This is a genomic window from Paractinoplanes deccanensis (assembly GCF_016862115.1).
GTDB lineage: Bacteria > Actinomycetota > Actinomycetes > Mycobacteriales > Micromonosporaceae > Actinoplanes > Actinoplanes deccanensis.
In genome coordinates this window covers 1-46,335 of record NZ_BOMI01000036.1, presented here as the reverse complement: position 1 = coordinate 46,335, position 46,335 = coordinate 1, and the positions used below count along the sequence as shown (strand labels likewise).

At 71.3% G+C, this 46,335-nt stretch carries 50 protein-coding genes, 2 tRNA genes and 1 pseudogene; 31 read left to right on the top strand and 22 right to left on the bottom strand.

All coding sequences use genetic code 11. The features are described 5' to 3' along the window. Positions 1 to 190: 190 nt before the first annotated feature. Positions 191 to 535, top strand: coding sequence for a hypothetical protein (locus Ade02nite_RS11060; RefSeq protein ID WP_203761491.1), 345 nt, complete (start codon positions 191 to 193; stop codon positions 533 to 535). Positions 536 to 756: 221 nt separating this feature from the next. Next, positions 757 to 1,371 carry a TIGR03086 family metal-binding protein gene (locus Ade02nite_RS11055; RefSeq protein WP_203761490.1) on the top strand — a complete coding sequence of 205 codons (615 nt, stop codon included), beginning with the start codon at positions 757 to 759 and terminating at the stop codon, positions 1,369 to 1,371. Positions 1,372 to 1,883: 512 nt separating this feature from the next. On the opposite strand, the pseudogene Ade02nite_RS11050 reads toward Ade02nite_RS11055, so the two are convergent. Continuing rightward, a pseudogene (locus Ade02nite_RS11050) lies at positions 1,884 to 4,016 on the bottom strand (transglycosylase domain-containing protein); the annotation flags it as partial. A 65-nt stretch (positions 4,017 to 4,081) separates the two neighbouring features. Here Ade02nite_RS11050 and cobC point away from each other — a divergent pair. From cobC to Ade02nite_RS11030, 4 genes are read left to right on the top strand one after another with little or no spacing between them, the layout of a single operon-like run. Further along, entirely contained in the window at positions 4,082 to 5,137 is a 1,056-nt protein-coding gene (gene cobC / locus Ade02nite_RS11045) for an Rv2231c family histidinol phosphate aminotransferase CobC (protein WP_239168675.1), read from the top strand. Further along, positions 5,134 to 6,192, top strand: a complete 1,059-nt coding sequence (gene cobT / locus Ade02nite_RS11040; RefSeq protein ID WP_203761487.1) for a nicotinate-nucleotide--dimethylbenzimidazole phosphoribosyltransferase — start codon at positions 5,134 to 5,136, stop codon at positions 6,190 to 6,192. Before cobC ends, cobT begins: the two co-directional genes overlap by 4 nt. Further along, on the top strand, positions 6,189 to 7,376 hold the full coding sequence (cobA, locus tag Ade02nite_RS11035) for a uroporphyrinogen-III C-methyltransferase (RefSeq protein ID WP_203761486.1): 1,188 nt from the start codon (positions 6,189 to 6,191) through the stop codon (positions 7,374 to 7,376). The genes cobT and cobA overlap by 4 nt, the downstream gene beginning before the upstream one ends. Before the next feature lie 48 nt (positions 7,377 to 7,424). Beyond that, complete coding sequence (locus tag Ade02nite_RS11030; RefSeq protein WP_203761485.1) at positions 7,425 to 7,784, top strand: VOC family protein; 360 nt, start codon at positions 7,425 to 7,427, stop codon at positions 7,782 to 7,784. Here Ade02nite_RS11030 and Ade02nite_RS11025 read toward each other — a convergent pair. Then, a complete protein-coding gene (locus tag Ade02nite_RS11025) occupies positions 7,772 to 9,196 on the bottom strand; it encodes an alpha,alpha-trehalose-phosphate synthase (UDP-forming) (RefSeq protein WP_203761484.1) in 1,425 nt (474 codons plus the stop codon). The two genes, Ade02nite_RS11030 and Ade02nite_RS11025, sit on opposite strands and share 13 nt — an antisense overlap. 212 nt (positions 9,197 to 9,408) lie before the next feature. Here Ade02nite_RS11025 and Ade02nite_RS11020 point away from each other — a divergent pair, with 212 nt between their 5' ends. From Ade02nite_RS11020 to Ade02nite_RS11000, 5 genes are all read left to right on the top strand, one after another. Then, entirely contained in the window at positions 9,409 to 9,894 is a 486-nt protein-coding gene (locus tag Ade02nite_RS11020; RefSeq protein ID WP_203761483.1) for a hypothetical protein, read from the top strand. 126 nt (positions 9,895 to 10,020) lie between these two features. Beyond that, positions 10,021 to 11,697, top strand: coding sequence for an energy-dependent translational throttle protein EttA (ettA, locus tag Ade02nite_RS11015; protein WP_203761482.1), 1,677 nt, complete (start codon positions 10,021 to 10,023; stop codon positions 11,695 to 11,697). Beyond that, entirely contained in the window at positions 11,690 to 12,103 is a 414-nt protein-coding gene (locus Ade02nite_RS11010; protein WP_203761481.1) for an acyl-CoA thioesterase, read from the top strand. The genes ettA and Ade02nite_RS11010 overlap by 8 nt, the downstream gene beginning before the upstream one ends. After that, the gene (locus Ade02nite_RS11005) at positions 12,100 to 12,759 is read left to right on the top strand and encodes a DUF8185 domain-containing protein (RefSeq protein ID WP_203761480.1); all 660 of its coding nucleotides are present in this window, start codon (positions 12,100 to 12,102) and stop codon (positions 12,757 to 12,759) included. Before Ade02nite_RS11010 ends, Ade02nite_RS11005 begins: the two co-directional genes overlap by 4 nt. A gap of 131 nt (positions 12,760 to 12,890) precedes the next feature. After that, the gene (locus Ade02nite_RS11000) at positions 12,891 to 13,472 is read left to right on the top strand and encodes a type III secretion system chaperone family protein (RefSeq protein ID WP_203761479.1); all 582 of its coding nucleotides are present in this window, start codon (positions 12,891 to 12,893) and stop codon (positions 13,470 to 13,472) included. Between the two features lie 857 nt (positions 13,473 to 14,329). Here the strand turns inward: Ade02nite_RS11000 and Ade02nite_RS10995 are convergent. The 4 genes from Ade02nite_RS10995 to Ade02nite_RS10980 all read right to left on the bottom strand — a co-directional run bounded on the left by Ade02nite_RS10995 (position 14,330) and on the right by Ade02nite_RS10980 (position 18,651). After that, positions 14,330 to 15,586, bottom strand: coding sequence for a delta-60 repeat domain-containing protein (locus Ade02nite_RS10995; RefSeq protein ID WP_203761478.1), 1,257 nt, complete (start codon positions 15,584 to 15,586; stop codon positions 14,330 to 14,332). 73 nt (positions 15,587 to 15,659) lie between these two features. Then, a complete protein-coding gene (locus tag Ade02nite_RS10990) occupies positions 15,660 to 16,073 on the bottom strand; it encodes a globin (protein ID WP_379035916.1) in 414 nt (137 codons plus the stop codon). After that, a complete protein-coding gene (locus tag Ade02nite_RS10985; RefSeq protein ID WP_239168674.1) occupies positions 16,070 to 17,359 on the bottom strand; it encodes an MFS transporter in 1,290 nt (429 codons plus the stop codon). Before Ade02nite_RS10985 ends, Ade02nite_RS10990 begins: the two co-directional genes overlap by 4 nt. A gap of 221 nt (positions 17,360 to 17,580) precedes the next feature. Next, positions 17,581 to 18,651 (bottom strand): mechanosensitive ion channel family protein, encoded by a 1,071-nt coding sequence (locus Ade02nite_RS10980; RefSeq protein WP_203761475.1) that lies wholly within the window; start codon positions 18,649 to 18,651, stop codon positions 17,581 to 17,583. 211 nt (positions 18,652 to 18,862) lie between these two features. On the opposite strand from Ade02nite_RS10980, the gene Ade02nite_RS10975 reads away from it, so the two are divergent. Next, a complete protein-coding gene (locus tag Ade02nite_RS10975; RefSeq protein WP_203761474.1) occupies positions 18,863 to 19,411 on the top strand; it encodes an HNH endonuclease in 549 nt (182 codons plus the stop codon). Here Ade02nite_RS10975 and Ade02nite_RS10970 read toward each other — a convergent pair. Next, the gene (locus Ade02nite_RS10970) at positions 19,408 to 20,220 is read right to left on the bottom strand and encodes a class F sortase (RefSeq protein WP_239168673.1); all 813 of its coding nucleotides are present in this window, start codon (positions 20,218 to 20,220) and stop codon (positions 19,408 to 19,410) included. The genes Ade02nite_RS10975 and Ade02nite_RS10970 overlap by 4 nt on opposite strands. A gap of 103 nt (positions 20,221 to 20,323) precedes the next feature. After that, positions 20,324 to 20,824, bottom strand: coding sequence for a hypothetical protein (locus Ade02nite_RS10965; protein ID WP_203761473.1), 501 nt, complete (start codon positions 20,822 to 20,824; stop codon positions 20,324 to 20,326). A 204-nt stretch (positions 20,825 to 21,028) separates the two neighbouring features. On the opposite strand from Ade02nite_RS10965, the gene ctaJ reads away from it, so the two are divergent. The 3 genes from ctaJ (at position 21,029) to Ade02nite_RS10950 (ending at position 22,474) form a co-directional block, all read left to right on the top strand. Then, positions 21,029 to 21,325: an aa3-type cytochrome oxidase subunit CtaJ gene (gene ctaJ, locus Ade02nite_RS10960; protein WP_239168672.1), complete on the top strand. Its 297-nt coding sequence runs from the start codon at positions 21,029 to 21,031 to the stop codon at positions 21,323 to 21,325. Positions 21,326 to 21,389: 64 nt separating this feature from the next. Then, entirely contained in the window at positions 21,390 to 21,779 is a 390-nt protein-coding gene (locus Ade02nite_RS10955) for a DUF5130 family protein (RefSeq protein ID WP_203761497.1), read from the top strand. Between the two features lie 122 nt (positions 21,780 to 21,901). Then, a complete protein-coding gene (locus tag Ade02nite_RS10950; protein WP_239168671.1) occupies positions 21,902 to 22,474 on the top strand; it encodes a Uma2 family endonuclease in 573 nt (190 codons plus the stop codon). Here Ade02nite_RS10950 and pepN read toward each other — a convergent pair whose 3' ends face one another. Next, positions 22,475 to 25,036 carry an aminopeptidase N gene (pepN, locus tag Ade02nite_RS10945; protein WP_203761472.1) on the bottom strand — a complete coding sequence of 854 codons (2,562 nt, stop codon included), beginning with the start codon at positions 25,034 to 25,036 and terminating at the stop codon, positions 22,475 to 22,477. Positions 25,037 to 25,165: 129 nt separating this feature from the next. On the opposite strand from pepN, the gene Ade02nite_RS10940 reads away from it, so the two are divergent. The 5 genes from Ade02nite_RS10940 (at position 25,166) to Ade02nite_RS10920 (ending at position 28,705) form a co-directional block, all read left to right on the top strand. After that, positions 25,166 to 25,795, top strand: a complete 630-nt coding sequence (locus Ade02nite_RS10940; RefSeq protein ID WP_203761471.1) for a mycothiol-dependent nitroreductase Rv2466c family protein — start codon at positions 25,166 to 25,168, stop codon at positions 25,793 to 25,795. 72 nt (positions 25,796 to 25,867) lie between these two features. Beyond that, positions 25,868 to 26,080, top strand: a complete 213-nt coding sequence (locus Ade02nite_RS10935) for a hypothetical protein (protein WP_203761470.1) — start codon at positions 25,868 to 25,870, stop codon at positions 26,078 to 26,080. 10 nt (positions 26,081 to 26,090) lie between these two features. Further along, positions 26,091 to 27,287, top strand: a complete 1,197-nt coding sequence (locus tag Ade02nite_RS10930; protein WP_203761469.1) for a DUF1015 family protein — start codon at positions 26,091 to 26,093, stop codon at positions 27,285 to 27,287. 2 nt (positions 27,288 to 27,289) lie between these two features. After that, positions 27,290 to 28,195: an alpha/beta hydrolase gene (locus tag Ade02nite_RS10925; RefSeq protein WP_203761468.1), complete on the top strand. Its 906-nt coding sequence runs from the start codon at positions 27,290 to 27,292 to the stop codon at positions 28,193 to 28,195. 36 nt (positions 28,196 to 28,231) lie between these two features. After that, on the top strand, positions 28,232 to 28,705 hold the full coding sequence (locus Ade02nite_RS10920; RefSeq protein WP_203761467.1) for a ribose-5-phosphate isomerase: 474 nt from the start codon (positions 28,232 to 28,234) through the stop codon (positions 28,703 to 28,705). An 89-nt stretch (positions 28,706 to 28,794) separates the two neighbouring features. Here Ade02nite_RS10920 and Ade02nite_RS49195 read toward each other — a convergent pair whose 3' ends face one another. Beyond that, a complete protein-coding gene (locus Ade02nite_RS49195; protein ID WP_379035918.1) occupies positions 28,795 to 29,127 on the bottom strand; it encodes a hypothetical protein in 333 nt (110 codons plus the stop codon). A 263-nt stretch (positions 29,128 to 29,390) separates the two neighbouring features. Next, positions 29,391 to 30,608 (bottom strand): GNAT family N-acetyltransferase, encoded by a 1,218-nt coding sequence (locus tag Ade02nite_RS10910; protein WP_203761465.1) that lies wholly within the window; start codon positions 30,606 to 30,608, stop codon positions 29,391 to 29,393. 97 nt (positions 30,609 to 30,705) lie between these two features. Between Ade02nite_RS10910 and Ade02nite_RS10905 the strand changes: the two genes are divergently transcribed. After that, positions 30,706 to 31,317 carry a DNA-directed RNA polymerase II gene (locus Ade02nite_RS10905; RefSeq protein WP_203761464.1) on the top strand — a complete coding sequence of 204 codons (612 nt, stop codon included), beginning with the start codon at positions 30,706 to 30,708 and terminating at the stop codon, positions 31,315 to 31,317. Here Ade02nite_RS10905 and Ade02nite_RS10900 read toward each other — a convergent pair. Then, the gene (locus Ade02nite_RS10900; RefSeq protein ID WP_203761495.1) at positions 31,310 to 32,107 is read right to left on the bottom strand and encodes an SDR family oxidoreductase; all 798 of its coding nucleotides are present in this window, start codon (positions 32,105 to 32,107) and stop codon (positions 31,310 to 31,312) included. The two genes, Ade02nite_RS10905 and Ade02nite_RS10900, sit on opposite strands and share 8 nt — an antisense overlap. 112 nt (positions 32,108 to 32,219) lie before the next feature. Here Ade02nite_RS10900 and Ade02nite_RS10895 point away from each other — a divergent pair, with 112 nt between their 5' ends. Next, positions 32,220 to 33,149 (top strand): glycosyltransferase family 2 protein, encoded by a 930-nt coding sequence (locus Ade02nite_RS10895; protein WP_239168670.1) that lies wholly within the window; start codon positions 32,220 to 32,222, stop codon positions 33,147 to 33,149. Here the strand turns inward: Ade02nite_RS10895 and Ade02nite_RS50260 are convergent. The 4 genes from Ade02nite_RS50260 to Ade02nite_RS10880 form a co-directional block, all read right to left on the bottom strand. Continuing rightward, a complete protein-coding gene (locus Ade02nite_RS50260; RefSeq protein ID WP_275409900.1) occupies positions 33,137 to 33,262 on the bottom strand; it encodes a hypothetical protein in 126 nt (41 codons plus the stop codon). The genes Ade02nite_RS10895 and Ade02nite_RS50260 overlap by 13 nt on opposite strands. Positions 33,263 to 33,332: 70 nt before the next feature. After that, on the bottom strand, positions 33,333 to 33,854 hold the full coding sequence (locus tag Ade02nite_RS10890) for an SRPBCC domain-containing protein (protein ID WP_203761463.1): 522 nt from the start codon (positions 33,852 to 33,854) through the stop codon (positions 33,333 to 33,335). Then, positions 33,851 to 34,171, bottom strand: coding sequence for an ArsR/SmtB family transcription factor (locus Ade02nite_RS10885; protein WP_203761462.1), 321 nt, complete (start codon positions 34,169 to 34,171; stop codon positions 33,851 to 33,853). The genes Ade02nite_RS10890 and Ade02nite_RS10885 overlap by 4 nt, the downstream gene beginning before the upstream one ends. 146 nt (positions 34,172 to 34,317) lie before the next feature. Next, the gene (locus tag Ade02nite_RS10880) at positions 34,318 to 34,824 is read right to left on the bottom strand and encodes a hypothetical protein (protein WP_203761461.1); all 507 of its coding nucleotides are present in this window, start codon (positions 34,822 to 34,824) and stop codon (positions 34,318 to 34,320) included. A 45-nt stretch (positions 34,825 to 34,869) separates the two neighbouring features. Between Ade02nite_RS10880 and Ade02nite_RS10875 the strand changes: the two genes are divergently transcribed. Continuing rightward, positions 34,870 to 35,598 carry a helix-turn-helix domain-containing protein gene (locus tag Ade02nite_RS10875; protein WP_239168669.1) on the top strand — a complete coding sequence of 243 codons (729 nt, stop codon included), beginning with the start codon at positions 34,870 to 34,872 and terminating at the stop codon, positions 35,596 to 35,598. Here Ade02nite_RS10875 and Ade02nite_RS50255 read toward each other — a convergent pair. From Ade02nite_RS50255 to Ade02nite_RS10855, 4 genes are all read right to left on the bottom strand, one after another. Beyond that, entirely contained in the window at positions 35,523 to 37,043 is a 1,521-nt protein-coding gene (locus Ade02nite_RS50255; protein ID WP_203761460.1) for a PH domain-containing protein, read from the bottom strand. The genes Ade02nite_RS10875 and Ade02nite_RS50255 overlap by 76 nt on opposite strands. Further along, positions 37,040 to 37,537, bottom strand: a complete 498-nt coding sequence (locus Ade02nite_RS10865) for a PH domain-containing protein (protein WP_203761459.1) — start codon at positions 37,535 to 37,537, stop codon at positions 37,040 to 37,042. The genes Ade02nite_RS50255 and Ade02nite_RS10865 overlap by 4 nt, the downstream gene beginning before the upstream one ends. A 43-nt stretch (positions 37,538 to 37,580) precedes the next feature. Then, on the bottom strand, positions 37,581 to 38,111 hold the full coding sequence (locus tag Ade02nite_RS10860; RefSeq protein WP_239168668.1) for an amidohydrolase family protein: 531 nt from the start codon (positions 38,109 to 38,111) through the stop codon (positions 37,581 to 37,583). A 172-nt stretch (positions 38,112 to 38,283) separates the two neighbouring features. After that, a tRNA-Gly gene (locus Ade02nite_RS10855) sits at positions 38,284 to 38,357 on the bottom strand. 131 nt (positions 38,358 to 38,488) lie between these two features. On the opposite strand from Ade02nite_RS10855, the gene Ade02nite_RS10850 reads away from it, so the two are divergent. The 5 genes from Ade02nite_RS10850 (at position 38,489) to clpX (ending at position 42,950) form a co-directional block, all read left to right on the top strand. Then, positions 38,489 to 38,562: transfer RNA gene (locus tag Ade02nite_RS10850), tRNA-Pro, on the top strand. Positions 38,563 to 38,600: 38 nt separating this feature from the next. Then, a complete protein-coding gene (tig, locus tag Ade02nite_RS10845) occupies positions 38,601 to 39,950 on the top strand; it encodes a trigger factor (RefSeq protein ID WP_203761458.1) in 1,350 nt (449 codons plus the stop codon). A gap of 189 nt (positions 39,951 to 40,139) precedes the next feature. Then, entirely contained in the window at positions 40,140 to 40,769 is a 630-nt protein-coding gene (locus Ade02nite_RS10840) for an ATP-dependent Clp protease proteolytic subunit (RefSeq protein WP_097319852.1), read from the top strand. 11 nt (positions 40,770 to 40,780) lie between these two features. Then, positions 40,781 to 41,446, top strand: a complete 666-nt coding sequence (locus Ade02nite_RS10835; RefSeq protein WP_203761457.1) for an ATP-dependent Clp protease proteolytic subunit — start codon at positions 40,781 to 40,783, stop codon at positions 41,444 to 41,446. A 214-nt stretch (positions 41,447 to 41,660) separates the two neighbouring features. After that, positions 41,661 to 42,950 carry an ATP-dependent Clp protease ATP-binding subunit ClpX gene (clpX, locus tag Ade02nite_RS10830; RefSeq protein WP_203761456.1) on the top strand — a complete coding sequence of 430 codons (1,290 nt, stop codon included), beginning with the start codon at positions 41,661 to 41,663 and terminating at the stop codon, positions 42,948 to 42,950. Positions 42,951 to 43,022: 72 nt separating this feature from the next. Here clpX and Ade02nite_RS10825 read toward each other — a convergent pair whose 3' ends face one another. Beyond that, positions 43,023 to 43,583 (bottom strand): PadR family transcriptional regulator, encoded by a 561-nt coding sequence (locus Ade02nite_RS10825; protein WP_203761455.1) that lies wholly within the window; start codon positions 43,581 to 43,583, stop codon positions 43,023 to 43,025. Between the two features lie 71 nt (positions 43,584 to 43,654). Here Ade02nite_RS10825 and Ade02nite_RS10820 point away from each other — a divergent pair, with 71 nt between their 5' ends. The 3 genes from Ade02nite_RS10820 to Ade02nite_RS10810 all read left to right on the top strand — a co-directional run bounded on the left by Ade02nite_RS10820 (position 43,655) and on the right by Ade02nite_RS10810 (position 45,660). Continuing rightward, the gene (locus tag Ade02nite_RS10820) at positions 43,655 to 44,071 is read left to right on the top strand and encodes a nuclear transport factor 2 family protein (RefSeq protein WP_239168667.1); all 417 of its coding nucleotides are present in this window, start codon (positions 43,655 to 43,657) and stop codon (positions 44,069 to 44,071) included. Continuing rightward, complete coding sequence (locus tag Ade02nite_RS10815) at positions 44,068 to 44,667, top strand: hypothetical protein (protein ID WP_203761453.1); 600 nt, start codon at positions 44,068 to 44,070, stop codon at positions 44,665 to 44,667. The genes Ade02nite_RS10820 and Ade02nite_RS10815 overlap by 4 nt, the downstream gene beginning before the upstream one ends. A gap of 195 nt (positions 44,668 to 44,862) precedes the next feature. Then, positions 44,863 to 45,660, top strand: coding sequence for a carbon-nitrogen hydrolase family protein (locus tag Ade02nite_RS10810; protein WP_203761452.1), 798 nt, complete (start codon positions 44,863 to 44,865; stop codon positions 45,658 to 45,660). 16 nt (positions 45,661 to 45,676) lie between these two features. Here the strand turns inward: Ade02nite_RS10810 and Ade02nite_RS10805 are convergent, their stop codons facing one another. Next, positions 45,677 to 45,892, bottom strand: coding sequence for a hypothetical protein (locus Ade02nite_RS10805; RefSeq protein ID WP_203761451.1), 216 nt, complete (start codon positions 45,890 to 45,892; stop codon positions 45,677 to 45,679). Positions 45,893 to 46,335: the final 443 nt, after the last annotated feature.

Genomic DNA, 46,335 nt, shown 5'->3' with positions numbered 1-46,335 from the left:
AGGTCAGGCAGCGCCAGGCCAGCTAATGCCGGGTCAGGCAGCGCCAGGCCAGCCGGTGCCTGGTCAACCAGCACAGGGTCACTCGGCGCCGGGCCAGTCGATGCCGAGCCATTTGGCGCCGGGTCAGTCGATGCCGGGTCACGCAATGCCGCCGCAGGCACTGCCCGATCCAGCACTACCTGTTCAAGCAATGCCGGCTCAGCAGTCGCCGTCGCACTTCCCGCCGATGGCGCCCGCGCACCAGCCGGCACCCGTGCAGCAGTCGCCGGGCCACCCCGAGCCGATCACGATGCAGCAGCCCGTGATCCACCAGCCGCAGGCCCAGCCCGGCTCACCGATCAGCCACGCGGCCTCTCCCGATCAGCGCACACCCGCGGGCGGCCACCACATGGCGCCGCAGCCCACCGCGCCCCAGCCCATCTCACAGCAGCCGATCGCGCAGCAGTCGCCGGTCCAGCCGCCGGCGCAGCACGCTCAGCCGCCCGCCGCCGCATCGTCCAATCTGAACGACACGGTCGACATCACCATCTCCTGAGACGGCCTGGCGGCCGCACGAGCCGCAACCACTGAACTTGCCCCGCCGAGTCGCGCCGCGCAACAGCCGAACGACGCGACTTCGGCCGCCGAAACGCGCCCCGAAGGCATAGATCAGGCCGAAAGCACGGGACACCGCGAAAACGCCCTTCGCGGGGCACAAAAGTGTCGTACCCCCGCCGTAACGTGAACTTAACGAGGACGACCCGAAGGAGGACTGCCGTGGCCGATCGTGTGCCGCTGGACTTCGACCCACCGGTTCGGGTGTTGCGAGCGCTGCTGCTGGGCATCGACAACCACGAGCTGCTGGGTCCCACGCCGTGTCCCGACTGGACCGTCGCGGCCCTTCTCGATCATCTGATGGGCCTCTCCTTCGCCTTCACCCAGACGGCCCGCAAGCGCGCCGACACGTCCGAGCCGCCGCCGGAGCCCTCGGCGCAGCATCTGTCCCGGCATTGGCGCAGCCGCCTCCCCGTCCTCCTCGAAGATCTCGCCACCGCCTGGAAGGAACAGTCTGCCTGGACGGGCACCTCCGCGGCCGGCGGCGTCACCATGCCCGCCGCCGCCCTGGGCCACGTCGCCATGACCGAGCTGATCGTCCACGGCTGGGACCTGGCCCGTTCCACCGGCCAGGAATACGCAGCCGACCCCCGCACCCTCGAGATCCTCATCGAGTTCACCGCGCAATACCCGCCCGAGGGCACCCCCGGCCTCTTCGGCCCGGTCGTCGCCCTCACCGACGACGAGGAGACCCTCCTGGACCATCTCCTGTCCCTGACCGGCCGCGACCCCCGCTGGCGGGCCCCACGCCGCCGCCCGGCCGCCCCCGCCGCTTGAAGGGCAGCGGCGGCTGACAACCCGCCGCCCGGATCCGCCCCGCGAGGCGTGGCACGCCCCACGTCTCGGCTCGTCATCGAGCGCCGCGCGGCAGGCTCTGCCTCGGCTGGGCGGGGCGTCCAGTCACGGTTGGACTAGTCCGAGGGACGGCGGGTGTTGTCGCGACCGGAGTCGTCCGCGTCGCGGCGGGAATCGTCGCGGCGGGAATCGTCGCGGCGGGAGTCGTCCCGGCCGGAGTCGTCGCCGAAGCGGCGACGGTCCGAGTCCGAGCCGCTGTCCCGGTCCCGATCGCGGTCCCCGTCCTGATCGCGGTCCCGGTCGCGGTCGTCGTCCTGGGCCGCGCCGAGGCCGGAGTCCGAGTCCGCGTCCCGGTCAGCGTCCTGGTCGCGGTCGGAGTCGGAATCCCAGTCGCGATCGCGATCCGAGTCCGAGTCCCGGTCTCGGTCGCGGTCCGAGTCCCGGTCGCGGTCTCGGTCGCGGTCCGAGTCCCGGTCCCGGTCGCGGTTCGACTTCCAGGTGATCTGGTCGGAAGGCGGGGTGAACTTCAGCTTGGGCTGATCCTTCAGGGCATCCTTCAGCGTCTCCGCGACGGTGTACTTCGACACCGTGCCGCGGCTCTTGCCGACGTGGTCCTCCGGGTTGTCCGGGTCGGCCACGAAGGCCGCCGCCGCGAGCTGGGGGGTGAAGCCGCAGAACCACGCCGTCTTGTTCTCGTCGGTGGTGCCGCTCTTGCCGGCCACCGGGCGCTTGAGCACCCCGTACACCATCTCCGATGTGCCCCACCCGCCGCAGCCGCCTCGGGCCGCTCCGTAGCCCGTCACGCAGCGGGCCGCGTCCGTCGCCGCCCGGGCCACGTCCACCGAGACCGCCCGGTGGCAGCGCGGCGCCGCGATCTCCTTGCCCTGGAAGGTCGCCGTCCGGCCGTCCCGGTCGAGGATCGAGCGCACCGGCAGCGGCTCGCAGAAGTTGCCCTCCGCCGCCAGCGTCGCGAACACGTTCGCCATCTCCACCGGCGTCGCGTCGCTCACGCCCAGCGTGAACGCGCCCCACCCCGGCGCGTGCTCCGGTGACGCCAGCCGACGGTCCACGTCCGTGCGCCAGCGCAGGCCGAGCCGCTCGGCCATCTTCACCGCCTTCTCCGCGCCGACCTTCTGCTCCAGCTGCACGAAGTACGTGTTCACCGACTTGCCGAAGCCGCTCCACATGGTCTGCGTGCCCGTCATCGACGATGTCGAGTTCTTCGGGCACCAGTGCGTGCCGCACGTCGCCGGCCCGGGCGCCGTGATGTATTTCGAGTAGAACCTCGGCGGGCTGTAGAACGACGTCGACAGCGGCATGCCCTCGTCCAGCGCCGCCAGCAGCGTGAAGATCTTGAACGTGGAGCCGGCCTGGTAGCCCGCCATCGAGCCGCCGCCGAGCAGCGGGTTCACCGTGTTCGGGTAGTTGCCCTTCACGTTGCGGTAGCGGCTGTGCTCGCCGTTGTCCGACTGGTCGAGCGAGTAGCGCCGGTTCACCGCCATGCTGACCAGCCGCCCGGTGCCCGGCTCGATCAGCACCTGGCCGTGCGCGATGCGGCTGCGGCGCTTCTCCTTGTCGAGCACGTGCTTCATCGCGGCCGCCTGGATGCGCGGGTCGATCGACGTGATCACCCGGTAGCCGCCGCGGCGCAGGTTCTCCTCGCGCTCCGACACGGTCTTGCCGAACGCCGGCTGCTCGCGCCACCACGACTTGAAGTAGTCGCAGAAGAAGCCCCAGTCGTTGCGCTGCTCGGCGATCGAGATGCAGTCGTTCGGCGGCGAGGTCAGCCTCAGCGTGATCTTCGTGCGCTTGGCGTCGGCCGCCTGCGACGCGGTGATCGTGCCCATCTTGAGCATCTGGTCGATCACGTAGTTGCGCCGGTCGGTGGCGGCCTGCCGGTCCTGGGTCGCCGGGTCGTACGCGGAGGGCGCCTTCACCAGGCCGGCGAGCAGGGCCGCCTCGGTCAGGTTGAGGTCCTTCGGGGTCTTGGAGAAGAACACCTGGGCGGCCGCGAAGATCCCGTACGCCCGGTGGCCGTAGTAGGCCGAGTTGAGGTAGCGCTCCAGGATCTCCGGCTTGCTGAGCCGCGTCTCGAGCTCGATCGCGAGCCGCATCTCGCGCAGCTTGCGGGAGGTGGTCTGCTCGGTCGCCTCGAGCGCCTCCTTCGGCGTCTTCGCGCCGTCGCGCAGCGCCATGCGCACGTACTGCATGGTCAGGGTCGAGGCGCCCTGCGACACCCCGCCGGCCTTCTGGTTGGCGACGAAGGCGCGCGCCACGCCCTTCGCGTCGACGCCGTTGTGCTCGTAGAACCGGCTGTCCTCGGACGCCACGATCGCCTGGGTGATGTACGGCGACATCTCCGAGATCTTCACCGGCTTGCGGTGCTCCTCGTAGAACATCGTGAGCAGCGTCTTGCCGTCGTTGGCGTAGACGTACGTGGTCTGCGCGCTCGGAACCTCGATGAGCTCCTCGGGCAGGCCCTGGAGGGCTTCGGTGCCGGCCTTGACGCCGATTCCGGCGAGGGCGGCGAGCGGGTAGGCGAGACCGGCGACCACGAGACCCGCGATCAGGCCGGCACGGACGAGGGGTGCGACTTTTCCGGCTGCCACCCTTTGAAGGTATGACAAAACCTCTTATTTGCTCACCAAACAGCCGAAGTAACGTGCGTATCACGGTCCGGCATTCTGGTGCCATGACGTACGACCTCGGCCACCACGGCGACACGGAGGTTGCCGCGGGTCTGGTCGATCTGGCGGTCAATGTCCGGCACGAGCCCATGCCCCGCTGGCTGTCGGAGCCGATCGTGAGCTCGCTGGCGGCGCTCACGGCGTACCCCGATGATCGCGAGGCCACGACGGCCGTGGCCGGCAGGCACGGCCGTGATCCCGGAGAGGTCCTGCTGACCGCCGGCGCGGCCCAGGGCTTCGTGCTGCTCGCCCAGGCGCTGCGCGGCGCGAATCACCCGGTCGTGGTCCACCCTCAGTTCACCGAGCCCGAGGCGGCCCTGCGCCACGCGGGCCACCAGGTCGACCGGGTGCTGCTGCGCGAGGAGGACGGCTTCCGGCTCGACGCGCGCCTCGTCCCGGAGGATGCCGACCTGGTCTTCGTGGGCAACCCCACCAACCCCACGTCGGTGCTCCACCCGGCCGCCGAGATCGCGAAGCTGGCCCGCCCGGGCCGGGTGCTGGTGGTCGACGAGGCGTTCTCCGACACGACGTTCCGTGACGGCGTCGAGGGGGAGCCCGAGTCGCTCGCGTCCCGCCGCGACCTGCCGGGGCTGGTCGTGCTGCGCAGCCTCACCAAGACCTGGGGCCTGGCCGGCCTGCGGATCGGCTACCTGCTCGGGCCGGCCGATCTGCTGCGCCGGCTGGCCCTGGCCCAGCCGCTCTGGGCGGTCTCGACGCCCGCGCTCGCCGCCGCTGTCGCTTGCGCGTCGCCCACCGCGGTCGCCGCCGAACGGGAGATCGCCCGTCGCCTGGCGGCGGACCGGGCCCACCTGCTGCGCCGCCTCGCGCAAGTGCCGAAGCTCACGGTCGCTGGGGCTCCGGCCAGTGCCTTCGTTAGCGTACGCAGTCAAGGGGCCGACAAACTCAGGCTGGAGCTGCGGGAACGTGGATATGCCGTACGCCGGGGCGACACCTTCCCGGGTCTGGGCGCCGACTGGCTGCGCGTGGCCGTGCGCGACACTGCCACCACAGACGCCTTCGTGGCGACCCTGACCACCGTGATCGAGGAGCAGCAAGCGTGACCGCATCGCTGGAGGACACCGTCGCGGCCGTCCGCCCCGCCGACGAGCAGGCGATGGCCGCCGCTCGCGAGCATCAGGCCCGGCTGACCAAGCCCGCCGGCTCGCTGGGTGCGCTGGAGGAGCTCTCCGTACGGCTCGCCGGGCTGGCCGGTGCGTGCCCGCCGCCGATGCCGTTCCCGGCCACCGTCGCGGTCTTCGCCGGCGACCACGGCGTGCACGCCGAGGGCGTCACCCCGTGGCCCCAGGAGGTCACCGCCCAGATGGTCGCCAACTTCGTGGCCGGCGGCGCGGTCGTCAACGCGTTCGCCCGGCAGGCCGGCGCCGACGTCATGGTGGTCGACGTCGGCGTGGCCATCCCGCTGCACGGCGGCGCCACCCTGCTCGACGCGAACGTGCGCCGCGGCACCCGGGACATGGCCGTCGAGCCGGCGCTGACCCACGAGGAGGCCCGGGCCGCGGTCGAGGTCGGCATCGGCGTTGCCGGCGCGCTCGCCGACAACGGCGCCAAGTGCCTGCTCACCGGCGACATGGGCATCGCCAACACGACTCCCGCCGCCGCCCTCGTCTCCGTCTTCACCGGCCTGGACCCCGCCGAGGTGACCGGCCGGGGCACCGGCATCGACGACGCCACCCTCGATCACAAGGTCGAGGTGGTACGCCGTGCGCTGGCGCTGCACCGCCCCGACCGGACCGACCCGCTCGGCGTGCTCGCCGCGGTCGGCGGGCTGGAGCACGCGGCCCTCGCCGGCTTCATCCTCGGCGCCGCCGCCCGCCGCGTCCCGGTGATCGTCGACGGCGTGATCGCCGCCTCGGCCGCGCTCGCCGCCGCCGCGTTCGCGCCCGACTCGGTCGCCGCGATGGTCGCCGGGCACCGCTCGGCCGAGCCCGGCGCCACGGTCGCCCTGGCCCACCTGGGCCTGGAGCCGCTGCTCGACCTGGGCATGCGCCTGGGCGAGGGCAGCGGCGCGGTGCTCGCCCTGCCGGTCGTCTCGGCCGCCGTGCGGGTGCTGCACGAGGTCGCCACGTTCGACTCCGCGGGAGTGTCCGAGAAGTGAGCATCTACCCCTTGGGTCTCAAGCTGGACGGCCGCCGGGTGCTGATGGTCGGCGGCGGCGCCGTCGCCACCCGTCGCGTCCCGGCGCTGATCGCGGCCGGCGCGCGGATCGAGATCGTCTCGCCGGAGCTGAGCCCGGCGCTGCACGGCCACGTCGACGCCGGCCGGGCCACCTGGACGGCCCGGCGCTTCGAGCCCGGCGACGTCGAGGGCGCCTGGCTCGTGCATGTCGCGATCGACGACCCGGCCGCGGCCGAGCAGGTCAGCGCGGCCGCGGAGGAGCACCGTGTCTTCTGCGTCCGCGCCGACGACCGGGAGGCGGCCACCGCCTGGACGCCGGCGGTCACCCGCCACGGCCAGGTGACGGTCGCGGTCACCGACGCCGGCGACCGGCGGCGCGCGATGGCCGTCCGGGACCTCGTCGCGCACGCGCTGGAGAGCGCGCCGCCGGCGGCGAACGAGTACAAGGGCGTCGCCCTGGTCGGCGCCGGCCCGGGCGACCCCGAGCTGATCACCGTGAAGGGCCGCCGGCTGCTCGCCGCCGCCGACGTGGTGGTGGCCGACCGCCTGGTGCCCGGCATGCTTCTGGGCGACCTGCGGCCCGAGGTGGAGTTCGTGGACGCGGCCAAGATCCCGTACGGGCCGCAGAAGGCCCAGGAGGAGATCAACCGGATCCTGGTCGAGCGCGCCCTCGAGGGCAAGTTCGTGGTGCGGCTCAAGGGCGGCGACCCGTTCGTCTTCGGCCGCGGCGGCGAGGAGGCCATCGCCTGCGCCGAGGCCGGCGTGCCGGTGCTCGTCGTCCCGGGCGTGACCAGCTCGATCGCGGCGCCCGCGCTGGCCGGCATCCCGGTGACGCACCGCGGCGTGACCCACGAGTTCACCGTGGTCTCCGGTCACGTCGGGCCGGACAGTCCCGAGTCGCTGGTCGACTGGCCGGCGCTGGGCCGCCTGCGCGGCACGATCGTCCTGCTGATGGGGCTCAAGAACCTGCCGAAGATCGCCGAGCGCCTGATCGCCGAGGGCCGCCCCGCCGAGACCCCGGCCGCCGTGGTGCAGGAGGGCTCGACCGCGCACCAGCGCTCGCTGCGCTCCACCCTGGGATCGATCGCCGCCGACGTGGCCGAGGCCGGCATCCGCCCGCCCGCCATCGTTGTCATCGGCGATGTGGTGCACGTAGGGGTATAGAACCGTTACCCATCGGGTAGGTCCGTGACTATGGACGGACGGCCGCGGATGACGTTGACGGGCATGGTGCTGGACGCGCCGGACGCCCGGGAGCTGGCGGACTTCTACCACCGGCTGCTGGGCTGGAGCGCGACGCAGGAGGAGCCGGAGTGGGTGACACTCGGCGCGCCGGGTGGCGGCGCCGGACTGTCGTTCCAGACCGAGAAGCAGTACGTGCGCCCGGTCTGGCCGGCCGGGCCGGGCGATCCGCAGATGAGCGCCCACCTCGACATCCGGGTCGACGATCTGGAAGCGGCGTGCGCGCACGCCGAGCAGGCGGGTGCGACGCTCGCCGGCTTCCAGCCGCAGGAGAACGTCCGGGTCTTCCTCGACCCGGCCGGTCACCCCTTCTGCCTCTACGTCGACTGAGGCTCGTCGATCTCGCGGCCGCCGGCCGCCTCGGCCAGCGCGTCGAGGAACGTGCGTGCCCACTGCGCCACATCGTGGGTACGCAGGTGTCGCTGCATCACGCGCATGCGCCTCTTCAGCTCGGCCGGCTCGGCCGCGACCGCCCGCAGCAGCGCGTCCTTGACGCCGTCCGGGTCGTGCGGGTTGCACAGGAACGCCTGGCGCAGCTCGGTGGCCGCCCCCGCGAACTCGCTGAGCACCAGCGCGCCGCCCGTGTCGGCCCGGCAGGCGACGTATTCCTTGGCCACCAGGTTCATGCCGTCGCGCAGCGGGGTCACCATCATGACGTCCGCCGCCACGTACATCGCGGCGAGCTCCTGCTTGCTGTACGACTGGTGCAGGTAGTGGACCGCCGGCACGCCGACCCGGCCGAACTCGCCGTTGATGCGGCCGACCTCGCGCTCCACCTTGACCCGCAGCGTCTGGTAGTGCTCCACCCGCTCGCGGCTCGGCGTCGCCACCTGCACCATCACCGCGTCGCCGACCTTGAGCTTGCCGTCGGCGAGCAGCTCGCGGAACGCCTTGAGCCGCAGCTCGATGCCCTTGGTGTAGTCGAGCCGGTCGACGCCCAGGATGATCGTCTTGGGGTCGCCGAGCTCGGCCCGGATCTCCTTGGCGCGGGCCTGCACCTTGGGGTCGGCCGCCATCCGCTCCATCTCGCGGGTGTCGATGCTGATCGGGAAGGCGCCCGCCTTGACCTTGCGGCCGTCCACCTGGATCGACTGGCCCTCGTAGCGCAGGCCCAGCAGGTGCCGGGCCAGGCGGACGAAGTTCTGCGCGGCGAGCCGCTGCTGGAACCCGACCAGGTCGGCGCCGAGCAGGCCGCGCAGCACCTCGGCGCGGAACGGCATCTGCATGAACAGCTCGATCGGCGGGAACGGGATGTGCAGGAAGAACCCGATCCGCAGGTCGGGGCGCAGCTCGCGCAGCATCGCCGGCACCAGCTGGAGCTGGTAGTCCTGCACCCAGACGGTCGCACCCTCGTCGGCCACCTCGGCGGCGGCCTGGGCGAACCGCTGGTTGACCAATCTGTACGTCTCGCGCCAGCGCCGCTTGTAGACCGGCGTCTCGACGGCGTCGTGATAGAGAGGCCAGATGGTCGCGTTGGACTGGCCCTCGTAGTAGCGCTCCAGCTCGTCGGCGCTCAGCGGCACCGGGTGGATGTGGATGCCCTCCAGCTCGAAGGGCTCGGGTGCTTCGCCGGTGCCACCGGCCCACCCGATCCACGTGCCTCCGTGCTCGGTCAGCACCGGATGGAGCGCGGTGACCAGACCGCCCGGACTCGTGCGCCACTGGCGCTCCCCGTCCGGGGTGGTTACTTCATCGACGGGCAGACGGTTGGCGACTACGACGAAGGAACTTCGTTCGGCCACGCTGAGTGCACCTCCGGGTCGTTTCTGTTCCCCCTGTGAGCCTACTGTGCGTAGCAGCACGGGGCGTGCCCAGTTCTGGACGGCCGTCGTGGACCGGTGTGGCGGCCGGGTGCCATTCTGGGCCTGTGACACCTCCCGATGATCTTTCCCCGCCACGGCGGCCGATCTTCTTTCCTGTGGTGATTGCCACCGTTTTCCTCACGATCATCGGGATGACCACGGGCTTCGTGCTCGGCGAACGGCAGCGCCGCGACGACGCCCGCCAGCGCGAACAGCAACAGCAGCAGCAACAGCAGGATCAGCAGCCGCAGGAGTCCGGGTCGGCGGCGCCGGTCGTCGCGCCCGAGGACCTGTGCCCGCAGGAGACCCTGGCCAAGGCCCGCCAGCTCGGCATCGCGTTCGCCGACCAGCTGCGCGAGGTCCACCGGTACGTCACCAACCGCGGCACCGTCATCTGGATCTGCGCCGACCCCGGCGACCGGCTGTTCTACCAGGCCAAGACCCGTGGCGAGGACGCTCCCCTGGTGCAGGGCGACAACGGCCTGCTGCTGGTCGACGTCGTGGAGACCGGCGAGGACGCCTACGAGGCCACCTCGCCGACCGACGGCAACAAGTTCTTCATCAGCCGCAAGCAGTTCCGGATCGAGTTCACCAACGGCCGCGCGGACCAGGTCGACAAGGTGGTCGAGTTCGAGTGATCCGGGAATCCTTGACGGCGGGCCGGGGTTGAGTTAGGGAGTCGGCGGGCGACCTGGAAAGATTGCCCCGGCATTCCGCGCTCCCCCTGGCAGCGCAACTCAACGATCACGGAGGTAGGGCGCACCGTGGCCCAGTTCATCTACGTCCTGGAAAAGGCGCGCAAGGCGCACGGCGACAAGGTCGTGCTCGACAACGTGACGCTGAACTTCCTGCCCGGCGCCAAGATCGGCGTGGTCGGCCCGAACGGCGCCGGTAAGTCCACGCTGCTCAAGGTCATGGCGGGGCTCGAGACGCTGAGCAACGGCGAGGCCCGGCTGATGCCCGGCTACACCGTCGGCATGCTGGCGCAGGAGCCGCCGCTCAACGACTCCAAGACGGTCCTCGGCAACATCGAGGAGGCCGTGGCCGAGACCAAGGCCAAGCTCGACCGGTTCAACAAGATCGCCGAAGAGATGGCGACCGACTACACCGACGAGCTGATGGAGGAGATGGGCAAGCTCCAGGAGCAGCTCGACAACGTCAACGCCTGGGACCTCGACTCGCAGCTCGAGCTCGCCATGGACGCGCTGCGCTGCCCGCCGCCGGACGCCGACGTCACCCAGCTCTCCGGTGGTGAGCGCCGCCGGGTCGCGCTCTGCAAGCTGCTGCTCGAGGCGCCCGACCTGCTGCTGCTCGACGAGCCCACCAACCACCTCGACGCCGAGAGCGTGAGCTGGCTGGAGCAGCACCTCGCGAAGTACGCGGGCACGGTCATCGCGATCACCCACGACCGGTACTTCCTGGACAACGTGGCCAACTGGATCCTCGAGCTCGACCGCGGCCGCACCTACCCGTACGAGGGCAACTACTCGACGTACCTCGACAAGAAGGCGCAGCGTCTCGCGGTCGAGGGCCGCAAGGACGCGAAGCTCAAGCGGCGCCTCACCGAGGAGCTCGAGTGGGTCCGCTCGAACGCCAAGGCCCGCCAGACCAAGAGCAAGGCCCGCCTCGACCGGTACGAGGAGATGGCCACCGAGGCCGAGAAGACGCGCAAGCTCGACTTCGAGGAGATCCAGATCCCGCCGGGCCCGCGCCTGGGCAACACGGTGATCGAGGTCAACGACCTGGTCAAGGGCTTCGACGGCCGTACGCTGATCGACCACCTGTCGTTCTCGCTGCCGCGCAACGGCATCGTCGGCATCATCGGCCCGAACGGCGTCGGCAAGACCACGCTGTTCAAGACCATCGTCGGGCTGGAGAAGCCGGACGAGGGCAGCGTCCGCATCGGTGAGACCGTGCAGCTGTCGTACGTGGACCAGAGCCGCGCCGGCCTCCAGGGCGACCAGACGGTGTGGGAGGTCGTCTCCGACGGTCTCGACCACCTGATGGTCGGCAAGGTCGAGATGCCGTCCCGGGCGTACGTGGCGGCCTTCGGCTTCAAGGGCCCCGACCAGCAGAAGCCGGTCAAGGTGCTCTCCGGTGGTGAGCGCAACCGCCTCAACCTCGCGCTGACGCTGAAGATCGGCGGCAACGTGATCCTGCTCGACGAGCCGACCAACGACCTCGACGTCGAGACGCTGTCCAGTCTGGAGAACGCGCTGCTCGAGTTCCCGGGCTGCGCCGTGGTCATCTCCCACGACCGCATGTTCCTCGACCGCGTCGCGACCCACATGCTCGCGTGGGAGGGCACCGACGAGGACCCGGACAAGTGGTTCTGGTTCGAGGGCAACTTCGAGGCGTACGAGAAGAACAAGATCGACCGTCTCGGCGCCGACGCCGCCCGCCCGCACCGCGTGACCTACCGCAAGCTCACGCGTGACTGATTACGAGCGTTTCGTCCACCACGTGCCCGTGCGCTGGTCCGACATGGACGCGTACGGGCACGTGAACAACGCGCGCTTCCTCACGCTGTACGAGGAGGCGCGCGTCGCCATGTTCTTCGTCGGCGCGCGCAAGCACGGGCTCGGCTCCTTCGAGGAGGGCATCGTCATCGCCCGCCACGAGATCGACTACCTGCGCCCCGTCGACTACGGCGACCCCGTACGCGTGGAGATGTGGATCTCGGAGGTGCGTGCCGCGTCGTTCACGGTGGCGTACGAGCTGTTCGACGCCGACGTGCTCGCCAGCCGCGCCAAGTCGGTCTGCGTGCCGTACCACCTGGCACAGGGCCACCCCCGGCGGCTGACCGACGCCGAGCGAGAGTTCCTGCGACCCTACGTCGCATCATGAGCTCGCACGGGCTGGCCGGCGTTCCGGACGCCGGGGCCTTCCTCGCGCGGCTGGTGCGGCTCGACCCCGCCGCTCCCGTACGCCTGAAGACCTCCGGCGGCCGCGTGGCGCTCTGGGCGCGGCTGCCGTGGGACGTGCTGGTCACCCGCGAGGTGGCCGGGCACGGGCCCGACGACGTCACGGTCTCCGCCCGCGAGCTGCTGGACGTGCTCGCGCGCGGGGGAGAGGAGCTGCCGGCGCGGCGGGACGAGCAGTGGCGCTGGCCGCTGCCCCCGGCCGGCGGCGAGACCGTCGAGTCGGTGTCCGGCGCCGAGCTGAGCCGGCTGGCCGCCGCGGCCGCCGGAACCCTGCGCGAGGTCACCTCAAGTGGCCTCAGTGGACGGGCGGTCGGCCAGCGCGCGGTCCGCGACGCGCTCCTCGATCACGTCGCCCTCGTCGTGACGCCGGCCGACGGTCGCCCGGTCGAGGTGTCCCAGCGACTCGTTCAGGCGATCTCCCGGATGGGCTTCCTCGGCCCGAGCGAGATTGAGGGACCGGAGACCCGGGTACGAGTAGCGGGCCGCTGGGTGGGACTTTCTGCACCATATGGAGTTGCGTGGCTACAGGCCGTCAAGAAATTGACCGTTATGCCTATAGCCGGTCACCCGAAAGGGTGATGGCGCATCAGACGACCGGTCCCGCCCTCCGGTTGGGGGGATGACCTCCGCGAAACCTACGGGTACCGTCGGCCTCCGGATCCACTCGCTACGTCCGGCGGTGGGTCTGCTGGGGAGTGAGGTGCACAAAGATGCCGTGGTGGTCATGGCGTCCGGGCTCGGCCGCGGATAACCCGGTGGAGGCCGACGACGATTCGGCGGTGCGCGGCGCCGTACGGGTCGGCGTCCCGGCCCAACGAGAGCCCGGCCGGCTTCCGGTTCCGGTCGACGCGGCCGCCTCCGAGGAGCCCGAGACGGTCGCGCCGGTGACGCTGGCTCGCATCGGCAAGGCGCTCGACCTGCTCGACATCCGGTTCCTCGCCGACGGCGGCGGCAGCCTGCTGGCGATGTGGGAACGGCACGCGGTGCTGTTCACCCTCGAGGGACCGGACGACGAGATCCTCGTGATGCGCGCCCGGCCGCATTCGACGGTCCCGCCGGACTGGGCCGACCGCGCCTACCGCGTGGTCAACGAATGGAACCACACCCGCCGCTTCTGCAAGGCCTACGTGGGCGACCCGACCGAGCGAGGCCAGCTCCCGATCTACGCGGAGCTCCAGGTCCCCCTCGCCGCCGGCACCCACGACGCCCTCCTGGTCGAGCTCCTCGACTGCGGCGCAGCGGTGGCAACAAGCTTCGTCGACTGGCTGCATGATGAGGGGGCGCTGCTCTAGGGCGCTCTGTTGGGGGCGCCGCGGGTGCTTCGCTGCGTGGCGCCCAGCGCCTTGCTGCGCAGGCGACCCGGGCAGTTCGATCCGGGGTGCTGCGAGTGCTCCGCTGCGGGGCGTCTCGATTGCTCTGCTGGGGGCGTCGTTCGCGGTTGGTTCTGAGGCGCCGGGAGCACTCGCTTCGCCCAATCCCGAGCGCTTTGCTGCGCCCAATCCCGAGCGCTTTTGCTGCGGCGCGTCCTGAACGGTTGGATTTGAGGCGCGGCAGGCGCTCCGCATTGGCGTGCCGAGAGGCTCGCTCTGGGACCACTGCGTGTCTTCTGCGGTAGAGCGCCGCGGGTTTTCCACAGTCGTGGTTGTCCACAGGCGCCCTGCAGAGATTCCCAATTTCCGCCACAATGACCAACGGGGGCTCCCCCTGGGAGGGCGGGATCTGTGGTTGACGCGGGCATGATCGACCGGCGGCGTCGCAGCCGAGCGGAGCCTCTTAGCCGAGCAAGAAAGTCCTAGCCGAGCGGGACAGCGCGGGCGGCGCCGACGCGGCGGGTGGGCCACCTACTGCAACGGCGAACATCCCGCCGAACGGGGACGTCCCGGCCGGGCGGGAGATGCCGTGCCGGCCGGCTGCGACCGCGCCGGCCGACCGTGCCAGCCGGCAGTGAGCGTCCCGGGCCGGGTCGTGCCGGCAGTGAGCGTCCCGGGCCGGGTCGTGCCGGCAGCGAGCGTCCCAGGCCGGGGCCGTGCCGGCAGCGAGCGTCCCAGGCCGCGACCGTGCCAACAGCGAGCATCCCCGACCGGAATCGTGCCGGCAGCGAGCACACCGGGCCGGAACCGTGCCGGCAGCGCACCCGCCCGCAAGCGTCCTAGCCGAGCGGGAACATCCCCACCCGGCCGTGGTACTCGCGGCCCAGCTGATCGGTGTCCGACCCGACCAGCAGACCCCGCGGGTGCGCGACGAAGACCCGCACCCCCACGCCCCGCGAGCGAGTGGGGTTCCAGGACAGCGCCCGCCCCGTGCTCGGGTTGACCGCGCCGATGCCGGGCCGGGAGACGGCGCCGGGGCCGGGGCCCTTCGCGTCCGAGCCGTACGGGTTGTCGAAGTAGCGCTGGTGCCCGCCGAGGTAGACGGCCGCCCCGGTGACCGCCACCGCGTAGAGCGAGTCTCCTCCGGTGCGCTGCACCCACGTCGGGTTGTGCCGGCCCGAGCCGCCTGCCTCGAAGCGGGCCGCGGAGTCGCAGAGGCGGTCCGGTGAGCTGGCCCGCCCGGTTGCCGCGACCACGAAGTAGGAGCCGTCGGGGGAGAACTTGACCTGCCGCAGGTAGGTGTCGAAGCCCTTCATGCACTGCGGCTTGTAGGCGTCGGTGTACCAGCTTGTCAGCTGGGCCGACGGGCCGCCGACGTCGAACATGGCGATCTGGGTGCGGTCGTAGCCGCTCGCCTTGAGCAGCGCGCCGACCGCGACCAGCTTGCGGCCGTCGGGGGAGATGTCGAAGTGCTCGACCCGGGTACGGGTGAGGCCGGGTGCGGTCAGCCGGGCGTCGAAGCCGGTGTCCACGGCGCCCGTGGCGGCGCTCAGGCGGGCCAGGCCGGCCCGGTTGACGCCGTTGATCGCCGAGAACGTGCCGGCCGCGTAGAGGCGGGAGCCGCGGGCGTTGAGGGTGCGCACGTCGCCCCAGTTGATCTTGGCAGTGAAGGCGCTGACCCGCTGGCCGCCCATGGTGAGGCGGGTGATGCCGCGCTGCGCGGAGCCGTTGACGGTCTTGAACGCGCCACCCGCGTAGACGGTGCCGTCGGCGCCGGGGCTCAGCGCGTAGACGGCGCCGTCGACCTGTGGGGCGAAGCCGCGGACCGCGCCGTCGTTCAGCCCGAACGCGAAGATGTTCTTGCGGGCGAACGTGTGCTTGCGGGTGCTGTCGGTGACCTTGGTGAAGGCGCCGCCGACCACGACCGCGTCGCCGACGATGGCCATCGACCAGACCGTGCCGTCGAGGACGTGCGGGGTGAAGTCGACCGGGTTCGGCGAGACGATCGTGGGCTGGGCGAGGTCGGCCGCGGCGGGATGCGCGCACGCCACAGCGGCGGCGGCGAGCGTGGCGGCGGCGATCAGGCGGCGGCGCATGCGAAAGGGCTCCAGGTCGTTTGAGCAGCGGTTTGTCACCCGCTCCAACGACCTGACCGCCGCCGAAGAAACGTCAGGCGTTGACCATGAAGTGTGCCGCGCGCTCCAGATAGTCCCAGAGCTGGTCGTGCAGCGGCTTCGGCAGCTCCAGCGAGTCGACGGCGTCGCGCATGTGTTTGAGCCAGGCGTCGCGGGCCGCGAAGTCGACCACGAACGGGGCGTGCCGCATGCGCAGGCGGGGGTGGCCGCGGCTGGCCGAGTAGGTGTTGGGGCCGCCCCAGTACTGCATGAGGAACAGGGTCAGGCGCTCGGCCGCCGGGCCGAGGTCCTCTTCCGGGTACATCGGGCGCAGCAGGGGATCGTCGGCGACGCCCTCGTAGAAGCGGTCGACGAGACGCCGGAACGTGGGCTCGCCACCGACGGCTTCGAAAAAGTTGGCGGGGTCGGTCACCGTTCCATCCTGCCAGCCGGCCGCCGGAGCGGTCAGGCCGCGGCCCTGTGACGGCCGTGATGCTCGTGGTCGGGCGCCGCCTCCGCGGTGGCCTCGTTGAACACCTCGCGGCTCGGCCAGCGGGCGGCCAGGATGCCCAGCGCGACAGTGCCGCCGATGCTCCACAGGCCCACCACCAGCGGCAGCCAGAAGTGGTCGGCGAGCAGGCCCGTGATCATCACGGCGGCGAACTGGCTGAGCTGCATGCCGGTCTGCATCACGCCGTACGCGCGGGCGCGGTAGCCGTGCGGCAGGATGAGCACGAACTTGCCGTTCAGCGTCGGCGTGACGCCGCCGGCGGCCATGCCGGAGATCGCCACCAGCACGGCGACGACCGATGCGGGCGGACCGGTCAGGGCCGGCACCAGGGCGAGGGCGGAGAGCATCGCGAGCGGGCGGACCAGCCGGTCGCGCAGGTCGGCGCCGGCGAGCCGGCCGATCGCGAGGCCGCCGATCACGAAGCCGACCGGGCCGGCTGCCATGATCATGCCTTGGTCGAGGCCGCGGGTGGCCGAGTCGGGGTCGGCCTCGGCGGCCCACGCGGCGGCCAGGCCCTCGGGCACGACGGCGAACATGGTCAGGACGAACACCATGATCGCGATCGAGCGCAGCGTCTGGGTGCCGAAGACCAGCCGGAAGCCCTCGCCGGACTCGCGCAGCAGGTGGCGGCGCTGCGACCGGTCGTAGGCCGCGGGCCGGGGCCGCACGCCCCAGGAGATCAGCGCGGCGGAGACGGCGAAGGTGACCACGTCGATCGCGAGGGCCACCTGCGGGTTGAGCGCGGTGGCCAGGGACGCGCCAGCCAGGTAGCCGAAGACCTGGGCGGCCTGCCCGGTCGACGCGTTCGTGGCGACGGCCATGGGCAGCTTGTCGCGGCCCACCACCAGGGGCTGCAGGGCCGACCGGGCGGCCTGGGTGGGCGGGGTGCCAAGGCTGGCCAGGAAGACGAGCAGGAGCATGATCGGGATCGGCACGCCCGGAATGAGCAGCAGCGCGATGACGACCATGCGGAACAGGTCGGCCACGATTAGGACCCGGCGGTACGGGTATCGCTCGGCGACCGCCGACAGCAGCGGCCCGCCGACCACCCAGGGCAGGAAGCTGACCGCGAACGCCGCTGCGGACATCAGGACGGACTTGCTCTCCTCGTAGACGAGGACGGTGATCGCGGCGCGGGCCAGATAGTCGCCCACCCAGTTGACGATCAACGAGAGATAGAGCGCACGATATTCGCGCACGCCGAACAGCTCGCGGAAGGTCACCTTCCTGTCGCTGTCTGTCACCGCGTGGGACACGGGTCCTCTCTCGATCTCGGACGTCACCGGGTCGCGGCGAGCGCCGTGCGCGTCCTCGCCGGGGTCTAGTGCCCGCCGCGAACGTGATGCCGCAAGTGCAGATGCTCAAGCGGATTCTGCCCGATCGTCCGAGTCGATGCTAGGGCGTACGGGCGGAATGTCGGCCAATCGGTCGAGGCCGGGCATCCCCCGTACGCCCTAATCGCAGGTCAGGTGGCTCCGCCCGGCTGGTCGTCGGGTGCGGAATTCCCGAGGTATGCCGGCGGCACCGCGCTGCGCGGGAGCAATCGAGAGGCGGCGATGCGTTCGGAGAGCCCGCTCGTCTCCAGCGACTCGGTCAGCGCCTGCCGGAGATCGCGCTGGACGGCGATCTGACCGTCCGCTGTCGTCTTGGCGATCGTGCGGATGACCGCCCCGTCCACGGTCAGCTGCTCGACGCCGACGACGTCCGGCGGCTCGAGGAACTCCGTCTGGTGCTCGGGCGCGTCGGCCACTCGCTGGGCCGCCTCCTTGAGCACCGCGATCGCCTGCTCGGAGTTGACGAAGCCGATCGGGATGTCGATGACCACCATGGCCCAGCCCTGGCTCTTGTTGCCGACTCGGATGATCTCGCCGTTGCGGATGTACCAGAGCACGCCGCGCGCGTCGCGGACCGTGGTGATGCGCAGGCCGACCGTCTCGACCACGCCGGTCGCCTCGCCCAGGTCGACCGTGTCGCCGACGCCGTACTGGTCCTCCAGAAGCATGAACAGGCCGGCGATCAGATCCTTGACGAGGCTCTGCGCGCCGAAGCCGAGGGCCACGCCGACGATGCCGGCGCTGGCCAGCAGCGGGCCCAGGTTGAAGCCGAGCTCGCCGAAGACCAGTAGCGCGGCCATCGTGAAGACCACCGCGCTGACGAAGCTCCGCAGCACCGACCCGATCGCCTCGGCCCGCTGCCGGCGGCGCTCGGGTATGAACTGCCCCTCCTCGGCGGTCTGCGCCGCCTTCTCCTTCAGCGGCTTGAGCAGCGCCGGCATCGAGGCCCGTGACGTGGTGTGGGTGAGCCGGTCGATCGCGCGGTGCAGCAGCCAGCGGATCAGCATCGCGACCAGGATGATGCCGATGATCCGCAGCGGCTTCACGATGATCACGTAGCTGCTGTTGGCGAGCCACTGGTTGCCGGTCCACTCCAGGATCCGGCTGCAGAGCACGTCGTCGGGGCACGCCTTGGTGACATCGACCGTCGTGTAGACGTCCGGCGAACCCGAGGGCGAGGGGGTGGGGGCTAGAAGCAACACGGGGCACAACCGTACCGGGACGGGCCCAACCCGCTCTCAGCCGTCGCACAGCGCGGCGACCTCAGACGTTTACCCTCCGGCTACGGATTGCGCTCGCAATTTGGTCATCCATCAGGGACTATTGGCGCACGAGGCATCGCCGCCGACGCCTCGCCAGCCAGCCACGGACACAGGAGCGCCGGTAGCACCTTTACCCGAAGGGTAGATAACGATGCCTGACATACGACCCATAGTGGGCTCATCCGCGTTGGTTCTGAACGCCACCTACGAGCCGCTGTGCGTCGTATCGGTGCGTCGAGCGACCATCCTCGTCCTGACCGCCAAGGCAGAGTGCGTCTCCGACGGCGACGGCATCCTGCACAGCGTCCACACCAATCTTCCGGTTCCCTCGGTCGTGCGCCTCACCCGGTACGTGAAGGTTCCGTACCGCACGCACGTCGGCCTCTCCCGACGAGCGATCTTCGCCCGGGACGGCGGCCGCTGCGCCTACTGCCGCGGCTCGGCCGAGACCATCGACCACGTCTTCCCGCGCAGCCGCGGAGGGCTGCACGCCTGGGAGAACGTGGTGGCCGCCTGCGCCAAGTGCAACCACAGCAAGGGTGACAAGACCCCTGCCGAGCTGGGCTGGCGACTCCACGCGATACCGGCGGCACCACGCGGGGTCGCGTGGCGAGTCCTCGGACACCGCACGCCAGACCCCCGTTGGGCCGACTGGCTCGACCTGCCCGCCGCCCCGGCTGTCGAAGCCGAGGCGGCTTAATTATTTGTGGAGTTCCGCGTCTCGATCAGTGAGGCGAAGACGACGATGTTGTCCTGGTAGCCGGTGCTGCCGCCGATCCAGCGGCCGCCGCAGGTCAGCAGGCGCAGCGACGGGCGGCTGTAGTCGCCGTACACCCGTTGGACCGGCAGTTTGCCCTTGTCGAAGTGCTCCACCGAGTTGACCTCGAAGATCGCCACGGACCGGTCGGCCCGCTGCACCTCGATGCGCTGCCCCGCCTTCAGCTTGGGCAGGGCCTTGAAGACCGAGGGGCCGGTACGCGTGTCCGCGTGCCCCACGATCAGCGCCGGCCCGAACTGCCCCGGCGTGGGGCCGGCGTCGAACCAGCCCGCCTCGTTGTGCCGTTCCAGGGGCGGTACGTCCACCGTGCCGTCGCCGGCCAGGCCCACCTCGAGGATCGGCGCCTGCACCTTGATCGCGGGAATGGTCAGCCGCAGCGGCCGGCTCGGGTCGAGCACCGGGAAGGAGCGCGGCGGCGGCTCGTTCTTCTCCTCGCCCGCGAACAGGCGCGACAGGTCGAGGTTCGTCGCCGCGCCCAGGCCCATCGCGACGCAGAAGAGCCCGAGGAAGAGCAGGGCGAGCGCGATCAGCCCGATCGGCAACGGCTTGCGGCCGCGGGCCGGCCGGGGCGCGGCCTTCGGCAGCGGGCGCGGGGACGGCTGACGAAAGGGATGGCGGCCCGGCAGCGAGGGCGGCGCCGGCAGCGGGCCGGTGATCATGCCGGGCGGCGGCGCGGTGATCTGTGCCGGCTTCTTGCGGAGCACCGACTCGGGCATCCGCGGGCCGGTCACGTGCTCCGCCTGCTCCCTGGGTCGGCGTGGCGAGGCCGGGCCCCCGCGCGCCTGGCGCGGCGGTCCGGGGCGCGGCGGCGACTGGCCGGTCATGCGCGGCGCCTCAGCCGAGCCGCCGGCGGCGCAGCGACAGCACGCCGAGGATCAGGCCGGCGGCGAAGACCGCGAGGCCGCCGCCGATGAGCAGGGGAGCGTTGCGGCCCGGCGCGGTGCCGCCTCCGCCGGTGGCCGGTCCGCGTGCCGGTTCCACCTTGGCCACGACGTGCACGGTGGCCGAGGTGGTGCGCCCGTCCGGGCAGCGCAGGTCGGCGCGGTAGTCACCCGGCCGGGTGCCGCTCGGGACGCGTACGGTCGCCGTGAGGAAGCCGTACTGCGGCGCGACGGTGACCGTGCCGAACAGGCCGGACGTGACCGTCGCCGCCTTGAGATTGTCGTCACAGGAGGCACGCAGCCCGACCTCGTCGCCGGCCGGCACGGTGCTGGGGTTGACCTCCAGGAAGATGGCGGCGGCCCGGGCCGCGGACGCGTCGGCCAGCACCGGGACAAAGAGGACGGGTGGGCCCAGAACGAGCGCCGCGAGGGCGGCGGGGACGGACATGCGCATCGATTCCCCCTCCTGCCGTCCGAGGACGCGTGGACACGAACGGCGCGTGTGGGTGATTTTCGCACCCCGAGGCCCATTCCGCCGAGATCCCCATCGCGTTAACCCCCGGGTTCGAGACCCGACGCGGCGGCATGACCTGCGCTCCGCTACCGTGACAGTTGTTCGGATCAGTTTGAGGAATTCAGGCGCCTGGGGGCGTTGACGTTGTCGATTTCAAGCACCGTTCTGGTCTTCGTGGTCATTCCGGCGGTGATCATCGGGCTGATCGCCGCGCTCGTCCTGGCGGGCGCCGACCGGAACAAGCGCACACACCGCTACCGGCCCGGCCGGCCGTACGACTTCCAGCCGATCTGGTTCCTGGCCAGGCCGGAGAAGCTCGTCGGCGCGGGCGGCCACGACCATGGCCATGCCCAGCCGGCTCTGACCGGCCCGGTCCTGGAGGACAGCACCGGCGCTCCGGTCAAGCCCGGCCCGACAGGAGGCGCAAGTGACAGCTGGTGACCTTGGGAAGCAGCCCCGGGAGGGCCAGGCGCTGACCGCCCTGGACGAGCCCGGCGGCGACACGCTGGTCCAGGCTTCCTCCGGCAACGAGGTGGAGGACGGCCCGTTCACCACGCGGCAGCTGCTCCGCCTCGACGAGGCGCTGCGCGTCGCCGACGAGTCCACCGGTCTGACGTTCAGCGTCTACATCGGTGAGTTCGAGACGCCCACCCGCGAGTTCGCCGAGAAGCTGGCCGCGCAGGTCAAGGACTCCGACCACGCGGTGCTGCTGGCGGTCTCGCCCAACCAGCGCAAGCTCGAGATCGTGACGGGCAGCGAGGCCCGCAAGCGCATCTCCGACCGCGACGCGAAGCTGGCCGGCCTCTCCATGGCCGCCGCGTTCGCCGGCGGCGACCTGGCCGGCGGCGTCATGGCCGGCCTCGACCAGCTGGCGTCCCACGCCGGCCGCCGCTGAGCGCGACGCAGATACAGCGAAAGATGCCCCCGGGTGACCGGGGGCTTTTTCGTGCCCGAAACCGGGCGGCAACAACGCTGTGTGGCTAGGCTTGTAGCCCACGGTGATGGAGGTGGTCCGGTTTGGCAATCACGAGCCCGGCGTCGTACACCGTCACGCGATGGAGCGCCCCCGACGGCGACTGGACCGAGCCCGATCTCCACCTCTTCCCGCAGGACGGCCACCGCTACGAGATCGTCGACGGCAGCCTGCACGTGTCGCCGCCGTCGCCCGAGGCGCACGAGGCCACGGTCCGGGCCGTGGTCACCACGCTGCGCTCGTCGGCGCCGCCCGGCTGGTGGGTCTGCGACCGCGTCGGCATCCAGATGGGTGAGAGCAACCTCGTGCCCGACGTGGTGGTGCTGCGCCCCCGTTCGTCCGGCTCGGTCTGGTGCGACCCGGCCGACGTGGCGCTGGTGGTCGAGATCGAGACGCCGGCCACCCGGCGCTTCGACAGGCTGCTCAAGCCGTCGCTCTACGCCGAGGCCGGCATCGCGTCGTTCTGGCGGGTCGAGCCCGGCCGCGCGACACCCCTGCTGCACACGTACGAGTTGAGCGGCGACCGCTACCGGCCCGTGCACAGCATCGAGGGCGCCGAGCCGGTCAAGCTCGACGCCCCCTATCCGATGCGGATCGCCCCCGCGGCCTGGCTCTGATCAGCCGGCCGCCGCGACATCCTTGGCGCGGGCCTTGAGGGCGCGCACGACGCCGTCGCGGCCCTCGGCGACCAGCCGCCGCAGCGACGCCGGCTGCCCGTCCTTGGCGAGCCACGCGTCGGTGAGCGCGACCGTCTCCTCGCTGATCTGGTAGACGGGGTAGCCGAGCATCGCGAACTCCTGCGCGGGCTCGCTGTCCGACCGGGCCCACACGTCGCCGACCACGTCGAAGAACTTCGTCGCGTACGGCGCCGTCAGCTCGACCTGCTTGGCGCTCTGGAAGCCGGTCAGCAGCGAGCGGTTGAGCCAGTTGGGCACGTCGGCCTCGCCGGTCAGCTCCGCCCACACCCGGGCCTTGTTCTCGGCCGTGGGGATCAGGGCGCGGGCCACCGCCGCCTCGCGCTCGCCGCTCGCCGTGCGGTCGGCGTCGAGCTCGTTGCCGATCTCCTCGTCGCTCGCCGCGCCGAGCGACGCCAGCGCCTGGATCAGCGACCAGCGCAGCTCGGTGTCGACGACCAGGCCCTCGGGCACGTTGTCGCCGGTCAGCCAGCCGCGCAGCACCGCCTGCTCGTCCCGCGTGCGGGCCGCGCCGATGAAGCCGCGGGCCCAGGTGAGCTGCCAGCCGCTGCCGGGAGCCGCTGCGGCGAGCTGGGCGCGGGCCATCTCGGCGAGCTGGGCGTAGCCGGTCGCCTGCCACGCCGGGTCCGCGTACTGGGCGATAGCGGTGGACGCCTGGCGGAACGTGTAGGTGGCCAGGTTGATGTCGGTCTCGGCGGGCAGGCCCGAGCAGACCAGCGTCACGTAGTCACGGGCCGCCAGCTCGGCGTCGCGCAGCATGTCCCAGGCCGCGGCCCAGCACAGCGCCCGCGACAGCGACGAGTCGAGGCCGGCGATGTGGCGCACCACCGTCGCCATCGAGCGCTCGTCGAGGCGCAGCTTGGCGTACGTGAGGTCGTCGTCGTTGAGCAGCAGCACGTCGGCCGCCTTGACGCCGGCGAGGGCGGGGATCTCGGTGCGCTCGCCCGTCACGTCGATCTCGAGCAGGTCGCGCCGGACCAGCCGGTCGCCCTCGAGGTCGTAGAGGCCCACGCCGATGCGGTGGGTGCGCAGCGTCGGGTAGTCGGCCGGCGCCTCCTGCCGCACGAGCACGCTCGCGTACGTGCCGTCGCCGTTGATCTCGACAATCGGCCGCAGCGTGTTGACCTGGGACGTCTCGAGCCACTGCGCGGCGAACTTGCGCAGCTCGCGGCCGGACGCCGACTCGAGCTCGGTGAGCAGGTCGTCGAAGGTCGCGTTGCCCCAGGCGTGCTTGCCGAAGTAGGCGCGCAGGCCGCTGAGGAACGAGTCGAGTCCCACGTACGCCACGAGCTGCTTGATGACGCTGGCGCCCTTGGCGTACGTGATCCCGTCGAAGTTGACCTCGACCGCCTCGAGGTCGGGCATCTCGGTGTAGACGGGGTGCGTCGAGGAGAGCTGGTCCTGGCGGTAGCCCCAGCTCTTGCGCACCGACAGGAACGTCGTCCAGGCGTCGGTGAAGCGGGTCGCGTGGGTGTTGCACCAGTGGCTGGCCCACTCGGCGAACGACTCGTTGAGCCACAGGTCGTTCCACCACCGCATGGTGACCAGGTCGCCGAACCACATGTGCGCGAGCTCGTGCAGGATCGTGTTGGCGCGCTGCTCGTACTCGAAGTCGGTGACCTGCGAGCGGAAGATGTAGTGCGCCTCGGCGTGGGTGACGCAGCCGAAGTTCTCCATCGCGCCGGCGTTGAAGTCCGGCACCCACAGCTGGTCGTACTTCGGCAGCGGGTAGCGCACCCCGAACTGCTCGTGGAAGAAGTCGAAGCCCTGCTTGGTGACCTCGAACAGGTTGCCGGCGTCGAGGTACTGCGCCATCGAGGCCCGGCAGAAGACACCGAGCGAGATGCCGTCGTGCTCGTCGCGCACCTCGTGATAGGGCCCGGCGCAGAGCGCGGTGATGTAGGTGCTCATCCGCGCTGACGTCGCGAAGTGCACGGTCTTGGCGCCGGGGCCCGCGGCCTCCTCGCGCTCGATCGGGCTGTTGGACACGACCTTCCAGTGCGCGGGCACCGTGGCGTGCCACGTGTACACGCTCTTGAGGTCGGGCTGGTCGAAGCAGCTGTAGACCCGCTGCGCGTCGGCCGTCTCGAACTGGCTGTAGAGGTAGATCTCCTTGTCGACCGGGTCGGGGCTGCGCTGCAGCCCCTGGCCGCTCGCCGAGTAGGCGAAGTCGGCGTCGACGACCAGCTCGTTGTCGGCGGCGAGCCCGGTGAGGGTCAGGCCCTTCTCGGCCGAGAACCCGGCGAGGTCGAGCGGCTGCCCGTTGAGGGTCGCCGACCGCACCGAGGCCGCGGCGGTCTCGATGAAGGTCTCGGCCCCGGGCTCCCGGCAGGTGAACGTCACGACCGTGGTGGAGCGGAAGGTGCCGTCGCCGGGATTGCCGTGGCCGTCGGTGAGGTCCAAGGTGATGTCGTACCCGGTGACCTCGAGCAGGCGGGCGCGCTCGGCGGCCTCCACCTGGGTCAAATTACGAACTCCGGCCACAGTCACTCTCCTCTGAGCGCACAAGCTTTCCTCCTCACCCTATGCGGACCGCCGCAGGTGGCACACCTCACCCGGGGTCCTGCACAGGACAGTCGAGCAATAGATAGTTGCTTGGGGGAGTATCGACACATGACTGAACGCAGCACGGTCGACATGTGGTTCGACCCCATCTGCCCGTGGGCCTGGATGACGTCCCGGTGGCTGCTCGAGGTGGAGAAGGTCCGCCCCCTCGACGTCCGCTTCAACGTGATGAGCCTGTCCGTGCTCAACCAGGGCCGTGACCTCCCGCAGGAGTACCAGGAGCTGATGGCCAAGGGATGGGGCCCGGTGCGGGTGTGCATCGCGGCCGAGGAGGCCGCCGGCCCGCAGGTGCTCCGCGACCTCTACACGGCCCTCGGGACGCGCATCCACCTCAAGAAGTACGAGCTGGACGAGAAGCTCTTCACGGAGGCGCTGGCCGAGGTCGGCCTCGACACCGCGCTGGCCGACGCGGCGACCAGCGACGCCTGGGACGACGCGCTGCGCGGCAGCCACGACGCGGGCATGAAGCCGGTCGGCACCGACGTCGGCACCCCGGTGATCCACGCGCCCGGCCCGAACGGCGACGGCGACAAGGTGGCGTTCTTCGGCCCGGTCGTCACGCCGGCCCCCAAGGGTGAGGCCGCCGGCAAGCTCTGGGACGGCGTGCTGCTCGTCGCGGGCACTCCCGGCTTCTACGAACTCAAGCGTTCGCGCGACATCGGGCCCATTTTCGACTGATTGCGCTTCTGGCACTCCGTACGCGTCGTTGGATGGGGTGAGATACACCTCATCCAAGACGGAGAACGGAAAATGGCCGACACCGAAGGGGTGGCACTGTCCACCATCGCGGTCCAGCGCGGTGACTGGACGAATCTCGCACCCGACCTCGCGGACCTGGTGGCACCGCCGGTCACCGTCTCGGCGTCGCCCCTCCAGCGGCCCGTCGGAGACTGGCGCAGGGGCCAGTTGGCCAGGTCACGGGGCAACATGCCCGTCGGCAAGCACCGTCGAGCCGCCCGGTAGCTTGGCAGTCATGACGGTCGTGCACCCGATCAGCAAGGCCTGGGTCACCGCTGGTGGCACCGGCGCCCAGAACTACGACGAATTCGCCGACGACGCCGAAATCACGTCCATCATCGCCGACAATCCGCATAGTTCTCTCGCTGTCGAGATGCCCCATCTCGCTCCCGAGTCGCTCGGGAAGTCCTTCACCGACTCGCTTCCCGACGCGGTGGCCCGGCTCGCGCTGGAGCGCGCCGACGGCAGCTACGTCCCGGCCGAGCAGGTCGTCGTGCTCTACCGCATCACCGGCGAGGGCGAGCCGCCCGCGTACGGGCTGTGGAGCATGGTCGACACCGACCAGATCTCCACGAGCGCCGACGAGCCCGGCCTCGTCATCCGCAACGAGGACGTCTTCCTCGAAAAGGTGCGCGAGCGCGTGGCCCTGGCCGAGGCGCTGGGGACGCTGCTCTCGCCCGTCCTGCTGCTGCAGACCACCAAGGGTGAGGAGCTGCACGCGGCCCTCGCGGCAGCCGTCGAGGCCGCCGGGGAGCCCGCCGCGGCCGACGTCGACCAGACCGGCCGCAGCCACGAGATCTGGGTGGTCGGCCCGGGCGCGCTGCAGGACGAGCTGACCGCGCTGGCCGGCGGCGGCGAGCTGGTCGTGGCCGACGGCAACCACCGCAGCCTGGCCGCGCAGACCGCCGGGTTCCCGCGCTTCCTCGCGGTCGTCACCACGCCCGCCTCGGTCGCCATCCAGCCCTACAACCGCCTGGTCAGCGAGCTGCCGGTGCCGCTCGACGAGTTCCTGGCGCGGCTGCGCGCGGGCGGTGCGACGGTCACCGAGGTGCCGCGCCCCGCGCAGGTGCCGTCCAAGGGCACCATCGAGGTGTACGCCGCCAAGCGCACCTTCGCGATCGGGCTCCCCGTCAACACCAACCTCTCGGCGGTGGACAACCTCGACCACGCGCTGGTCGAGCGGGTGCTGCTGCGCGACGTGCTCGGCCTGGACGCGGGCGACAAGCGTGTCTCCTACATCGGCGGCGACTACTCCGCCGAGTGGCTGCGCGGCGAGGTCGACGAGGGCCGTTCCGAGCTGGCCGTGCTGATCGCGCCGGTGACCGTCGACGACTTCGTCACGGTCAACCTGGAGCGGCAGAAGCTGCCCCGCAAGAGTACGTGGTTCACCCCCAAGGCGCGGGGCGGCCTCGTCCTGGCCCAGCTCGACTGAGCATGCTCAACCCGCAGGTCACGGCGGCGGCCGGGCTTCGCCCCCAGCCGCCGCTCTCGGCCGATCCCTACGAGCGTCTCCAGGGCGTGCGACGGGCGATGCTGGAGTCGAACGAGGCGGAGACCGGCCCGGCGCTGCCGTTGCCCGTCGTCGTGGACGTCGACGCCGGCGGGGTGCCCTGCCGGCTGTACGCGACGCGCACCGACGCCCCGGTCTTCGTCTACCTGCACGGCGGCGGCTGGTGCTACGGCAGCGTCGAGACCGTCGACCGGATGTGCCGGCGCGTCGCCGACCGCTCCGGCTGCGCGGTGCTGTCCGTCGACTACCGCCTCGCCCCGGAGCACGTCTTCCCGGCCGCCCGGGACGACGTCGACACGGTCCTCGCCTTCGTCCGCAAGTCCGGCGCCGACCTCGGCGTCGACCCGTCCCGGCTGGCGATCGGCGGCGACAGCGCGGGCGGCCAGCTGGCCACGGTGGCGGCCCGGCGCCAGCGCGACCTCGGCACGCCCCTCGACCACCAGGTGCTGATCTATCCGGCCATCGATCCGATGACGGCCTCGGAGTCGTACGACGAGCTCGGCTCGTACGGCCTCGACCGGGCCTCGATGAAGCTGGCCTGGGAGACGTACGTCCCCGACCCGGCGCAGCGGTTCACCCCCGACGTGGCGCCGCTCGCCGCCGACCTCGCCGGGATGCCGCCCACGCTGATCATCACCGCGGAGTACGACGCGCTGCGCGACGAGGGCGCCGACTACGCGGACGCCCTGATGGCCGCGGGCGTCCCGGTGGTGCACACCCGCTACATGGGTGTCAATCACGGCTTCGCCCGCAAGCTCGCGGTGATCGACGACGCGCGCGTTGCGGCGGATCAGGTCGCCGCCGTTCTGCGAGCATCCCTGTGCTTCTAAGCGTTCCGCGAGAGATCGTTCTGAGAGAGTGAGAGCATGCGCGTCTACCTGGGTTCCGACCACGCCGGCTACGAGCTGAAGATGCACCTCGTCAACCACCTGATCAAGCAGGGGCACGACGTCGTGGACGTGGGTCCGCACGTCTACGACCCCGAGGACGACTACCCCGCGTTCTGCCTGCAGACCGGGGCCAAGGTGGTGGCCGACGAGGGCTCGCTCGGCATCGTCATCGGCGGGTCCGGCAACGGCGAGCAGATCGCCGCCAACAAGATCGACGGCGTGCGCGCGGCACTCGTCTGGCGCAACGAGATCGCCCAGCTCGCCCGCCAGCACAACGACGCCAACGTGATCAGCATCGGCGCGCGCGAGCACACGCTCGACGAGGCCACCTCGTTCGTCGAGACCTTCCTGGCCACGTCCTTCTCGGGCAACCCGCGGCACGCCCGCCGCATCGGCCAGCTCGCCGACTACGAGCGCACCCGCGAGCTTCCGGCCCTGCCCGAGAGCTGAGCGCGGCGCGGCAAACCCGGCGGCGCCTCGGCCGCCGGCCCCGACGCCGGCCGGCCGGCTCCGCTTCGCTCCGCGGGCGACCGCGGGGCTCAGCGGTTGCGGGGCAGGTCCTCGCGGGGGACCCAGTTGCGCCGCACGATCGTCAGGTGGGCGTCCGCCTCGGCCAGCTGCTCGTCGGTGGGCCGGGCAGCGTCACGCGCCCGCAGCGCGGCGCCCACGCTGACCTGGGACGACCCGGAGCCGACGAGGCCGCGCAGGCCCCGCTCGGCCTCGCGGTCGTCGCCGCCCGGGCCGTTGCCGAGCGTGCGGCGGCCCGCGGCGCCGCCGCCGTTGCGCGGCGGTCGCGCCTCGACGGGCTTGACCTTGGGCGGCGCGGGCACCGGATCGGGCTCGTCCACCGGATCGGCGACGGGCGACGTCACGGCCTCACCGGCAGCGTCGCCGGCACCCCCGCCGGCAGCGTCCCTGGCACCCCCGCTGGCAGTGTCACCGGCGGCCACGCCGGCGCTCGCACCAGCGGCCTCGCCGGATCCGCGCGGCGTGGTCACGGCCGGCCGCGTGGCCTCGCCGGCGGCCTCACCGGGCCCGGGCGCCGCGGCGGGCGCGGCCGAGTGGGAGGGACGCACGCGGCGACGTCGGCGTTCGGGCTCACCCATGACGCCGACGGTACCGCTGCGCGCCTCACTCAGAACACCTCGAGGGCCACCGGCGGGCGATGCCATCCGAAGGCGGCCGACGGGAAGTTGCCGGTGAGCCGCCGCACCCGGCCCGCGGCGGCCAGCGCGGCGAGCGAGGTGCCACCGAGATAGGCCGCGCCGAGCTCGGTGACGGTGCAGCTGAGATCGGGCGCGTCGGCACTGCGTACACACGAGGCCTTGTCCTGATCGGCGGTGAGGCGCCACCGGCCGTTGTTGGCCTCGATCAGCGGATCGGTGACCTCGAGCACGACGTCGACCGGGAAGAGGTAGCGCCGGGCCTCCAAGGCGGCGGGCAGGTCGACCAGGCGCACCCACAGCGCGTCCTCGTACCCGCGGCCGAGCCGGCGCGGCTCGTCGACCATGTGCTGCAGCGGCTCGTCGAGCGAGGCGTAGCCGTAGACGGCGGTGCGGACCAGGTCGATCGTGAGCAGGAAGCGCCACAGCTCGGTGTAGGCGGCGGTGTCCTGCGCCACGACCTCCTGCACGCGCACCGTGGCGTCCGGCCCGTAGCCGTTCCAGCCGTCCTTGACCCGCCACAGCGCGTATCCCGCCGGGCCGTCGTCGCCCTCGGCGATCACACCGTAGAGGTCCGTGCCGCCGTTGCGCTGCCCGTCGGTGTCGCGCAGCAGGTATTGCCACCACTGGTCGCCCCGGCTCGACCAGCCGGGCCGCTCCGCGCGCAGCCGGTCGTGCAGCGCCGCGAGCTCCGCGCGCGCCTCGCCCGGCTTGACCATGCGCAGCCGCACCGGCTGCACCGGCGCCGTGAGGCGCACCTCGCGGGTGGCGATCTCGAGCCGCAGGCGGTCGGCGGCCGAGCCGTAGCCGAAGCGCGGGTAGATCGCCGTCTCGCTGGCCCAGAGCACCGCGACGGGCTCGCGGCCGGCCTCGGCGATCTCGGTGAGCTGGCGGCGCATCATGCCGCTGAGCAGGCCCCGGCGGCGGTGTGTCGGGGCGACACCGACCCCGGTGACGTGGGCGGCCGGTATCACCGCGCCCGGCACGCTGAGCTCGCGCGTCTGCGCGGTGGCGTGCCCCACCACCAGGCCGCCCGCGTCGGCCACCACCGAGCGCTCGACCTCGGTGATCCGGGTCTCCCACTCGCGGGTCTCCTCGGTCATGCGCTCGTGGAAGACCTGCCCGATGAGGTCGGCGATCGCCGGAAGATCATCGGTGGTGGCGGCGCGCAGGCGTACGGAATCGTCCATGCGCACTTGTGTAACGGACCTCGGCTCTCGAGGCGAATGATTTGCGCGCTCGGTACTCTCGATGTGGCGGGGGAACCGCCGACACAGAGGGGGAGCGATGCCGGAGCAACCGCAGTGGTCGGAGCGGACGCTCGACATGCCGCCGCAGGACCCGTGGGCCGACGCGCCCACCACGCCCGTCACGGGCCCGCCGCCTTCCGGGCACACGCCGCCCACCGCGCCTTTCCCGAAGCCCGAGGAGGCGCCGTCGCCGTTCAGCCGGGGCCGCGCGCAGGTCAACCCGCAGGCGGCGCGCCCGCGCTACGCCGAGCCCGAGCACACCAACCCGGGCTGGCCCGGTGTGGAGGCGCCGGACCGGCCCGCGTTGAGCTGGCGCTGGAGCGAGATGCGCAAGGGCGGCGAGTGGACCAGCGCCGCCGTGCTCTTCGCCTTCGTCTGCTGGGGCATCTGGACGCTCTCCGGCGACGGCGACTTCGGCACCCCGCTGATCGTGTTTCTGGTCACCCTGGCGGTGGCGGCCGGCCTGTTCTGCCTCGCCCGGCTCGTCGGCCACCTGGTGCTGGAGCGCCAGTTCGGCCGCGTCCGGCGCTCCTCACGGGGCTCCCACCTGGTCACCGCCCTGTTCCTGGCCGGCGTCGGCGTGACCTTCCTCCAGCAGACCGAGTGGGTCATGACGGCCTACCACTGGGTGGCCGACCACATCAGCTGACCGGCTTGCCGCCGGTCACGCCGAGCACCTCGCCGGTCGTGTAACTCGACTCCTGGCTGGCGAAATAGACGTACGCCGGGGCGAGCTCGGCCGGCTGCCCGGCGCGGCCCAGCGGGGTGTCGCTGCCGAAGGACTTCACCTTCTTCTCGGGCATGGTCGCCGGGATCAGCGGCGTCCAGATCGGGCCCGGCGCCACGGCGTTCACCCGGATGCCCTTCTCGGCCAGGTCCTCGGCGAGCGCCTTGGTGAAGGCGACGATGCCGCCCTTGGTGGTGGCGTAGTCGAGCAGCGGGCTGGACGACTGGTACGCCTGGATCGACGCCGTGTTGATGATCGTGGCGCCGGCCGGCATGTGCGGCACCGCGGCGCGGCAGAGCCAGAACATCGCGTACAGGTTCGTCTTCATCACGCGGTCGAACTGCTCGTCGGTGATGTCGGTGATCCCGCCCGGCTGCGCCATCTGGTAGGCGGCGTTGTTCACCAGGATGTCGAGGCCGCCGAGGTCGGACAGCGCCCGGTCGACGATCGCCCGGCACTGCGCCTCCTCGCGGATGTCGCCGGGCACCAGCACCGCGGTGCGGCCGGCCTTCTCGATCAGCTGGGCGGTCTCGCGCGCGTCTTCCTCCTCCTCGGGCAGGTAGGAGATGAGGACGTCGGCGCCCTCCCGCGCGTACGCGATGGCGACCGCGCGGCCGATGCCCGAGTCGCCGCCGGTGATGACGGCCTTGCGGCCGGTCAGCCGGCCGGATCCCCGGTAGCTCTGTTCACCGTGGTCCGGGCGCTGTGGCATCTGACCGGTCAGGCCGGGCGGCTCCAGGTCGCCGCCGTCGTACTCGGGTCCTGGGTACTTGCTGCGCGGGTCCAACGCGGCCTCCTTCGTGCGGTGTGCGGTCGAGCACGGTATGCCCGTCAAGAGCCTGGGTAATCCGTTCGCCGTGGTCGATCGAAGAGTGGGCGTCGTGATCATCACCTGGCAGCGGCGCGACGAGGCGCTGGCGGCGGTGCACCGGCTGCGGGAGCTCCCGGAGCGGCCCGCTGTCGTGCTGGTCGACAACGGCTCCACCGACGGCACGGCCGAGGCGGTCCGCTCGGCCTACCCGGACGTCGAGGTGGTGGCGCTGCCGGAGAACCTCGGCGCGGTGGGGCGCAACGTCGGGGTCGCCCGCCTGCGTACGCCGTACGTGGCGTTCTGCGACGACGACACCTGGTGGGAGCCGGGCTCGCTGGCCCGGGCCGCCGACGTCCTGGACGAGCACGACCGGCTGGCCCTGGTGAACGCGCGGATCGTGGTGGAGCCGGGCGGTGCCGACGACCCGATCGTCGGCGAGCTGCGCGACTCGCCCGTGCCCGGCCCCGACTGGCTGCCCGGCCCGGCGCTCGGCAGCTTCCTCGCGGGCGCCTCGGTGCTGCGGCGGGAGGCGTTCGAGCAGGCCGGCGGCTTCAGCGAGCGGCTCTGGCTGGGTGGCGAGGAGGAACTGCTCGCCACCGACCTGCTGTCGCTCGGCTGGGAGCTCTGCTACCTGCCCGGCCTGGTGGTGCACCACCGCGCCTCGGCGCTGCGGGACGCCACCCATCGCCGGCGCGTGGGCCTGCGCAACACCCTCTGGTTCACCTGGTTGCGCCGCCCGTTCGGCGCGGCCGTGCGCCGCACCCTCTTCCTGGCCCGGAGCGTGCCGCGGGACCGCACCTCGGCGCTGGCCGTCGCGGACGCGCTGCGCGGGCTGCCGTGGCTGGTGACCGCCCGCCGCCCGCGCCCGGCGATCGTCGAGGCGCGCCTCGCGCCGCTGGACGAGGCTCAGCGCCGCTCGACGGCCCGCCGCTACGTCGGCTGATCGTGGTTGTGCCCGTCGCGCCGGCGGGGCCGGGCGTCGCGAACGCTGGGCCAGACCGCGGTGGCGATCATGACGGCGCCGATCACGATGAGGGCGATCCAGAGAACGGTCACTGCGGGAGATTAGCCCCGGCCGGGCTCCGCGCGACGCCTCGCAACCCGGCCGGATCGTGCACCATCTGGACTATCTCTCGCCGAAGCCCTTGCCGGTCTCGAGCAGCGTCTTGAGGTCGCTGAGGATCCACGCCCAGCCGCCGCCCGCGCCGCTGTCCTCGGTGCCGGCGACCATCTCGGCCGTGCGCGGCGCCCCGGTCACCTCGTGGGTGACGGTCAGCTTGTGGACGCCCGGCTGCATCTTGGCTTCCTCGATCTCGTACGTGAGCGTGGTGAACGGCTCGGCCGCCGTGCCGGGGTCCATCAGCATCCGCCAGGTCTGCACCAGCCGGCGCGGCGGGTCGGCCTCGACCACCTCGCCGTCGACGATGATCTCGGGCACGTCGAAGCCGTTCGCCTTGGCGAAGTCCTTCATCTCCTGGGTGGCGGTCGAGCGGTAGGCGCCGCCCGGCCGCAGGTCGTACTCGACGGGAGCGGCGTACCCGTATCGGGTGGTCCACTCGGGATCGGTGATGGCGGCCCAGATCCGCTCCGGGCTCGCCTTGATCCAGACGCGGTAGACCTGGATGGTGGCGGTGGTCTCGGTGGTCATGGCTCTTCCTCCAGCGCGTTCTTCAGATCGAGAAGTGCGGTGACGTGACGCTCCGTGTATTTGTCGATCCACCGGTCGTGGATCTGCCGGATCGGTACGGGATTGAGGAAGTGCAGCTTCTCCCGCCCCGAGCGGCGTGTGACGACGAGACCCGCCTCCTCGAGAACCTTCAGGTGTTTTGCCACGCCGAAGCGCGTCATCTCCAACTCGGACTCGAGCTCGGTGAGCGTGCGGCCGTCACGCGCGTGGAGCAGGTCGAGCAGGAAGCGCCGGCTCGGATCGGCCAGCGCCTTGAACACCAGGTCGTCGTCGGCCATGACGCAAAGTTATGAGACCAATAGGTCACATGTCAAGCCTTAAGGTTCCCTTCATAGACGTGCGTCGAATTGATCGGCTACGTTGACGGCCGCGCGACGGGCGCAGACGCGCAGCGCCGGGTGGCGGCCCGGCGCTGCGCCCCGCCTCACGCCCGCCGCGCGGCGAGCATCTCCTGCTCCAGCGCCCAGTCCCCGCCGGCCTCCGACGTGTAGCCCAGCCATCGGAAGCTCGTCGCGGTCATCTCGGTGAACACCCAGCGGACCGCGGTGCCGCCGTCGCGCACACCCTCCTGCTCGATGTCGCCGTCCTTGCCCGCGCGGCCCGTCAGCCGGGTGACCCGCCCGGCGGGAGAGAACCACACGATGTGCCAGACACCCTGCCCCGGGTCGTAGTGCCGCACCGTGCTGCCGGTCATGCGCACCGGCCATCCGCCCGCGCCCGGCTCGGTGAACCACATGACGTCCTGAACGGTGTGCCCGGCCAGCACCCACCCGAACGTCCACACGACCGTGCCGGCGCGCCACTCGCCGGTCTCCGGGACGCGGTACCGGTTCGTCAGGTCCCACGTGCCCACCAGCCGTCCGTACAGCTCCATCTCGTCCTCGTGCCCGGCCCAGGGCCCGGCGGCTGCCAGTTCCTCCGCGAAAGTCATGCGCCGACTCTCGTGAACGCGCCGCGCGCCGTCTTGAATGTTCTTGTGGTGCTGGAACACCGGGCGTTGCTCGACGCCCCCTTCGCCCGGATCGCGGCCGTGCGCTGCGCCGGCCTCGACAGCCCCAGCGAGGAGGTCTCCGCGGCCGCCGTGGTGCTGGTGCGCGCCGGCGTCTTCCGGCGGCGCTGCGACGGCCGCGCCGCCCTGGCCGACGTCACGACCGGCTACCTCCAGCGGCCCGGCGAGACACAGCAGGTCGACCACCCCGCCGGCGGCGACGTCTGCACCTCGATCGGCGTCGCGGAGGAGCTCGCGGACCGCTTCGCCCACGCCGGCCGGGTCGTCGTACCCCCGGCGGCCGACCTGCTCCACCGCAGGCTGCTCGCCGCCGCCCCGCCCGACCGCGCGGACCTCGCGGGCGATCTGCTCGCCGCCCTGCTGCCGGCCTCCTCGATCAACTCACCGGCCGTCGAGCAGGCGCGGCTGATGCTGAACGCCGCGCCCTCGACACCGCTGGCCGAGCTGGCCGCCGCCGCCGGGTGCTCGCCGTGGCATCTCTCCCGGTCGTTCCACCGGGTCGCCGGCATCACGATCGGCACCTACCGGCGCCGGCTGCGGGTGCGTGCCGCCCTCGACGAGATCGCCGGGCACGCGGACGCCGACCTCGCGGCCGTCGCCGTGCGCCACGGGTTCGCCGATCAGTCGCACATGACCCGGTCCGTGCGCGCCGAGACGGGCCGCACGCCCGGGTCGCTGGCCTCCTCGATGAACTGAGCGGCCAGCTCGGGCGTGGCCTCGCGGGCGAGGGACAGCGCCTGCTCGGTGCCCGCGTCCGGGGCCCGGTAGAAGCGGTCGCCCGCGGCGGTGGGGATGCCGACGGTCATGCGGCCGCCCCAGCGCTGGAGGATCGACTGCTCGAACGTCCAGCCGATCACCGCACCCCGTCGCAGGGTCACGGTCTCGCGGTGGAGCGCGCCGCCGCGGACCACCAGGTACGGCCCGGCCGTGGTGTGCCCCAGCGACCGGTACGCCACCACGGCCATCGGCAATGTCACCGGCATCACCGTCAGCGGCAGCGGCCACACCCATCCCGGGAGCGCGCCGCTGAGGGTGAACAGCAGCAGGAGGCCGGCGAGCAGGGCCGGGCCGTACGCCGCCCAGCCGAGCCGCCGCACGAGCGCCCCACGCGGATGCCGCCGCAGGGGCGCCTCCAGCGGCCGATGCCCGTCCGCCAGCACCCGGGCCGCCACCTCCCGCGCCTCGCCCAGGCGCAGCCGCGGCAGGAGCGCGCCGGACCCCGCGTCGCCCACCTGGCTCAAGCCGGTCGTGACCACCTTCGTCTCGGCCAGCCCCAGCCACCGCCAGGCGAGGGGCTCCCGGAACGCCAGCCCGCGCAGCCGGCGGTCGTCGCGCTGCACCGTGCGGGTGCCGAGCAGCCCGCGGCGGCTCACCAGCGCGGTGGCCGGCGGCGTGCCCGCCCGGACCAGCTCGAAGCCCCAGTTCTCCAGCAGGAACGCGCCGGCCGCGGCGGCGACCCCGATCGGGTACCCGACGGCGGCGCACAGCAGCACGCTGCCCACCACGCCGAGCGATCCCCAGTCGGCCAGCCCGCGCGCGACGCCGAGCAGGTCGACGCCGAACGGCCGCAGCAGCCAGTAGAGGCTGAACAGCGGCCCGGCCACCAAGAACACCGCCCAGATCGTGACGATGTTGAGCGGCACCCACTGCCACCGCAGCCGGGCGATGACGGTCTCGGCCGGCGCCTCCTCCGGCTCCGGGGCCGCCGCGCCCGACAGCAGCTCGCGCTCCAACAGCGCCGCGTGCCGCCGATCGAGGGCGTTGAGCTTGAACGACGAGTCGTGCTCGCCCGACCCGACGTGCACCACCCGCAGCCGGAACAGCCGCTGGAGCGCCTTGGCGCTGCTGTCCACGCTGCGGATGCGGTCGCGCGCCACGGTGCGGTGCCGCCGGGCCGCCCAGCCGCTGCGCATCTCCACCCGGTCCGGGCCGATCCGGTAGCGCGTGGTCATCCAGCGGAGCAGGTCGGTCAGCGCGCCGAGCACGCCGGCGGCCGACCCGGCGACGAGCGCCCACACCGGGCCGTCGTCGTTGAGCACCACCGCGCCGAGGTAGCCGGGCACGCAGGAGAGCGCGACCCGGACGAGATCGAGGTGGACGACCCGCACGCTGAGCCGCCGCCAGGCCCCCTCGCCGGTCATGTGGCATCACCGGGCGTCGCCGCGGTGATCCGGCGCAGCTCGTCGACGGTCTCGTCGGCGACCCGAGCGTCCAGCCCCTCGATCGAGATCTTGCCCTCGCCGGACGCGGTGGTGACCCGCACGGTGGCGAGCCCGAGCGCCTGCTGGAGTAGCCCACGCTCGGTGTCGATGCTCTGAATCCGCGAGATCGGCACGATCCGCCACTTCTTGGTGAGCCATCCCTCCAGCGCGTAGACGGCGTCGCCGGTCGCCTCCCACCGGTGCACCCGGTAGCGCCAGGAGGGCATCAGCACGACGTTCACCAGGTAGATCGCCGCCAGGACCAGCAGCACCGGCCCCAGCCAGGGCCGGGTGACCTCGGCCAGCGTGTAGACGGCGCCGAGCGTGCCCAGCACCCCGGCGCCCCAGAGCAGGGCCTGGAGCGTCCGCCAGAGCACGAACCGCGGATCGACCCGATGCCGCGGCGGCCGCAGACGAAGCCCCGACCCGCTCATGGCCTCACGGTAGCCAGCGGGGCCAATCACTCACCGTGGCCACTCAGCCGATGGCGAGCCGGGTGGGTGTGCCGCGCCGCCAGACCGTGCGCAGGTTCAGCGTGTCGTCGATCTGGGTGGTGGGGTCGCCGTCGACGAGGAGCACGTCCGCGCGCAGGCCCGGGGCGATGCGCCCGCGATCGTCGAGCCCGAACAGGCGCGCCGGTGTGGAGGTCGCCGCCCGGAGGGCCTCGACCGGGGTGAGGCCGGCCCGGACCAGGTACTGAAGTTCGTGGTGGAGGCTCGCGCCGTGTGCCACCCCGGCCATGAAGGGCAGCGGGAACGGGGCGGCGTCGGTGCCGGCGAGCAGGTCCACGCCGGCGTCGTGGAGGGCCTTGACCGAGCGCAGGACGTGGTCCAGCTCGCCCTGCGGATACCGGTCGTAGCTGCCGCGGAGCAGACCCGTCCAGGCGCTGCCCAGACGCGCGCAGACCCGCGGATCGTCGGCGAGGGCCGACGCGGTGATGCCCATCATCGAGGCGTTCAGGACGACGCACGGTACGACGAAGGCGTCGCCAAGCGGCGTCCGTGGCACTGGGCGCAGTCACCGCATCGTGGGGGTCTGGGGGCTGGGCCCGAAGGCGTCACCAAGCGGCACCCGTGGCACTGAGCCCAGCCACCGCACCGTGGGGGTCTGGGGGCTCGGCCCCCAAGCAAATATGCGGAACGCGACGGCCCGCGCACCCCGCGGGCAGGGGGAGGCCAAGTGGAGCGGGCGACGAGAATCGAACTCGCGTAATCAGTTTGGAAGACTGAGGCTCTACCATTGAGCTACGCCCGCGACGTCCCGTGTGAACGGGGTCCGCGACCACAGCTTACTAAGTCATCTCGCGCCTGCGCGAACCGGATGGGGCCTCCAGGTGACTCCAGCGCACGCGTGGGGAAGCGGACCGCATACACTGGCCACCGCCACGGGGTGTGGCGCAGCTTGGTAGCGCACTCGCTTTGGGAGCGAGGGGCCGTGGGTTCAAATCCCGCCACCCCGACTGACATCATCTATTCCGCAGCAACAAGGAGTACGCCTGTGAAGAGCACCGTCGAGACTCTGAGCCCGACGAGGGTGAAGCTCGCCATCGAGGTGCCGTTCGAGGAGCTCAAGCCGAGCCTGCAGAAGGCGTACCGGGAGATCGGCGCGCAGGTGCAGGTGCCGGGCTTCCGTCGCGGCAAGATCCCGGCAGCGGTCATCGACCAGCGTGTCGGGCGTGGCGCGGTCCTGAACGAGGCGGTTCAGGAGGCCATCCCGCAGAAGCTCCTCGCCGCCGTGCAGGAGCACGACGTCAAGACGCTGGGCCGCCCCGAGGTCGAGATCACCGAGTTCGCCGACAACGAGCCGCTCAGGTTCACCGCCGAGGTGGACGTGCGGCCCGAGATCACCGTCCCGGACCTGTCGGCCATCAAGGTCGAGGTGCCGGCGGTCGAGATCGGCGACAACGAGATCGACGAGCAGATCAACGGCCTGCGGGAGCGCTTCGCCACCCTCAAGACCGTCGAGCGGCCGGCCGCCGAGGGCGACTACGTGCAGCTCGACCTCAACGCCACCGTCGACGGCGTCGAGGTGCCGGGCGGCTCGGCCACCAACATCTCCCACGAGGTCGGCAGCAAGCAGCTGCTCCCGGGCCTCGACGAGGTGCTGGTCGGCATGTCCGCCGGCGAGGACAAGACCTTCACCACCCAGCTCGTGGGCGGCGACTTCGCCGGCCGCGACGCCGAGGTGGCGGTCACGGTCCGCAGCGTCAAGGACAAACAGCTCCCCGAGATCGACGACGAGTTCGCGCAGCTTGCCAGCGAGTTCGACACGCTCGACGAGCTGAAGAACGACCTGCGTGAGCGGCTCACCAAGGTCAAGAAGGTCGAGCAGATCTACGCGGCCCGTGACGAGGCCCTCAAGCAGCTCGTCGAGGCCGCTGACATCCCCGCTCCCGAGGGCGTCGTCAAGGACGAGGTCGAGGGCCGCAAGCAGGCGATGACCGACCAGCTCGAGCGGATCGGCGCGACCCTGCAGGACTACCTCACCTCCGAGGACAAGACCGAGGAGCAGATCGACCAGGAGCTGACCGAGGCGGCCCAGGAGGGCGTCCGGATCCAGCTGCTGCTCGACACGATCGCCGACGCCGAGGACGTGCAGGTCTCCGACGACGAGTTCGGTCACGAGATCGTCCACCGGGCCCAGCGCGCCCAGATGCAGCCGCAGCAGTACTACGACCAGCTCGTCCAGTCGGGCGCGGCCGCCGCGGTCTTCGGCGACGTGCGCCGCGGCAAGGCGCTCGCCTCCGTGATGGAGCAGGTCGAGATGAAGGACAGCGAGGGCAACGTTCTCACGCTCGACGACCTGCGGGCCGCCAGCGAGGACGAGCACGCCGGTCACAACCACTGATCGATCAAGGCGGGAGCCGCTGCCCCTGGGGTGGCGGCTCCCTGCTTTTCACCGGGCACGTGCGCTCATAGCGAACACCTGCCCGAGCGGGAAGCCGATGCCCATTCCACCGGTTAGGTTGGGCGTACGACGGACAACCTGCCGGCCCGCGAGCACCGGGGCCGACACAGTCAGCTGTGAAGGGCTGCCATGACCGATCTTCACCTCCCCGCGAGCCCCCTGCTGCGCGGTGACTCCATCAGTGGCAACCTCGACGACTCGGTCTACAACCGCCTCCTGCGCGAGCGCATCATCTTCCTCGGCAGCGAGGTGACCGACTCGGTGGCCAACCGCATCTGCGCGCAGCTGCTGCTGCTTTCCGCCGAGGATCCCGAGCGCGACATCAACCTCTGGATCAACTCGCCCGGTGGCTCGGTCTACTCGGGCATGGCGATCTACGACACGATGCAGTTCATCGACAACGACGTCTCGACCGTGGCGATGGGCATGGCCGCGTCGATGGGGCAGCTGCTGCTGTGCGCCGGCACCCCCGGCAAGCGCTACTCGCTGCCGCACGCGCGGATCATGATGCACCAGCCTTCGGGCGGCATGGGCGGCACGGCCGCCGACATCGCCATCCAGGCCGAGCAGATGCTTTACACCAAGCGCATGTTCCAGGAGCGGGTCGCCTTCCACACCGGCCAGACCCAGGAGCAGATCGAGCGCGACTCCGACCGTGACCGCTGGTTCACGGCGGAGGAGGCCAAGAACTACGGCTTCATCGACCAGGTGATCACCGGGGCCACGCAGGTCCCCGAGGGCGCCGGAACGCTGAACTGAGGAGCGGAACAATGACTGACCTGACGATGCCTCGCGGGTTCGCGCCGGTGACCAACCGCTACGTGCTGCCCTCCTTCATCGAGCGTTCCTCGAACGGGATGATGAAGGAGACGAACCCGTACAACAAGATGTTCGAGGACCGGATCATCTTCCTCGGCGTCCAGGTGGACGACGCGTCGGCCAACGACGTGATGGCCCAGCTGCTGACGCTCGAGAGCAGCGACCCGGACCGCGACATCACGATGTACATCAACTCGCCCGGTGGCTCCTTCACCGCCATGACGGCGATCTACGACACCATGCAGTACGTCCGCCCCGACATCTCGACGGTCTGCCTCGGCCAGGCCGCGAGCGCCGCGGCCGTGCTGCTCGCCGGCGGCACCCCGGGCAAGCGCCTCGCGCTGCCCCACTCCCGGGTACTGATCCACCAGCCGGCCACCGAGGGTGGCTACGGCCAGGGCTCCGACATCGAGATCCAGGCGCGCGAGATCCTGCGCATGCGGACCCAGATGGAGGAGATGATCTCCCGCCACACCGGCCGTACCACGGAGCAGGTCCGCAAGGACGTCGACCGCGACAAGATCATGACGGCGGACGAGGCCAAGGAGTACGGCATCGTCGACACCGTCCTGGTCAGCCGCAAGAAGACGCTGCAGGCCGTCGGCGCCGGCAACTGAGAAGAAGCGTATCGTCAGGGGCCGGCCGGCCCGCGTTAGACTGGCCGACCCCTGACACGCCCGTTTTGGGGGGTCGGAGAACAGCCCCTTTGCGGGTAACGTCGAGCATGCAGCCTCAGTTACGCGGTTCGGCAGACGATGAGAAGGCAACGGGGCATTTCGACCTCGGATCCGGGCCGGGAACAGCCGGCCGATGAGCTCAAGGAGAACGTAGGTGGCACGGATCGGCGACGGCGGCGACCTACTGAAGTGCTCCTTCTGTGGGAAGTCGCAGAAGCAGGTCAAAAAGCTCATCGCGGGCCCCGGGGTCTACATCTGCGACGAGTGCATTGACCTCTGCAACGAGATCATCGAAGAGGAGCTGGCCGAGACCGGCGAGGTGAAGTGGGAAGAGCTTCCCAAGCCGATGGAGATCTGCCAGTTCCTCGACCAGTACGTGGTGGGTCAGGAGCAGGCCAAGAAGGCCCTCTCCGTGGCGGTCTACAACCACTACAAGCGCATCCAGGCCGAGTCGAGCGGCGCACCCGGTGCGGGCAGCGACGTCGAGGTGGCCAAGTCCAACATCATGCTCATCGGCCCCACGGGCTGCGGCAAGACCCACCTCGCCCAGACGCTCGCGCGGATGCTCAACGTCCCGTTCGCGATCGCCGACGCCACGGCGCTGACCGAGGCCGGCTACGTCGGTGAGGACGTCGAGAACATCCTGCTCAAGCTCATCCAGGCCGCCGACTACGACGTGAAGCGCGCCGAGCAGGGCATCATCTACATCGACGAGGTCGACAAGATCGCCCGCAAGAGCGAGAACCCGTCGATCACCCGCGACGTCTCCGGCGAGGGCGTCCAGCAGGCCCTTCTGAAGATCCTCGAGGGCACGGTGGCCAACGTGCCGCCCCAGGGCGGCCGCAAGCACCCCCACCAGGAATTCATCCAGATCGACACGACGAACGTGCTGTTCATCGTGGGTGGGGCGTTCGCCGGCCTCGACCGCATCATCGAGTCCCGGGTCGGTCACGGCGGCGTCGGCTTCGGCGCCAACCTCCGCTCGATCACCGAGCGCAACACCGACGACATCTTCAGCAAGGTCATGCCCGAGGACATGCTGAAGTTCGGCCTGATCCCCGAGTTCATCGGCCGTCTGCCGGTCATCACCACGGTCCGCAACCTCGACCGCGAGGCGCTGATCAAGATCCTGACCGAGCCGCGCAACGCGTACGTGAAGCAGTACCAGCGGCTCTTCGAGCTGGACGGCGTCGAGCTCGAGTTCGATCACGGCGCCCTGGAGGCCATCGCCGACCAGGCCATGCTCCGCGGCACGGGTGCCCGCGGCCTCCGCGCCATCATGGAGGAGGTCCTGCTCTCCGTGATGTACGAGGTGCCGAGCAACCCCGACGCCGCCCGCGTGGTCATCACCCGCGAGGTCGTCCTCGAGAACGTCAACCCGACGATCGTTCCGCGCGAGTTCGTCGGCCGTCGGCGGCGAGAGCGCGAGGAGAAGTCCGCCTGATCTCCGGCCGCCGTCCCTCCTTCGAGGGGCGGCGGTTTTGCGTACGGGCGCACAAGCGCGCAAATCAGCGCCCTAGGCTTCGCGCCGTTCCGCGAGCCGCCGCAGCACGAGGGTCGTCCAGCGGATGTTCTGCTCCTCGTAGAGGATGCCCGCCAGCAGCGTGAGGTAGGGCCCGACGGGATCACCGTGCCGGAGGAAGTCGTCCTCGGCGCGCCCCGCGAGCAGGCGGTCGCGCAGCTGCTCGTAGCGGGCCAGCTTGTCGCGTGAGCGCCGGAGCCGCGCCTCGGCCGTGGCGGCGAGCGCGCCCGGGTCCGCGGCGGCGTCGACGGCTTGAAGCTTGACGAGGAACTCGTCCCGGATCGCGGCGGGCCGCGCCGGAGCCTCGACGAAGTCGCGCAGCGCCGCCCGGCCGTCCTCGGTGAGGGTGAAGACCCGCTTGTTGGGCCGGCGCTGCTGCTCGACCACCCGCGCCTCGACGAGGCCGTCCCGTTCGAGCTTTTCCAGGTCGCGGTAGAGCTGCTGCGGCGTCGCCGACCAGAAGTCCGCAACCGACACGTCGAACCGCTTCGCCAGCTCGTACCCCGATGCCTCGCCGTGCGACAGCGCCGCGAGCACCGCATGCCGCAACGACATCTGGACAGCCTCTTCCCGCCGGACTAGCGTCGAACGCACCTATTCAACTTGTTGAGTATAGGGGCCTTCTCGTGAGCGCAACGACACCGCCGACCTCCAGCCGCCCGCCGACCCACCCGTTCCGCGCCGCCGTCGAGTCCGGCGACATCGGCGCCGCCATCGCCCTCCTCGACGACGACGTGGTGTTCCACAGCCCCGTGGTCCACCAGCCCTACCGCGGCCGTCAGGCGGTGGCCGAGATCCTCCGCGCCGTCGTGCAGGTCTTCGAGGACTTCCACTACGTACGAGAGATCAGCACGCCCGGCGCCCTCGACCACGCCCTCGTCTTCCGCGCCCGAGTCGGCACCCGCGACCTGGAGGGTTGCGACTTCATCCACCAGACCCCCGACGGCCGCATCGACGAGCTCACCGTCATGGTCCGCCCGCTGAGCGCCACCCTCGCCCTGGCCGAGGCCATGAAGGCCCGCCTGGCCGCCCAGCCCCGATGACACCGCCTCGCGCACGCGTCCACGTCGTGGAGGCGAAGCCCGAGGCCGTGGCTCTGGCCGGCCTGGCCCCCGTGCACTACCGCGAGGGATTCGCCCTCGACACCGACGCCCGCCTCAGCGCCGAAGAGTGGGCGCGCCTCATCCTCGAAGGCGCCCCACGGCTCGCCCGCGCCAAGATGCTGCTGGCCTGGACTCTGCTCGGCGTGGACCTGGCGCCGCTCCGCTCCCCGAACCAGGTCCTCGGCTGGCGCATCCAGCACAACACCCCGGACACGATCGTCCTGTCCACCCGCGCCACCGCCGGCGTCACCGCGCGCCTGATCCTCCACATCGCCCCAGCCACCAACCTTCCCGCGGATCCGGCGTCAGTGGTTGGCGCTGCCTCGCCTTCGCCATACCTCTTCGCGGGTCCGCCGGCTGGCGGCGCCGTCGAACCGGCGGGGGATGTCCATGTCGCCGGGGCGGCGAGGCTGACGCACGTCATGCTCGTTCGCTACGACCGCGGGCTGGGACGCCACCTATGGACCCGGTTCGCGCCCGCGCATCGGCGCTTCTACGTGGGCCTCCTCGCCCGCGCCGGCGACGTAGCCCGCTGAGGTTTCCCTGCCCCCGGTCCCTCGCCCGCTCGTGTGAACGACGCGTCAGGCCGGCTCGGCCGAACAGGTCCGGGCCCCGGCGGCCCCACCACCCGCCGCAGTGACGCCGAGCGGAGGGCGCGAGATGCCCGCCTGGGTGCTGGTCGTTCACGAGCAAGCGTTGGCGTGGTGCGGGCGCGCTCGTAGGCTCGGGACATGCGCGTTGCGGTGTGCCAGCTGAACGCCCGGGACGACCGGGACAAAAATCTGGAGACGGCCCGGGAGCTGCTCGCACGGGCGGCCGCGGGCGGGGCCGAGCTGGCCGTGCTTCCGGAGTATGTGGACTACCTGGGCCCGGGGGAGAGGGCGCCCAAGCCGGAGGGTGTGGACGGCGAGTTCGCCGCCTTCTTCGCCCGGGCCGCTCGGGAGCTCGGCATCTGGGTGCACGCCGGCTCCTTCCACGAGAGCGGTCCCGACGCGCGGCACACGTACAACACCTCTCTGGTCTTCTCGCCCACGGGCGAGCTGACCGCTCGCTATCGCAAGATCCATCTGTACGACGTGGAGATCGCCGGCCGGGTCTCCTATCAGGAGTCGCGGTCGGTGGCGCCGGGAAGCGAGACCGTCGTCGCCGAGATCGCGGGAGTGCGTACCGGTCTGTCGATCTGTTACGACCTTCGGTTCCCGGAGCTCTATCGGCGGCTCGCCGTGGAGGGGGACGCCCGGATCCTGGTGGTGCCGGCCGCCTTCATGATGCACACCGGGCGTGACCACTGGGAGGTTCTTCTGCGCGCCCGCGCGATCGAGAACCAGTGCTACGTGGTCGCGGCGGGGCAGATCGGAGATCACGACCCGGGCCGTACGTGTTTCGGCCGCAGCATGATCGTGGACCCGTGGGGCACCGTCGTGGCTCAGGCCCCCGACGAGGTCGGTGTGGTGAGCGCGGAGCTCGACATGGAGCGGCTCTCGCGGATCCGGGCCGAGCTGCCGAGCCTGGCCAACCGTCGTCTCTGACGTGATGTTGCCGGGGTCACAACAGCTGCACTAGGTAACCGACCACTGTCAGTCCGATCACGGCTCCGCCGGCCAGCAGCATCGCGCCGCCCATGCGGGACGGGCCGCGCATGACCAGCTTGCGCACCGACAGCACGACCGTGACCAGCACAAGTGCGCCGATCACGAACTGCCAGAACGGGACGACCATGTCGGTCAGAGCGTCGGCGCCCAGCGTCGGGGAAGCACCCATGAGCCCACTCTTTCACGGTGGAAGCCCTCTATGGGCGGTCTCGCGGCACCAGTGGGCAGGGGGGTCGATTTGCATGCGCGGCACCCGGTCGCGTAACTTTCTCTCTGCCCGCGGGAAACCGGGACGGAACGGAGCGAAAGCGACGGGCCGGAACGGAGGCTCCGGGGGCACGCGCTAAGCTGGACGGCGCGGCCGGGCGAGGTTGGTGCAAGGGAACTTGCGCCGACGAGAACGACCGGGTAAGGTAGTCGGGCCGGACAGGAGCCGGGCGGACGGATCTCTCAGAGATCGTCGGCCGGTCTGACGGCCACCTTCACGACTCACCCGCTTAGCGGCGGGTTCGAAGCGTGGAAAAACTTGGGCGGTGCGAGCAAGATTTCAGATCTTGCGCTCGCGAAGCCGACCAGGTAAGTTTGAGCGGTTGCCTCGGGGCAGTTGACCGA

Coding starts and splice junctions, on each gene's coding strand:
- Ade02nite_RS10910 (WP_203761465.1), bottom strand. CDS start 30,608: ATGGACGATTCCGTACGCCTGCGCGCCGCCACCACCGATGATCTTCCG.
- Ade02nite_RS50255 (WP_203761460.1), bottom strand. CDS start 37,043: ATGACCGGCGAGGGGGCCTGGCGGCGGCTCAGCGTGCGGGTCGTCCAC.
- cobC (WP_239168675.1), top strand. CDS start 4,082: ATGACGTACGACCTCGGCCACCACGGCGACACGGAGGTTGCCGCGGGT.
- Ade02nite_RS10890 (WP_203761463.1), bottom strand. CDS start 33,854: ATGACCACCGAGACCACCGCCACCATCCAGGTCTACCGCGTCTGGATC.
- Ade02nite_RS11020 (WP_203761483.1), top strand. CDS start 9,409: ATGACCACGGGCTTCGTGCTCGGCGAACGGCAGCGCCGCGACGACGCC.
- Ade02nite_RS10840 (WP_097319852.1), top strand. CDS start 40,140: ATGACCGATCTTCACCTCCCCGCGAGCCCCCTGCTGCGCGGTGACTCC.
- Ade02nite_RS10995 (WP_203761478.1), bottom strand. CDS start 15,586: ATGCGCCGCCGCCTGATCGCCGCCGCCACGCTCGCCGCCGCCGCTGTG.
- Ade02nite_RS10810 (WP_203761452.1), top strand. CDS start 44,863: ATGCGCGTTGCGGTGTGCCAGCTGAACGCCCGGGACGACCGGGACAAA.
- Ade02nite_RS10815 (WP_203761453.1), top strand. CDS start 44,068: ATGACACCGCCTCGCGCACGCGTCCACGTCGTGGAGGCGAAGCCCGAG.
- Ade02nite_RS11005 (WP_203761480.1), top strand. CDS start 12,100: ATGAGCTCGCACGGGCTGGCCGGCGTTCCGGACGCCGGGGCCTTCCTC.
- Ade02nite_RS10935 (WP_203761470.1), top strand. CDS start 25,868: ATGGCCGACACCGAAGGGGTGGCACTGTCCACCATCGCGGTCCAGCGC.
- Ade02nite_RS10825 (WP_203761455.1), bottom strand. CDS start 43,583: ATGTCGTTGCGGCATGCGGTGCTCGCGGCGCTGTCGCACGGCGAGGCA.
- Ade02nite_RS10930 (WP_203761469.1), top strand. CDS start 26,091: ATGACGGTCGTGCACCCGATCAGCAAGGCCTGGGTCACCGCTGGTGGC.
- Ade02nite_RS10900 (WP_203761495.1), bottom strand. CDS start 32,107: ATGCCACAGCGCCCGGACCACGGTGAACAGAGCTACCGGGGATCCGGC.
- Ade02nite_RS11060 (WP_203761491.1), top strand. CDS start 191: ATGCCGGCTCAGCAGTCGCCGTCGCACTTCCCGCCGATGGCGCCCGCG.
- Ade02nite_RS10975 (WP_203761474.1), top strand. CDS start 18,863: ATGCCTGACATACGACCCATAGTGGGCTCATCCGCGTTGGTTCTGAAC.
- Ade02nite_RS10805 (WP_203761451.1), bottom strand. CDS start 45,892: ATGGGTGCTTCCCCGACGCTGGGCGCCGACGCTCTGACCGACATGGTC.
- Ade02nite_RS10835 (WP_203761457.1), top strand. CDS start 40,781: ATGACTGACCTGACGATGCCTCGCGGGTTCGCGCCGGTGACCAACCGC.
- Ade02nite_RS10895 (WP_239168670.1), top strand. CDS start 32,220: ATGCCCGTCAAGAGCCTGGGTAATCCGTTCGCCGTGGTCGATCGAAGA.
- Ade02nite_RS10940 (WP_203761471.1), top strand. CDS start 25,166: ATGACTGAACGCAGCACGGTCGACATGTGGTTCGACCCCATCTGCCCG.
- Ade02nite_RS11030 (WP_203761485.1), top strand. CDS start 7,425: ATGACGTTGACGGGCATGGTGCTGGACGCGCCGGACGCCCGGGAGCTG.
- Ade02nite_RS11000 (WP_203761479.1), top strand. CDS start 12,891: ATGCCGTGGTGGTCATGGCGTCCGGGCTCGGCCGCGGATAACCCGGTG.
- Ade02nite_RS10880 (WP_203761461.1), bottom strand. CDS start 34,824: ATGACTTTCGCGGAGGAACTGGCAGCCGCCGGGCCCTGGGCCGGGCAC.
- Ade02nite_RS10925 (WP_203761468.1), top strand. CDS start 27,290: ATGCTCAACCCGCAGGTCACGGCGGCGGCCGGGCTTCGCCCCCAGCCG.
- Ade02nite_RS10965 (WP_203761473.1), bottom strand. CDS start 20,824: ATGCGCATGTCCGTCCCCGCCGCCCTCGCGGCGCTCGTTCTGGGCCCA.
- Ade02nite_RS10920 (WP_203761467.1), top strand. CDS start 28,232: ATGCGCGTCTACCTGGGTTCCGACCACGCCGGCTACGAGCTGAAGATG.
- Ade02nite_RS10865 (WP_203761459.1), bottom strand. CDS start 37,537: ATGAGCGGGTCGGGGCTTCGTCTGCGGCCGCCGCGGCATCGGGTCGAT.
- Ade02nite_RS10885 (WP_203761462.1), bottom strand. CDS start 34,171: ATGGCCGACGACGACCTGGTGTTCAAGGCGCTGGCCGATCCGAGCCGG.
- Ade02nite_RS10905 (WP_203761464.1), top strand. CDS start 30,706: ATGCCGGAGCAACCGCAGTGGTCGGAGCGGACGCTCGACATGCCGCCG.